The organism is Ruegeria sp. CDSA020, assembly GCF_059612345.1.
The window spans coordinates 169,191-225,623 of record NZ_JBXWQK010000001.1 but is presented as its reverse complement, the minus strand read 5'-3'; the positions used below and the strand labels follow the sequence as shown (position 1 = coordinate 225,623).

Annotated in this window: 57 protein-coding genes and 1 other RNA gene (2 of these 58 running past the window's edge); 40 read left to right on the top strand and 18 right to left on the bottom strand. The window is 55.5% G+C overall.

What is annotated here, in order from left to right; translation table 11 throughout:
- From purL to AC2FJW_RS01150, 3 genes are all read right to left on the bottom strand, one after another.
- On the bottom strand, positions 1-702 hold the 5' end (the start) of the coding sequence (purL, locus tag AC2FJW_RS01160; protein ID WP_496749173.1) for a phosphoribosylformylglycinamidine synthase subunit PurL. It extends 1,458 nt beyond the left edge of the window; the window shows 702 of its 2,160 coding nt (coding positions 1-702); it begins with the start codon at positions 700-702; the stop codon falls past the left edge of the window.
- A 234-nt stretch (positions 703-936) separates the two neighbouring features.
- Positions 937-3,186 (bottom strand): mechanosensitive ion channel family protein, encoded by a 2,250-nt coding sequence (locus tag AC2FJW_RS01155; protein ID WP_496748991.1) that lies wholly within the window; start codon positions 3,184-3,186, stop codon positions 937-939.
- Between the two features lie 277 nt (positions 3,187-3,463).
- A complete protein-coding gene (locus AC2FJW_RS01150) occupies positions 3,464-4,369 on the bottom strand; it encodes a LysR family transcriptional regulator (RefSeq protein ID WP_142633997.1) in 906 nt (301 codons plus the stop codon).
- Between the two features lie 169 nt (positions 4,370-4,538).
- Here AC2FJW_RS01150 and AC2FJW_RS01145 point away from each other — a divergent pair, with 169 nt between their 5' ends.
- The 10 genes from AC2FJW_RS01145 (at position 4,539) to AC2FJW_RS01100 (ending at position 15,955) form a co-directional block, all read left to right on the top strand.
- Positions 4,539-7,958 carry an indolepyruvate ferredoxin oxidoreductase family protein gene (locus AC2FJW_RS01145; protein ID WP_496748990.1) on the top strand — a complete coding sequence of 1,140 codons (3,420 nt, stop codon included), beginning with the start codon at positions 4,539-4,541 and terminating at the stop codon, positions 7,956-7,958.
- Between the two features lie 78 nt (positions 7,959-8,036).
- Positions 8,037-8,915 carry a lysophospholipid acyltransferase family protein gene (locus tag AC2FJW_RS01140; RefSeq protein ID WP_496748989.1) on the top strand — a complete coding sequence of 293 codons (879 nt, stop codon included), beginning with the start codon at positions 8,037-8,039 and terminating at the stop codon, positions 8,913-8,915.
- A gap of 8 nt (positions 8,916-8,923) precedes the next feature.
- Complete coding sequence (murI, locus tag AC2FJW_RS01135; protein ID WP_271946944.1) at positions 8,924-9,733, top strand: glutamate racemase; 810 nt, start codon at positions 8,924-8,926, stop codon at positions 9,731-9,733.
- A 94-nt stretch (positions 9,734-9,827) separates the two neighbouring features.
- A complete protein-coding gene (gene argC, locus AC2FJW_RS01130; protein WP_496695358.1) occupies positions 9,828-10,856 on the top strand; it encodes an N-acetyl-gamma-glutamyl-phosphate reductase in 1,029 nt (342 codons plus the stop codon).
- Positions 10,857-10,863: 7 nt separating this feature from the next.
- Positions 10,864-11,310, top strand: a complete 447-nt coding sequence (ccmE, locus tag AC2FJW_RS01125) for a cytochrome c maturation protein CcmE (RefSeq protein WP_281972148.1) — start codon at positions 10,864-10,866, stop codon at positions 11,308-11,310.
- Positions 11,311-11,431: 121 nt separating this feature from the next.
- Positions 11,432-12,043, top strand: coding sequence for a holin-associated N-acetylmuramidase (locus AC2FJW_RS01120; protein ID WP_496748988.1), 612 nt, complete (start codon positions 11,432-11,434; stop codon positions 12,041-12,043).
- The gene (locus AC2FJW_RS01115; protein ID WP_496748987.1) at positions 12,034-12,612 is read left to right on the top strand and encodes a holin family protein; all 579 of its coding nucleotides are present in this window, start codon (positions 12,034-12,036) and stop codon (positions 12,610-12,612) included. Before AC2FJW_RS01120 ends, AC2FJW_RS01115 begins: the two co-directional genes overlap by 10 nt.
- A 75-nt stretch (positions 12,613-12,687) precedes the next feature.
- Entirely contained in the window at positions 12,688-14,652 is a 1,965-nt protein-coding gene (locus AC2FJW_RS01110) for a heme lyase CcmF/NrfE family subunit (RefSeq protein ID WP_496748986.1), read from the top strand.
- Entirely contained in the window at positions 14,649-15,107 is a 459-nt protein-coding gene (locus AC2FJW_RS01105) for a cytochrome c-type biogenesis protein (RefSeq protein ID WP_496691288.1), read from the top strand. Before AC2FJW_RS01110 ends, AC2FJW_RS01105 begins: the two co-directional genes overlap by 4 nt.
- A 71-nt stretch (positions 15,108-15,178) precedes the next feature.
- Positions 15,179-15,955, top strand: coding sequence for an enoyl-CoA hydratase-related protein (locus AC2FJW_RS01100; RefSeq protein WP_496695361.1), 777 nt, complete (start codon positions 15,179-15,181; stop codon positions 15,953-15,955).
- Between the two features lie 5 nt (positions 15,956-15,960).
- On the opposite strand, the gene bmt is transcribed toward AC2FJW_RS01100, so the two are convergent.
- Both bmt and AC2FJW_RS01090 read right to left on the bottom strand, forming a co-directional pair.
- Positions 15,961-16,974 (bottom strand): betaine--homocysteine S-methyltransferase, encoded by a 1,014-nt coding sequence (gene bmt / locus AC2FJW_RS01095; protein ID WP_496748985.1) that lies wholly within the window; start codon positions 16,972-16,974, stop codon positions 15,961-15,963.
- Positions 16,975-17,092: 118 nt separating this feature from the next.
- Positions 17,093-17,410 carry a DUF1476 domain-containing protein gene (locus tag AC2FJW_RS01090; RefSeq protein WP_142633973.1) on the bottom strand — a complete coding sequence of 106 codons (318 nt, stop codon included), beginning with the start codon at positions 17,408-17,410 and terminating at the stop codon, positions 17,093-17,095.
- Between the two features lie 186 nt (positions 17,411-17,596).
- Between AC2FJW_RS01090 and purC the strand changes: the two genes are divergently transcribed.
- The 7 genes from purC to AC2FJW_RS01055 all read left to right on the top strand — a co-directional run bounded on the left by purC (position 17,597) and on the right by AC2FJW_RS01055 (position 26,563).
- The gene (gene purC, locus AC2FJW_RS01085) at positions 17,597-18,352 is read left to right on the top strand and encodes a phosphoribosylaminoimidazolesuccinocarboxamide synthase (RefSeq protein WP_496708419.1); all 756 of its coding nucleotides are present in this window, start codon (positions 17,597-17,599) and stop codon (positions 18,350-18,352) included.
- A gap of 130 nt (positions 18,353-18,482) precedes the next feature.
- On the top strand, positions 18,483-19,142 hold the full coding sequence (locus AC2FJW_RS01080) for a MarC family protein (protein WP_271946972.1): 660 nt from the start codon (positions 18,483-18,485) through the stop codon (positions 19,140-19,142).
- Positions 19,143-19,237: 95 nt separating this feature from the next.
- Complete coding sequence (gene purS / locus AC2FJW_RS01075; RefSeq protein WP_142633967.1) at positions 19,238-19,468, top strand: phosphoribosylformylglycinamidine synthase subunit PurS; 231 nt, start codon at positions 19,238-19,240, stop codon at positions 19,466-19,468.
- A gap of 22 nt (positions 19,469-19,490) precedes the next feature.
- Positions 19,491-20,159, top strand: a complete 669-nt coding sequence (gene purQ, locus AC2FJW_RS01070; RefSeq protein ID WP_496748984.1) for a phosphoribosylformylglycinamidine synthase subunit PurQ — start codon at positions 19,491-19,493, stop codon at positions 20,157-20,159.
- A gap of 36 nt (positions 20,160-20,195) precedes the next feature.
- A complete protein-coding gene (locus AC2FJW_RS01065) occupies positions 20,196-21,974 on the top strand; it encodes a sensor histidine kinase (RefSeq protein WP_496691283.1) in 1,779 nt (592 codons plus the stop codon).
- A gap of 12 nt (positions 21,975-21,986) precedes the next feature.
- The gene (locus AC2FJW_RS01060; protein ID WP_142633961.1) at positions 21,987-23,321 is read left to right on the top strand and encodes a sigma-54-dependent transcriptional regulator; all 1,335 of its coding nucleotides are present in this window, start codon (positions 21,987-21,989) and stop codon (positions 23,319-23,321) included.
- Positions 23,322-23,827: 506 nt separating this feature from the next.
- Positions 23,828-26,563, top strand: coding sequence for an Rne/Rng family ribonuclease (locus AC2FJW_RS01055; RefSeq protein WP_496748983.1), 2,736 nt, complete (start codon positions 23,828-23,830; stop codon positions 26,561-26,563).
- A gap of 45 nt (positions 26,564-26,608) precedes the next feature.
- On the opposite strand, the gene AC2FJW_RS01050 is transcribed toward AC2FJW_RS01055, so the two are convergent.
- A complete protein-coding gene (locus tag AC2FJW_RS01050) occupies positions 26,609-26,842 on the bottom strand; it encodes a sulfurtransferase TusA family protein (protein WP_496691281.1) in 234 nt (77 codons plus the stop codon).
- A 105-nt stretch (positions 26,843-26,947) separates the two neighbouring features.
- Here AC2FJW_RS01050 and AC2FJW_RS01045 point away from each other — a divergent pair, with 105 nt between their 5' ends.
- The 4 genes from AC2FJW_RS01045 (at position 26,948) to AC2FJW_RS01030 (ending at position 31,278) form a co-directional block, all read left to right on the top strand.
- Positions 26,948-27,700, top strand: coding sequence for a cytochrome c biogenesis CcdA family protein (locus tag AC2FJW_RS01045; protein WP_496691280.1), 753 nt, complete (start codon positions 26,948-26,950; stop codon positions 27,698-27,700).
- Between the two features lie 63 nt (positions 27,701-27,763).
- A complete protein-coding gene (locus AC2FJW_RS01040) occupies positions 27,764-28,978 on the top strand; it encodes a hypothetical protein (protein ID WP_496748982.1) in 1,215 nt (404 codons plus the stop codon).
- The gene (locus AC2FJW_RS01035) at positions 28,975-30,324 is read left to right on the top strand and encodes a cytochrome P450 (RefSeq protein ID WP_496748981.1); all 1,350 of its coding nucleotides are present in this window, start codon (positions 28,975-28,977) and stop codon (positions 30,322-30,324) included. Before AC2FJW_RS01040 ends, AC2FJW_RS01035 begins: the two co-directional genes overlap by 4 nt.
- A 72-nt stretch (positions 30,325-30,396) precedes the next feature.
- Entirely contained in the window at positions 30,397-31,278 is an 882-nt protein-coding gene (locus AC2FJW_RS01030; protein ID WP_271946996.1) for a fructose bisphosphate aldolase, read from the top strand.
- Between the two features lie 6 nt (positions 31,279-31,284).
- Here AC2FJW_RS01030 and AC2FJW_RS01025 read toward each other — a convergent pair whose 3' ends face one another.
- From AC2FJW_RS01025 to fumC, 4 genes are all read right to left on the bottom strand, one after another.
- Entirely contained in the window at positions 31,285-31,887 is a 603-nt protein-coding gene (locus AC2FJW_RS01025) for a DNA-3-methyladenine glycosylase I (RefSeq protein ID WP_496748980.1), read from the bottom strand.
- Positions 31,888-31,955: 68 nt separating this feature from the next.
- Entirely contained in the window at positions 31,956-32,171 is a 216-nt protein-coding gene (locus AC2FJW_RS01020; protein ID WP_271947000.1) for a ribbon-helix-helix domain-containing protein, read from the bottom strand.
- Positions 32,168-32,344 (bottom strand): DUF4169 family protein, encoded by a 177-nt coding sequence (locus AC2FJW_RS01015; protein ID WP_142633944.1) that lies wholly within the window; start codon positions 32,342-32,344, stop codon positions 32,168-32,170. The genes AC2FJW_RS01020 and AC2FJW_RS01015 overlap by 4 nt, the downstream gene beginning before the upstream one ends.
- The gene (gene fumC, locus AC2FJW_RS01010) at positions 32,344-33,738 is read right to left on the bottom strand and encodes a class II fumarate hydratase (RefSeq protein ID WP_496695378.1); all 1,395 of its coding nucleotides are present in this window, start codon (positions 33,736-33,738) and stop codon (positions 32,344-32,346) included. Before fumC ends, AC2FJW_RS01015 begins: the two co-directional genes overlap by 1 nt.
- A gap of 206 nt (positions 33,739-33,944) precedes the next feature.
- Between fumC and AC2FJW_RS01005 the strand changes: the two genes are divergently transcribed.
- Positions 33,945-34,508, top strand: a complete 564-nt coding sequence (locus tag AC2FJW_RS01005; RefSeq protein WP_271947005.1) for a hypothetical protein — start codon at positions 33,945-33,947, stop codon at positions 34,506-34,508.
- Positions 34,509-34,542: 34 nt separating this feature from the next.
- Here AC2FJW_RS01005 and AC2FJW_RS01000 read toward each other — a convergent pair whose 3' ends face one another.
- From AC2FJW_RS01000 to AC2FJW_RS00970, 7 genes are all read right to left on the bottom strand, one after another.
- A complete protein-coding gene (locus tag AC2FJW_RS01000) occupies positions 34,543-35,001 on the bottom strand; it encodes an SspB family protein (RefSeq protein ID WP_281972137.1) in 459 nt (152 codons plus the stop codon).
- 76 nt (positions 35,002-35,077) lie between these two features.
- Positions 35,078-36,334 carry a chromate efflux transporter gene (gene chrA / locus AC2FJW_RS00995; protein WP_496748979.1) on the bottom strand — a complete coding sequence of 419 codons (1,257 nt, stop codon included), beginning with the start codon at positions 36,332-36,334 and terminating at the stop codon, positions 35,078-35,080.
- Entirely contained in the window at positions 36,331-37,134 is an 804-nt protein-coding gene (locus AC2FJW_RS00990) for a chromate resistance protein ChrB domain-containing protein (RefSeq protein WP_496708427.1), read from the bottom strand. The genes chrA and AC2FJW_RS00990 overlap by 4 nt, the downstream gene beginning before the upstream one ends.
- Positions 37,135-37,263: 129 nt before the next feature.
- A complete protein-coding gene (locus AC2FJW_RS00985) occupies positions 37,264-37,695 on the bottom strand; it encodes an ester cyclase (RefSeq protein ID WP_142633933.1) in 432 nt (143 codons plus the stop codon).
- 100 nt (positions 37,696-37,795) lie between these two features.
- Positions 37,796-38,141, bottom strand: a transfer-messenger RNA (tmRNA) gene (ssrA, locus tag AC2FJW_RS00980).
- Between the two features lie 37 nt (positions 38,142-38,178).
- The gene (locus AC2FJW_RS00975; protein WP_496748978.1) at positions 38,179-38,541 is read right to left on the bottom strand and encodes a DUF4345 family protein; all 363 of its coding nucleotides are present in this window, start codon (positions 38,539-38,541) and stop codon (positions 38,179-38,181) included.
- Between the two features lie 7 nt (positions 38,542-38,548).
- A complete protein-coding gene (locus tag AC2FJW_RS00970) occupies positions 38,549-39,283 on the bottom strand; it encodes a FadR/GntR family transcriptional regulator (protein ID WP_142633929.1) in 735 nt (244 codons plus the stop codon).
- A gap of 87 nt (positions 39,284-39,370) precedes the next feature.
- On the opposite strand from AC2FJW_RS00970, the gene AC2FJW_RS00965 reads away from it, so the two are divergent.
- The 17 genes from AC2FJW_RS00965 (at position 39,371) to AC2FJW_RS00885 (ending at position 55,161) form a co-directional block, all read left to right on the top strand.
- Positions 39,371-40,162: a DUF2182 domain-containing protein gene (locus AC2FJW_RS00965; protein ID WP_496748977.1), complete on the top strand. Its 792-nt coding sequence runs from the start codon at positions 39,371-39,373 to the stop codon at positions 40,160-40,162.
- A gap of 4 nt (positions 40,163-40,166) precedes the next feature.
- Positions 40,167-40,871, top strand: a complete 705-nt coding sequence (locus AC2FJW_RS00960) for a DUF1326 domain-containing protein (RefSeq protein ID WP_281994647.1) — start codon at positions 40,167-40,169, stop codon at positions 40,869-40,871.
- 140 nt (positions 40,872-41,011) lie between these two features.
- Entirely contained in the window at positions 41,012-42,115 is a 1,104-nt protein-coding gene (locus AC2FJW_RS00955; protein WP_496748976.1) for a dimethylsulfoniopropionate demethylase, read from the top strand.
- 85 nt (positions 42,116-42,200) lie between these two features.
- On the top strand, positions 42,201-43,196 hold the full coding sequence (gene acuI / locus AC2FJW_RS00950; RefSeq protein WP_496691270.1) for an acryloyl-CoA reductase: 996 nt from the start codon (positions 42,201-42,203) through the stop codon (positions 43,194-43,196).
- 186 nt (positions 43,197-43,382) lie between these two features.
- Positions 43,383-43,946 carry a ribosome recycling factor gene (gene frr / locus AC2FJW_RS00945; RefSeq protein WP_142633921.1) on the top strand — a complete coding sequence of 188 codons (564 nt, stop codon included), beginning with the start codon at positions 43,383-43,385 and terminating at the stop codon, positions 43,944-43,946.
- 9 nt (positions 43,947-43,955) lie between these two features.
- The gene (gene uppS, locus AC2FJW_RS00940; RefSeq protein WP_271947031.1) at positions 43,956-44,687 is read left to right on the top strand and encodes an undecaprenyl pyrophosphate synthase; all 732 of its coding nucleotides are present in this window, start codon (positions 43,956-43,958) and stop codon (positions 44,685-44,687) included.
- Positions 44,684-45,466 (top strand): phosphatidate cytidylyltransferase, encoded by a 783-nt coding sequence (locus AC2FJW_RS00935; protein WP_496748975.1) that lies wholly within the window; start codon positions 44,684-44,686, stop codon positions 45,464-45,466. Before uppS ends, AC2FJW_RS00935 begins: the two co-directional genes overlap by 4 nt.
- Entirely contained in the window at positions 45,466-46,641 is a 1,176-nt protein-coding gene (gene dxr / locus AC2FJW_RS00930) for a 1-deoxy-D-xylulose-5-phosphate reductoisomerase (RefSeq protein WP_496748974.1), read from the top strand. The genes AC2FJW_RS00935 and dxr overlap by 1 nt, the downstream gene beginning before the upstream one ends.
- A gap of 1 nt (position 46,642) precedes the next feature.
- Positions 46,643-47,995 (top strand): RIP metalloprotease RseP, encoded by a 1,353-nt coding sequence (gene rseP / locus AC2FJW_RS00925; protein WP_496748973.1) that lies wholly within the window; start codon positions 46,643-46,645, stop codon positions 47,993-47,995.
- Positions 47,996-48,087: 92 nt separating this feature from the next.
- Complete coding sequence (locus AC2FJW_RS00920; RefSeq protein WP_496695396.1) at positions 48,088-48,216, top strand: hypothetical protein; 129 nt, start codon at positions 48,088-48,090, stop codon at positions 48,214-48,216.
- 128 nt (positions 48,217-48,344) lie between these two features.
- On the top strand, positions 48,345-50,705 hold the full coding sequence (gene bamA / locus AC2FJW_RS00915; RefSeq protein WP_142633911.1) for an outer membrane protein assembly factor BamA: 2,361 nt from the start codon (positions 48,345-48,347) through the stop codon (positions 50,703-50,705).
- A gap of 108 nt (positions 50,706-50,813) precedes the next feature.
- The gene (locus tag AC2FJW_RS00910; protein WP_496695397.1) at positions 50,814-51,296 is read left to right on the top strand and encodes an OmpH family outer membrane protein; all 483 of its coding nucleotides are present in this window, start codon (positions 50,814-50,816) and stop codon (positions 51,294-51,296) included.
- 72 nt (positions 51,297-51,368) lie between these two features.
- Positions 51,369-51,842 (top strand): 3-hydroxyacyl-ACP dehydratase FabZ, encoded by a 474-nt coding sequence (gene fabZ, locus AC2FJW_RS00905; RefSeq protein ID WP_496691266.1) that lies wholly within the window; start codon positions 51,369-51,371, stop codon positions 51,840-51,842.
- The gene (gene lpxA / locus AC2FJW_RS00900; RefSeq protein WP_271947043.1) at positions 51,839-52,624 is read left to right on the top strand and encodes an acyl-ACP--UDP-N-acetylglucosamine O-acyltransferase; all 786 of its coding nucleotides are present in this window, start codon (positions 51,839-51,841) and stop codon (positions 52,622-52,624) included. Before fabZ ends, lpxA begins: the two co-directional genes overlap by 4 nt.
- A gap of 4 nt (positions 52,625-52,628) precedes the next feature.
- Entirely contained in the window at positions 52,629-53,423 is a 795-nt protein-coding gene (locus tag AC2FJW_RS00895) for an LpxI family protein (protein WP_496748972.1), read from the top strand.
- Positions 53,423-54,580, top strand: coding sequence for a lipid-A-disaccharide synthase (lpxB, locus tag AC2FJW_RS00890; protein ID WP_496748971.1), 1,158 nt, complete (start codon positions 53,423-53,425; stop codon positions 54,578-54,580). The genes AC2FJW_RS00895 and lpxB overlap by 1 nt, the downstream gene beginning before the upstream one ends.
- On the top strand, positions 54,580-55,161 hold the full coding sequence (locus AC2FJW_RS00885) for a hypothetical protein (protein WP_271947048.1): 582 nt from the start codon (positions 54,580-54,582) through the stop codon (positions 55,159-55,161). Before lpxB ends, AC2FJW_RS00885 begins: the two co-directional genes overlap by 1 nt.
- Here AC2FJW_RS00885 and mnmA read toward each other — a convergent pair.
- Positions 55,158-56,303, bottom strand: coding sequence for a tRNA 2-thiouridine(34) synthase MnmA (gene mnmA / locus AC2FJW_RS00880; protein ID WP_496748970.1), 1,146 nt, complete (start codon positions 56,301-56,303; stop codon positions 55,158-55,160). The genes AC2FJW_RS00885 and mnmA overlap by 4 nt on opposite strands.
- A gap of 129 nt (positions 56,304-56,432) precedes the next feature.
- Between mnmA and sciP the strand changes: the two genes are divergently transcribed.
- Position 56,433 carries a 1-nt sliver of a CtrA inhibitor SciP gene (gene sciP / locus AC2FJW_RS00875; RefSeq protein WP_281994636.1) on the top strand. The gene runs 293 nt beyond the window's last position, so a 1-nt sliver of its 294-nt coding sequence is all that appears in the window; only part of the start codon is in view: it crosses the right edge, with 1 base visible at position 56,433; the stop codon falls past the right edge of the window.

Genomic DNA, 56,433 nt, shown 5'->3' with positions numbered 1-56,433 from the left:
GCGCTTTTCCTCGATCGTGTCGTCAAATTCGGCGCTGGCCATAGTGGCTCCGCCCACGCCGTCGCGTCCGGTCTTGGCCCCAAGATAGACAACCGGCATGCCGACGCCCGATGCGGCTGAGTAGAAAATCTTGTCACTGTCAGCCAGCCCGGCTGCGAAGGCATTCACAAGGCAGTTGCCATTATAGGCCGGGTGAAAGCGCACTTCGCCGCCAACGCAAGGGACGCCGAAACAGTTGCCATAGCCGCCGATACCTTCGACCACGCCATTGACCAGCTGACGGGTCTTGTGGTGGCCGGGTTCACCAAAAGACAGCGCGTTCATCGAGGCGATTGGGCGCGCACCCATGGTGAAAACGTCGCGCAGGATACCTCCAACCCCGGTGGCCGCACCTTGATAGGGTTCGATGTAAGACGGATGGTTGTGGCTTTCCATCTTGAAGACCACGGCCTGACCATCGCCGATATCGACCACACCTGCATTTTCACCCGGTCCGCAGATCACCTGGGGTCCAGAGGTGGGCAGGGTGCGCAGCCATTTCTTGGAGGATTTGTAGGAACAATGCTCGTTCCACATGGCCGAGAAAATGCCCAACTCGGTAAAGGTTGGCTCGCGCCCGATAATCTCCAGGATCATCTTGTATTCTTCGGGTTTCAACCCGTGCGCGGCAATCAGATCCGGTGTGATGGCGGGCTCTTGCATCGTTTGTCCTGTATCCATGGTGGCCGAGATTGCGGGCCTTGTAGGGCAAGGGCGCGTCTGTGGGAAGGGCCAAGTCAGCGCAGGGTCGAATAACGTCACCGGTATAAGTTAATTTCGAGCTTTTCTGCGCTTTGTGTGCCCAGAAAAAGAAACGGAACCGCGCCAGTGGCCGGTTCCGTCTATAGTACTTCCTGCCAGGCGGCCCAGAAGCCGCGTGGCGTCTGTATCTGGTCTTTAAGCTGGGGTTTCTCCCTTGTTGATCGAGTCCGCCGCAGCGGCCCCAACAGCAGCTTTTTGTTGTTCGGTAAGGTTCTCGGCCTCTTCCAGACCAGGAATTGCTACGCGAACTTCGCGGCGGGCAAAGTCGATGCCATTGGCATTGAACTCGGCCTTCACCCGGTTGAAGATTTCCTTGCGAAGCGTGAACTGCTTGCCCGGCTTGGCCATGAACTTGCCGCGGATGATCATGCCAACATCGTCAAAGTCGAACACACCTTGCGATTTAAAGGGCTGCAAGAAGCCTTCTTTGTGGGTTTCGTCCGCCATCATCTCGGCGCCGATCTTCTTGAAGATCTTCTTGACCTTGTTGGGATCAGTGTCAAACGGCACGGTGAACTTTAGCTTCATGATCACCCAGTCACGGCTGAAATTGGTCAGCTTTTGAATCTCGCCATAGGGGATCGTGTGAACGGGCCCACGGTGATGGCGGAGCTGCATCGAGCGGATCGAGATTTTCTCGACGGTGCCCATGGTGCCACCGACATCGACATATTCACCCACGCGAAACGCATCGTCGATAAGGAAGAAGACACCGCCGACGATATCAGCCACCAGCTTCTGAGCGCCGAAACCGATCGCAAGACCAAGGACACCAGCACCTGCCAGAAGTGGGGTGATGTTGATGCCCAGCGCGCCCAATGCGAGCAGGCCGAAGATGACCGCAATCGTGACTTGCGCCGTGATCCGCAGCAAGGGAAGAACCGTCGCCAGACGTGAACCGCCTGCGCCGCCACCCTCGCCGCCGGCCTCTTCATCCAGCTCTTCTGCCGTTGTCTGTTCCTTGGCAAGACGACGGTTGATCCATAGTGAGACGACCTCGTTCAAGATGTATCCGACAGCGATGATCATCAGGAATTCGATAACCGTACCGCCAACGTCGGTTCCGATCCCGGCAGAGGCGACATGTCGAAGATCAAGCTGCCAGACCCGCGCGATCATAAAGACCACAAACAGGCCCGCCAGCACGCGACCGATCCGGATATAGCTGCGCTTGGCTGATTTATAGGCGCGTTCGGCCAATGGTCCGTCGCCCAACATTGGGGGTTGAAGATGGCGCACTAGGCCACGGATCAGCGTATCAAGCGCTGGTGCGATCAGCAGCCAGAACATCGTCGTGAAATGTGGCCCTTTGCCAAGCAGGGCAAGTGTTCTGGGATCACGCTGTGCAATCAGGAATTCGACCAGGAACCATATCACCACCGAAACGCCGATAGCGAAGTAGGGATAGTAATGAGCGACTTTTTCATCGAATCTAGTATGGTCCGGGTCCGTGCCCAACATCATCTGAGACAACCCTTCGCGCGCGGTCCAGGCGATGATCCCAATGTATATATGGATGCCAGCGTTCAGCCAGAAACCGATACGTGTATCGGCCGGGGTGATACCGTTAAGCAAGTTGAACCGTACGATAAAGAGCGTGAGGCCGATCAGTAGAAGAAGGCCAATCAGGTTGCGATGCAGATATTTGGCCCAATGATCGTCTATGTTGACCAACCGGTAATGTGGCTTTTTGGGCGCCAGTACAAAGCGTGAGGCGGCGGCGCCCAGACGCGGAATCCAAATCAGGTAGAAAACGAATGGGGCGGCATAGGTAAGCTGTTCTGTCGTCAGCAAGCCCCGTCCAATCGCCCGGATAACAACATAGAACACAACAAGTCCTGCGATTTCCCGGCAGAAACGGCGGAACAAGTAACGTACTGCGCTCCAAAGATCGGCATCAGAATTCCCATCGGGCTCTTCGTGCCATTTGCGGGTGAGAAACCCAAACAATTTTTCAGCAGCGTATCCGGCCACCAGAACTGCTAGGATCAGCCCAAACAGGCCAAACACCCCGGTAGATCCGAATTTCGCTGAGAAATTGCTGAACGCCTCAACCTGGGCGCTGACAATATTTGGCAATGTGGTCAAAACTTGCGTCCAAGAGGTAACCATCTCGGCCCAGATTTCGCTGATTTCGGTAAGCGGATCTTCATGGTTTTCGTTTGCTGCCGCCTGCTTTTCTGCAACAGCGTCGAGCCGTTCCAGCAAAATGGCGCGAACTTGATCGTCGGACATACGTGCCACCAAGCCATCAACTTGATCGGGCGTCAGGTCCTCTGGAATTGTGACCGTAGACGACGCGGTCCCACTGTCTTGTGCGTGTACTGGTACCGCAAGAAGAATGGCGGAAATCAACGCCAGTAATAGGCGGAGTGGATGGTGCATGAATTTTCCCTCGAACACGAATTTTTGATCTTTTACGGGATCATAGGCGCGGAGGTGGAAATTTCCCAGCAGTTTTCGGCTGTTCGGCGTCACCGATTAAGTCAGGACCAAAAAAAAGGCCGAGCACTAAGCTCGGCCGTAGTCCAACAGGGAGGTATGAAGATGATGAGCGTTACAGCATCACCGCCTTCGAGTGCTCATTTAGGCATCAGTTTGATAACGATCAAGGCGTTTCAGTGTGATAGTCCGTCATGTCCGCTATGACGTTGACGCATAGCTATAGTTTCCCCATTTTCTTCAGGTGTTTACGCTGCGCGATGATCTCGTCCTGCACAAAATCGCGGAAGGCTGCTACGCGTTTGGAATGGCGTAACTCTTCGGGGTAGGCGAGATAAACAGGAACGTCAGCCGTTTCGATGTCTGAAAGTACCGGCAGCAGATGCGGGAAATCATGCGTGACATAATCGGGCAGCAAGCCAATTCCCAGATTGTGCAGTACGCCCTGCAAGACACCGAAATAGTTGTTCACTGTCAGCAACGACGCCGGGTTATAGGTCATCAGATGCCGTACCATTGCCGCACTGGCCCCTACTTGGGGGGCTGAGGGGGTCTGACAGATAAGTCGATGGCTCGAGATTTCTTCGAGGGAGGCAGGTTGACCGCTTTCCTTAAGATATTCCGGGGTAGCATAAAGCAGCATCTGTACTGTCATCAGGCGCTTGCGCACCAGATCAGCCTGGCTAGGCTCTTTCATACGGATGGCGACATCGGCCTCGCGCATTGGCAGGTCAAGAACGCGTTCCTCAAGCATGAGGTCGATATTTAGGTCCGGGTATTGTTCATACAGCTTTGGCAACCTCGGAGCGAGCCATAGGGTCCCGAACCCAAATGTGGTTGTGACCCGTAGCACACCAAAGACTTCTTCTTCGCTGTCTCGTATGCGCGCCGCTGCCGCGTCCAGTCGCTTGGACATTGCCGAGGTGGCGTCGAACAGCAGCTCACCCTGTTCGGTCAGAATCAGACCGCGGGCGTGACGATGGAACAACGTCGAATCAAGTGACTCTTCCAATGCCCGAATTTGTCTGCTGACTGCCGATTGAGATAGGTTCAGCTTATCGCCTGCATGTGTCAGGCTGCCCGCATCTGCAACCGCGTGAAATATCCTAAGCTTGTCCCAATCCATCGCCGCAACTTTCGTTATCCTGCCGAACGCCTATATGAAATAGGTGACAACTTCCACATTCAAACGGCGAAATCCTTGCGTTTCAGAGGATAAGCTCTAGGCAGGTCAGTTATTATGACCTAATATGGAAGCAGATGAAGCACACTGATCTGACGAGGGGAGGCGTTTGATGAGTAAGCCACAAATTTCTTTGAACGACCGTTTCGACCTAAATAAAAACACGGTTCTATTGAACGGCACTCAGGCGCTTGTGCGCCTTATGCTGATGCAAAAGGCGCGCGACACGAAATCGGGTCTGAACACTGCAGGATTGGTGACGGGATACCGCGGATCGCCTCTTGGAGCGGTCGACCAGCAGATGATGCGCGCGCAGAAACAGCTGACAGAAAGCGATGTCACTTTTCAATACGGTCTGAACGAGGATCTTGCGGCAACCGCGCTTTGGGGCAGCCAGCAGGCCGGGTTAAGGGGTGACGGCAAGTTCGATGGCGTCTTTGGTCTGTGGTACGGAAAAGGACCTGGTGTAGATCGGTCAGGCGACGTGATGCGCCATGCCAATATGGCAGGGACTGCGGCACATGGTGGCGTTCTGATGGCCATGGGTGATGATCACACGGGCGAAAGCTCGACCGTGCTGCATCAGTCCGAGTGGTCGTTGGTTGATATGTACATGCCAGTGGTCAGCCCGGCCGGAGTACAGGAGATACTCGACTACGGCGTTTACGGATTCGCGCTCAGCCGGTTCGCCGGTGTCTGGGTCGGCCTCAAGACCATGAAGGACACGATAGAGGTGACTTCGGTCGTTGATGGCAACCCCGATCGCATGAAAGTCGTGGTGCCTGAGTTTGATATGCCCGAAGGAGGGCTGAACATCCGGCTTGGCGATACGCCTCATCTGCAGGAAGAGCGCATTATTGATTACAAGCGTTTTGCGGCTGAAACGTTTTCACGCGCTAACCGGATGGACAAACGTGTCTGGGGCAAACCCGGTGCAAAGATCGGACTGGTGGCCGCTGGCAAGAACTGGCTGGACCTCGCCCATGCGCTTTCCCTGCTGAATATTGATGAGGCCGAAGCCGAGCGCCTTGGCATCACGACCTATAAGGTCGGACAGACATTCCCTCTGGATATGTCCGGATTTCATGACTGGGCAGAAGGTTTGGACCTGATTGTAATCGTTGAGGAAAAGCGCAAACTGATCGAGGTTCAGGTTAAGGAAGCGATCTTTGACGACCGCCGTGGTCGACGAGTCTATGGCTGGTACAAGGGCGGTGCTGGGACGCTACACCGGGAAGAGCTGTTTCCCACCCGCGGTGCCCTTGATCCGAACATGATCGCTGAAAAACTGGGCGGTATTCTGATTGAAGAAGGCCGTGATACCGACGGGGTCCGCGCAGGTTTGACCAAGCTGACCGAAGCGCGCCGGGCGGACAATGCCGAGGAAATAGCCTCGCGCCTTCCGTATTTCTGTTCTGGATGCCCGCATAACAGTTCGACCAAGGTACCAGACGGAAGCCGGGCCTATGCAGGCATCGGATGCCATTACATGGTTCAGTGGATGGATCGAAGCACATTTGGCTTTACTCAGATGGGTGGCGAAGGGGCAAACTGGATCGGGGAAGAGCCGTTCTCGACCACCAATCATGTGTTCCAGAACCTCGGAGACGGCACCTATAACCATTCCGGTGTTCAGGCGATCCGGGCAGCTTTGTCGGCGGGTACGAACATCACCTTCAAGATTCTGTTCAACGATGCAGTCGCAATGACGGGCGGGCAGGGCAATGAGGGTGATCTGACCGCCGAAAGGATCGCGGCCGAGGTCAAGGCTATGGGCGTCACACATGTCGCGCTGGTCTATGACGAAAAAGAAGATGTAAACTTCAAAGCCTTACCCGCAGGGGTAGAGAGCTTTGAGCGCGCCGAACTGATGACTGTGCAAGAGAAATTCCGCACCTATGAGGGCGTCTCGGTCATCGTCTATGTCCAGACCTGCGCCGCTGAGAAACGCCGTCGTCGTAAACGCGGAACCTTTCCCGACCCGGACAAAAGGGTCTTTATCAATACGGATGTCTGTGAGGGCTGCGGTGACTGCGGCATCCAATCGAACTGTGTTTCGATTGTTCCCAAGGAAACCGAACTTGGCCGGAAACGCGCGATTGACCAATCAAGCTGTAACAAGGATTTTTCGTGTCTGAGTGGGTTCTGCCCCTCCTTTGTGACGCTGGAAGGCGCGAAGATTCGCAAAGAAGCGACGACCGAACTTGATCTGCCCGATCTTCCGATGCCCGAGCTGCCTGAAATAGTGGGCACACATAATGTTGTCATCACCGGCATCGGTGGGACCGGAGTTGTCACGCTGGGCGCGATTCTGGCACAGGCGGCCCAGATTGACGGCAAAGGCGCCGGAATGATGGAGATGGCAGGCTTGGCCCAGAAAGGCGGTGCGGTTCATATTCATTGCCGTATTGCCAACCGGCCAGAAGATATCAGTGCAATACGTGTGGCAACGGGTGAAGCCGACACATTGATCGGTGGTGATTTGGTTGTGTCCGCCGGGGCCAAAACACTTGGCCTGACACGCTTGGGTCAGACCGGAGCGGTGGTCAACAGCCACGAAACCGTTACCGGTGACTTCACGCGCGACACTAAGTTTAGGATTCCTGGTGAGAGGCTGGAATTGGCGCTGCAAGCACGATTGAAAGAAGACGTTTCCCTGTTTGATGCCACTGAGCTTGCGCGCGCAGTGATGGGAGACTCAATCTATTCGAACATGATGGTTTTTGGGGCCGCATGGCAGCGCGGGCTGATACCCGTCAGCCTCGATGCGGTGATTGCAGCCATTGATCTGAACGGAACGGCGGTTGAACGCAATAAAAGAGCCTTTGAGATCGGTCGTTGGGCGGTTTTACACCCGGAAAAAGTCGATGAGATTCTACGGCCAAGTGTTTCCAACCTCCCGAAATCACCAGAGCAGGTCATCGCGTTCCGCGCAGATCATCTGACCCAGTATCAAAGCGCTCGTTTGGCGAAACGCTACCGCAAAATCGTTGACTCGTTTGAGGATGCAGAAATTCGTGATGCTGTCGCAAAAGGATATCATAAACTGTTGTCTTACAAAGACGAATACGAAGTAGCCCGGTTGTTACTGTCCAGTCGGGAGAAAGCCGCCGCTGAATTTGATGGCGAATTCAAAATGACATTCCACCTTGCCCCACCGCTGCTTGGTGGCAAAGGACCAGATGGCCGACCCCGCAAACGGAGTTTCGGCGAATGGATGCTGAAGCCGCTGAAATTCATGTCTCGGCTAAAAGTTCTTCGAGGTACTCCGCTGGATATCTTTGGCTATAGTGTCGAACGTCGAATGGAGCGTGAGCTGATCAAGCAATATGAGCGTGATCTCAAAGAGATCACTCCGCTGATTTCCATCCAAACAAAGGATGCCGTAATTTCGCTCGCTAAGTTGCCCCTGGATATCAAAGGTTTTGGACCCGTCCTTAAGGCGAATGAGGCGAGCGCCGCCAAACGCAGAGAAGAATTGTTGACCACGATACGGAACGGAGGACCTGAATTACAGGCCGCCGCCGAGTAATTCGTCACAACCGTGTCACGACAGCTAGGCAAAATTGTTACTTGCATTTAAAATGCAGGTACAAAACCGGAGACTTCCATGCCCTCGCGACGCCATGTTGCACGTGACATTTCTTATGCCTATTCCGCCGAAACCAAAAGCGGACGGATGGTCATCAAGCTTATGGAGAACACCACAGGCCGCCTGCGCCTTATCAGGCGTGCTGATGGGTACGAAAAAGACGTGGCCAACGGGCGAGATTTCTGGTCGGTCATGGTTGAGAGATACGGTTTGTCTCTGGATGTGGTTGGCGGGTCATTGTCTAATATTCCCCGTGATGGCTCTCTGATTCTGATTGCCAATCACCCATACGGAATTCTGGATGGGTTGATGATGGGGCACATGTTGTCCAGTACGCGTGGGGATTTTCGCATTCTGGCCAACCATGTGTTTCGTAAGGCAGAGGATCTGAATCGGGTCGTTCTGCCGATTTCATTCGACGATACAAAAGCTGCGATGAAGCAGAACCTCGAGACCCGCAAGAAAGCTTTGAACTATCTGGGCGAGGGCGGCGCGATTGGCATATTTCCCGGCGGTACCGTCAGCACAGGGGCAAAGCCTTTCTCGTACCCGATGGACCCGGGCTGGCGTGGCTTCACAGCGCGGATGGTTGCCAAATCAGACGCGACAGTTGTGCCGGTCTTTTTTGACGGTCATACCTCACGCCTGTTTCAGATCGCCAGCCATCTGCACAATACATTGCGCATGGGATTGCTGATCAAGGAATTCAAAAAACGCGTTGATACCCCGGTCCAAGTGGTGATCGGAGAGCCCATCGGCCGCGACGTTCTGGACCCGTTGGCCAAGGATACGCGCAAGATGATGGATTTCTTGCGCAAAGCAACGTATGAGCTGTCTCCAAAGCCACTAAAGTCTTATGACTATGGCTATGAATTTGAGGAACGGCATCGCGCCTAAAGGGGCAAATGGCAGTAGGCATTTTTGATTCTGGTTTGGGCGGTCTGACCGTTCTGAACGCCGCGCAGAAACGTCTTCCCGACGTTGATTTCCTGTATTACGCGGACAGCGCACATGCGCCTTACGGGGTGCGTGATGTAGAGAATATCTATGAGCTGACCCGGGGTGCGGTGAACGACCTCTGGAACCGGGGCTGTGATCTGGTGATTCTGGCCTGCAATACGGCCAGCGCTGCTGCTTTGCGGCGGATGCAGGAAGAGGGCGTGCCTCAAGGCAAGCGCGTCTTGGGCGTTTTTGTTCCTTTGATCGAAGCGCTGACTGAGCGGCAATGGGGCGACAACAGCCCGCCGCGTGAAGTCGCGGTCAAACATGTCGCTTTGTTTGCGACCCCGGCCACCGTATCCAGTCGCGCGTTTCAACGCGAATTGGCCTTTCGTGCGATTGGCGTAGATGTTGAGGCGCAGGCCTGCGGTGGGGTCGTTGATGCAATCGAGGAAGGCGACATGATCCTGGCCGAAGCGCTGGTGCGAAGCCATGTGGACGCCCTGAAACGCAAGATGCCAGAGCCTCAGGCCGCAATTCTGGGCTGTACGCACTATCCCTTGATGGCTGAGGCGTTTCAGAAGGCCTTGGGACCCGACGTTGAGGTGTTCAGCCAGGGTGATCTGGTTGCCGAAAGTCTGGCAGACTATTTGCAGCGGCATCCGAATATGCAGGGTGCGGCGAAGGGCGGCTATCTGACCACTGGTAAGCCAGGCGTTGTCAGTGATCGCGCCACCCAGTTCCTCCGACGACAAATTACTTTCGAGGCTGTCTGACTTTGGTCAAAGACGCGGCCTGAAAGAACCCGTAATCCCATGACTGTCACAGTGGCGGGCATGAACAGTGGCATACAGTTTCAAGAGGTCCAAGATGACCCACAAAATCGCAATTCTGGGCGCTTCGGGTTATACCGGCGCTGAACTGGTTCGGTTGATCGCCGAGCATCCGAATATGGAAATCGCTGCACTTTCTGCCGAGCGGAAAGCCGGACAGTCGATGGCGCAGGTATTTCCACATTTGCGGCACTTGAAATTACCGGTTCTTTGCAAAATTTCAGAAATCGACTTTTCAGGGATCGACCTGTGCTTTTGCGCGCTGCCACATAAAACCAGCCAGGAAGTTATCCGCGATCTGCCGAAGGACCTGAAAATCATCGACCTGTCCGCCGATTTCCGGCTACGCGACCCTGAGGAATATGAAAAATGGTATGGCAACCCTCATGCGGCTTTGGAGCAGCAGGAGGAGGCCGTTTACGGCCTGACCGAGTTTTATCGCGATCAAATTTGCACGGCCCGTTTGGTTGCCGGAACAGGTTGCAACGCCGCTACCGGACAATATGTATTGCGTCCCTTGATTTCGGCCGGTGTCATTGATCTGGATGACATCATTCTGGACCTCAAATGCGCGGTGTCTGGTGCAGGGCGGTCGCTGAAAGAAAACCTGCTGCATGCCGAACTTAGCGAAGGGTATAACGCATATGCTGTTGGCGGTACGCATCGGCATTTGGGGGAATTCGATCAAGAATTTTCTGCCCTTGCAGGGCGCCCGGTCAATGTTCAGTTCACTCCGCATCTGGTTCCAGCAAACCGGGGTATCCTAGCCACTACATATGTCAAAGGTGACCCCACGAGCGTTTATGAAGCGCTCGTGAAAACCTATGAAAGCGAACCATTTATCCAGATTCTGCCATTTGGCGAAACACCCTCGACCCACCATGTGCGCGGCTCAAATTTCTGCCATATCGGCGTGGTCAGCGACCGGATCGAGAGGCGCGCCATTGTGATCGGAGCACTGGATAACCTGACAAAAGGTAGCAGTGGCCAAGCCTTGCAGAACGCTAACCTGATGTTAGGTGAAGCTGAAACTGCGGGTCTGATGATGGCCCCACTTTTCCCATGAGGAACAAATGAAAACGCTCAAGAAACGTCGTCGCGTTCAAATCATCCTTCTGTCAATCGTTGCTTTGGCAGTGTCTACGGCGTTGATCGGATACGCTATGCAGGACGGCATCAATTTCTTCCGCTCACCCAGTGAAGTAATGGCAGAGCCGCCAAAACCGACTGAAATATTCCGGATCGGTGGTCTGGTCGAAGAGGGTTCGATCGTGCGGGGGCAAGGGGAAACCGTGCGTTTTGTGGTGACGGACGGCGGCGAAAGCGTGCCGGTCACGTTTACTGGAGTTTTGCCTGATTTGTTCTCGGAAAACCAGGGTATGATTGGCACCGGAAGCTACGTAAACGGAGTCTTTGAAGCCTCAGAAATTCTTGCGAAACACGATGAGACCTATATGCCAAAAGAGGTTGTGGACGCGTTGAAAGAACAAGGTATTTACAAGGAGGCCGGCGAGAGCTGAGCCATAGGCTTTGAGATCGGAATTCGGGCGTTGCGTGGATCGACATGCAGCGCCCTTTCTATTTTAGCTGTATTAACAGAATTGTCCGAGCGTCTGTCTGTCCCAAGTTGGAGAACAGTACATGCAGACGGTTCGGCAGATCGCGGAACAGATAGTTACGCGTGAAGGTGGTTTTGTCGATGACCCCGACGATCCGGGTGGAGCGACAAAATTCGGCGTAACAATCCATACCATGCGCAGATTGCAACTGGACCTGACGCAGGACGGGAACGTTGATGTATCCGATGTAAGGCGGCTGAGCCGGTCGCAGGCCGTTGAAATCTTTATCCGCCACTATTTCTCAAAACCGCGATTACACCTACTGCCTAACATTCTGCAGCCATCTGTTTTCGACATGTACGTGAATTCAGGCGCTCAAGCTGTTAAAATTATGCAATATTTGCTGCGTGAAATGGGGTATCATGTCGTCGTAGATGGCGTTGTAGGCCCGCAGACGGCGCAGGCTTGTAGTGCTGCGTCTGAACCGGACCCTGTCGCGCTGCGGGATGCCTATGGCGTTGCCAGGAGAAACTATTACTTCCGGATAGCGGAACGGCGTCCAGCCTCTCGCAAATATGCTCGGTCCCGGTCTGGGGCAAAAGGTGGCTGGATACGACGCGCTGAGGAATTCCTGTCACCGACCTATCATCTTAGCGACGCAGAGTTTCAAAGGAGGGTTTCCGAATGGGGCTGATCTCGGGAATATTTGCGTTCTTGTTTGGCGAGGGTCGGAACGTCGTGCGTGAAACAACCGAAGTCTTTCGTGAAAATGCTGAGCAGGGCGCCAAACGCGACCTGACGCGACAACAGGGAGTACTTGAACAGTATAGGGCTGAGTTCGAGCGGGTTCAAAAAAGTGCATTTGACCGTTTTATGGATGGGCTCAACCGGCTGCCGCGCCCCGCCATGGCCTTGGGAACATTGGGGCTGTTTATCGCCGCTATGGTCGATCCGCTTTGGTTTGCCGCTCGGATGCAGGGGATTGCGTTGGTGCCGGAGCCCTTGTGGTGGTTGTTGGGCGTGGTCGTCTCGTTCTATTTCGGCGCAAGACACCAGACCAAAGTGCAGGATCTGCAGCGTGAAATTTCGGCAACGATGACACGTACTCCGAAAGTTATGGAAAACATCGAAACACTGGCAGAGATGCGGGAACGTTTGATTGGGGTCGCTGATACTGGGACAGATGCAGGCTTGGCCGATGAGGTCCTAAAACCCGATTTCAACCCTGCGCTCGAGGATTGGCGGCGGGGTCGGCCCGCCTGACCCGCGACACTATGTGCGTCCTGCAGAGGCGAAAGTGATTGGTGATTGTCCCTCAACAGGAATATATGCGGGACCATGATTACAGAACTTGGTCACTTCGCGCTGATACTCGCCTTTCTCGTCGCCATCGTTCAGACGGTCATTCCGCTGATAGGGGCGGCGAATCGGTGGACTGGCTGGATGTCCTTTGCAGAAACCGCCGCTATTGCACAGTTTCTGTTAGTCGCCTTCTCTTTCGCGGCGTTGGTCTGGGCCTTTACCACCTCTGATTTCTCATTGCGGATAGTGGTTGAAAACAGCCATTCCGCCAAACCGATGCTGTATAAAATCAGCGGCACGTGGGGCAACCACGAAGGGTCAATGTTGCTGTGGGTCCTGATCGTCGCAGTTTTCGGGGCCATGGCCGCTTTTTTTGGCGCAGGGTTACCTCCGACGCTCAAAGCGCGCGTGCTGGCGGTTCAGGCGGCCGTAGGGGTGGCGTTTTACGCTTTTATCCTGCTCACCTCGAACCCATTTGACCGTCTGATTATCGCCCCGTTTGATGGGCGGGATCTCAACCCATTATTGCAAGATCCAGGTTTGGCATTCCACCCGCCGTTTCTGTATCTGGGCTATGTCGGCCTGAGCATGGCATTCAGCTTTGCAGTGGCCGCGCTGATCGAAGGGCGCGTGGATGCATCTTGGGGGAGGTGGGTGCGTCCTTGGACGCTGGCTGCATGGATTTTTCTGACCATTGGGATCGCGCTTGGATCCTGGTGGGCCTATTACGAGCTGGGATGGGGCGGGTTCTGGTTCTGGGATCCGGTCGAAAACGCTTCTTTCATGCCGTGGCTATTGGCGGCAGCACTGTTGCATTCTGCTATCGTGGTCGAAAAGCGTGAAGCGCTGAAGAGCTGGACAATCCTTCTGGCGATCATCGCCTTTGGCTTTTCGCTGATCGGGACGTTCATTGTGCGATCGGGGCTTTTGACTTCGGTACATGCCTTTGCCAATGATCCTGAACGCGGCGTGTTTATCCTGATCATCCTTGTGGTCTTCATTGGCGGTGCGTTGACACTTTATGCGGCACGCGCGCAGGCGATGGAGGCCAAGGGCGTGTTTGGTATGGTCAGCCGCGAAAGCGCCCTGGTGCTGAACAACATTCTATTGGCGGTCAGCTGTTTCGTTGTGTTCTTCGGAACCTTGTGGCCGATGGTGGCCGAGATGGCATTTGATCGCAAACTCTCGGTCGGCGCGCCGTTCTTTAATGCGGCGTTCACACCGTTCATGGTTGCGCTGGGGATAGTATTACCGCTTGGTGCAATGCTCCCGTGGAAACGTGGAAAGCTTGGCAAGGCGGCGCATTCGTTGCGGTTCGCATTCCTTCTGGCGGTAGCGCTTGGCTTGCTCGTTTGGGTCATGCAGACCGGTCGCAGCGCATTGGGACCCGTGGGGCTGTTTCTGGGGGCCTGGATCACATTTGGCGCTATTGTGGACCTTTGGAGCCGTACTGGAAGAAAAAACAACCTGCAGCGTCTGTTCAGACTGCCCGGTGCCGATTGGGGCAAGGCTGCAGCCCATACCGGACTGGGGGTTACGATCTTTGCCATCGCCGGGCTGACCGCATGGGAGGTCGAGGATATCCGCGTTGCGCAGACGGGGCAGCCTTTCGAGGTTGGCCAGTTCACCCTGACACTTGAACAGGTTCGGAATGTCGAGGGGCCCAACTATTTCTCAACTACAGCCGATGTAAAGGTCGAACAGGCCGGTCGAACAATCGCAACACTGCATCCGGAAAAACGCGACTACCCAGTTTCAAGGATGCCAACGACTGAAGCTGCGATTGACTATCGGTTTCTCAGGGATCTTTACGTCGTCATTGGAGATCAGCAGGCAAATGGTGGCTGGGTCGTGCGGACTTATATCAAGCCTTTAGCGAATTGGATTTGGGGCGGGTGCCTACTGATGGCGCTCGGAGGCGTTCTTAGCCTGTGCGACAGGCGTTTTCGCGTTGCGGCAGGCGCGCGCAAGACGCCGACGCAGGGGGTTCCGGCGGAATGAAACGGTTTCTACTGATACTGCTTTTATTGGCAACGCCAAGCATGGCTGTCCAACCTGACGAGGTGCTTGATGATCCGATCCTGGAACAGAGGGCGCGGGATCTGAGTGCCGGCTTGCGCTGTCTGGTTTGCCGCAACGAAAGCATAGACGAAAGCAATGCAGGATTGGCCCGTGACTTGCGCCTGTTATTGCGCGAACGCCTTGTGGCCGGCGATACAGATGGACAGGCGATTGACTTTATCGTTGATCGCTACGGCGAATATGTTTTGCTAAGGCCAACAACGTCAGGATCGAACATCCTATTGTGGCTGGCCGGTCCGATCATGCTTTTGATCGCTGTGGCGACTGGTTTCAGCTTTTTACGCAAAAGATCGGCGGAACAGGACCGAAGGGAAGGTGACGGCCTCCTTAGCGACGCCGAGAAAGAACGATTACGCGAAATCCTCAAAGATTGACCTTCGGTTCACCTTTTCCTTCATTGGAAATTGAGGCAGGGTCGCAGGCGCAGCGAACCTTGGAGGGGTGGATGGAATACGAAGCGATCCTGTTGGACATTGCGGATGATCTGGCAGTGGTAACTCTGAACCGCCCAGAGAAGTTGAACGCAATGACCGCTCAGTTGCGGGCCGAAGTCACGCACGCGATGAAATACGCTGCCACCCATGCCCGCGCGATTGTTTTGACCGGTAAGGGAAACGCTTTTTGCTCGGGTCAGGATTTAGGTGATGCCTCAAGCACCGGGAAGATTGATCTTGAGCGCACGCTGCGCGACGAATACGAGCCCATGCTTGAAGCAATCTATAATTGCCCGGTTCCAACAATCGCCGCAGTAAATGGCGCTGCTGCGGGGGCAGGGGCCAATCTAGCGCTATGCGCGGATATCGTGATCGCGACGGAGAGTGCTTATTTCCTGCAGGCTTTTGCCCGTATCGGCCTGTTGCCCGACGCTGGAGGCACCTGGTTTATGCCGCGCCAGATGGGGTTCGCCAAAGCCATGGGCGCTGCTCTTTTTGCCGATAAGATCAGTGCTCGTCAGGCCGACGACTGGGGCCTGATCTGGGAAGCCGTTCCCGACGCGGAGTTCGAAGCGCATTGGCGCAAGCGGGCCATGTATCTGGCCAAAGGTCCAACCTCAGGGTTTGGCGCCATCAAAAAGGCTATTCGCGGCACCTATGAAAACACTCTGCCGCAACAGCTCGAGGCAGAGGCGCATCTGCAAGGTGAATGTGGCCGCAGCCGAGACTTTTCCGAAGGCGTCGTTGCCTTCATGCAAAAACGCCCCCCGAAATTCGAAGGGCGTTGAGGTTGTCAGGCGCGGCGGCGTTTACGCACGCGGCGTTCCGGAAGGGCGGACTCGCCAGTCCCGTCAGTTGCGGATGAGAACGGGCCCAACGCGTCCGTGATCTGATCAAGGGTTGGGCGTATACCGGAGGGGGAAGCGTCAAGCGCAGCTCTCATGTGCCGCAGATGCTCGGGCATTGTGCCGCAACACCCGCCGATAATGCTTGCGCCAGCCTCTCGTGCCATGGTCGCATAATGGCCCATCAGTTCCGGCGTGCCGTCATAATGAATATGTCCATCCACATATTTCGGAATACCGGCATTGCCTTTTGATATCAGCGGCCGTTCCGTACCTTGTGCGACAAATCCAAGGACAGTGCGCAGAATATCAGACGCGCCAGTCCCGCAATTTGCGCCAAAGGCAACCGGCGGGTTAGGGAGCGTTTCAACCAACTGAGCAAAGTCGGCGGATGTGACACCCATCATTGTGCGGCCAGCCGTGTCAAAGCTCATCGTGCCACACCAAGGCATATCGACCAGCGCAAAGGCTTCTGCCGCGGCCCTGAACTCTTCTGGGGCGCTGATGGTTTCGACCCAAAGAACATCGACACCGCCGTCCTTCAATGCCTGCGCCTGTTCGTGGAACATTTCCACGGCATCGGCATGGGACAGGGCGCCAACAGGCTGCATGATCTCGCCGGTTGGTCCGACCGATCCCGCGACGATAACCGGACGGTTGGCTTTGTCAGCAACCTCACGGCCAAGTTCTGCGCCTGCGCGGTTCAGTTCAGCGACCCGGTTCTGAGCCTCGTGCAGTTTGAGACGCGCAGATGTCCCGCCGAATGTGTTGGTCAGGAAAAGGTCGCTGCCTGCGTCTACTGAGCCCTGATAGAGCGCGCGGATTTTATCCGGTGCATCGACGTTCCAAAGCTCGGGCGCGTCGCCCGACTGCAGGCCCATGTTGAATAGGTTTGTACCTGTTGCTCCATCCGCCAAAAGAGTCGTGTTGGAGTCCAGAAGTTTGCTGAGCGCATTTGTCATAAGAATATTCCGAAACTGGCGAGCCGCGCTAAAAATGCGAGACGCCCCGTGTCTCATGACCGGGGCGTCAAATCAAATTCATAAATCTCATGAAGATCATGAATATTGCGGGGAGACCTTAGTTGGTTTCGTTGAGAACCTGTGCTTTGGCCTCAACCAGAAACTCGGCCATCTTTGCACGGATATCGTCATCCGAAGACAGATCCCCGAGATCGCCGGAAACTTTGCGCACGACATCTTCGTGCCCGGTTTCTTCCAGGTCTGAAATCACAACGGATTTTGCGTATTCATCGGCTTCATTACCGGTTTTGCCCAGTTTTTCGGCCGCCCAAAGGCCAAGCAGTTTGTTGCAACGCGCCTGTGCTTTGAACTGCATTTCTTCATCATGGGCGAATTTTGCTTCGAATGCATTTTCGCGCTCGTCAAACGTAGTCATCAGTTGGACCCCTTGGGTTGGTAGTTCTTTCCTTAATGATATGACGATACGACGATCCGGGTGCAAGGTATTTGCGCTGCGTCAAAGCCTCTCGGTCCTCGGAACTTGCGGGAAGGTGGGGGTTGGACTAAGAGAGCGCCAAGGCGAAGGAACTTTTTCCCTCGCGACAGTCTGGAAAGGTCGCTCATGGCGCGTCGCAAGAAAATTTACGAAGGTAAGGCCAAGATTTTGTATGAAGGCCCTGAACCGGGTACAATCGTGCAGTATTTCAAGGATGACGCCACCGCCTTCAACGCTGAAAAGAAGGACGTGATCGACGGGAAAGGTGTGCTGAACAACCGCCTGAGCGAATACTTCATGAACGGGTTGAATCAAATCGGTGTACCGACCCATTTCATCCGTCGCCTGAACATGCGCGAACAGTTGGTCCGCAACTGCGAAATCGTACCGCTTGAAGTTATTGTACGCAATTTCGCGGCTGGCACGATGTCCAAACGCCTTGGCATTGCCGAGGGGACACAGCTGCCGCGCCCGATAGTAGAATACTGCTACAAGGACGACGCGTTGGGTGATCCTCTTGTCACCGAAGAACATATCGCCGCCTTTGGCTGGGCCAGCCAGCAGGACATGGAAGACATTCTTAGCCTCGCATTGCGGGTGAATGATTTCATGAGCGGTGTGATGCTGGCGGTTGGCATTCGTCTGGTCGATTTCAAAATTGAAATCGGTCGCGTCTATGAAGGTGACTTCCAGCGCCTGATCATAGCGGATGAAATCAGCCCAGACAGCTGCCGTCTTTGGGATATCGAAACCGGCCAAAAGCTGGACAAGGACGTGTTCCGCCGCGACCTGGGCAGCCTGACCGACGCCTACTCGGAAGTTGCGCGTCGCCTAGGTGTTCTGCCGAAAAGCAATGTGACCAAACCGACCCTGATCAACTGATCGAAAGCCGAAGAACAATGCAAAAACGCCGCCAATACCGGGCGGCGTTTTTTAATTGAGATCGGGTATTTGACAGGGCCGCAGCTTGTCCGGCATTGTCTGTTGAACAAGCGTAATCGGGTGAACAAAAATGGCCGAGCTATTTGATCAGGCAGTATTTTTAAAGTTCCTCGCTGCGCTGCTGGCGATTTTCAACCCGCTATACGGCATCCCGATTTTCCTCAGCATGACCGAGGGGTACAGCCCGCCAGAACGTAAACGCGTTGCAATGGTTGTGACAGCCACGGTGGTGATTGTATCACTGATTTCGGTACTGATCGGCGAAGAAATTCTGGCGCTTTTCGGTATCGACATTCCGTCTTTTCGCATCGCTGGTGGGTTGATCATTCTTGGGGTCGGCATGTCGATGCTGAACGCGTCTGACCGGTCAGAAAGCGATCAGAAAGCCGTTAAGGATGGCGCGCAGAAGAAGAACATTGCGGTTGTTCCCCTGGCTATCCCGTTGACGATTGGGCCCGGCACTATCGCGACAACCATTGTGTTCGCGCATAGTTTGCCCGACGGCGCCGAGGTAGTAACTTTGGGGGCGGCCGTTTTGATTGCCTGCGCTATTGTCGGGCTGGGATTGTTATTCGCTGACCCTATTTCTAGGTTCTTTGGGCCGACAATGATCAATGTGATCACCCGTGTTATGGCCATCATTTTGGTTGCCGTAGCGGTTGAAATGGTTTTGACAGGGACCTTCAACGCAATAGATACGCATTATCCCGCTCTAAAGGGTTCCGGGTAGGTGCTGACAAGGGTTGTCGAACGCCGACAGTCGCGCTATCCCCGCGCACAACGGAACGGGCCTCAATTACCGGCCCTCAGCTGGAGTTGCAGTAAATGAAAGCACGTGTGCATGTGATGCTGAAAACCGGGGTACTTGACCCGCAGGGTGAAGCGGTGCGCCACGCATTGGGTGCCATGGGTTTTGATCAGGTCGAAGGCGTCCGTCAGGGCAAGGTGATTGATCTTGAACTCGCCGAGGGTGCGACGGAATCGGACGTCACCGAGATGTGCGAAAAACTGTTGGCTAACACGGTCATCGAACGCTACGAGATCGAACTGGTCTGAACCGCTTGCAGGAGGGCTAGCCATGCGCGCAGCTGTCATCGTTTTCCCCGGTTCCAACTGTGATCGGGATCTTGCCGTTGCCTTTGAACAGGCCGGATTCCAGGTAGACATGGTCTGGCATAAAGATGCCGCTCTGCCCAAGGGCTTGGACATTGTCGGTGTCCCCGGCGGGTTTTCTTATGGAGACTACCTGCGCTGCGGAGCGATTGCCGCACAATCCCCGATCTGCAAGGCCGTGGTCGACCACACCGAGCGTGGCGGATACGCCGTTGGTATCTGTAACGGTTTTCAGATCCTGACAGAAACGGGCATTCTGCCCGGCGCTCTGCTGCGCAATGCGAACCTGAAATATATCTGTCGTACCGTAGGCCTGAAGGTCGCAACCAGCGACAGTGCCTTTACCCAAGGCTATAACGCTGGCGATGTGATCGGCATTCCGATCGCGCATCATGATGGAAACTATTTCGCGGATGAGGCTACATTGTCCGCGCTCAGGGATCACGACCGGATCGCATTCACCTATACCGAGAATCCGAACGGCTCGGTTGGCGACATTGCGGGCATTCTGTCTGAAAACCGCCGTGTTCTTGGTATGATGCCGCATCCCGAACGAGCGGCAGACGAAGGGCATGGTGGCACCGATGGAACGGCATTGTTTCGCGCATTGTCGGGCATTGTCGCACCTGCGTGACTTGAGCTTGCATCTTAGCCCGCGTAACTTTCGGGGATGAGTTCCGACACACGCTCTACCTGGTCTGCACTGTTCAAACCGCTCCGCGCTGCGCCTCTTGGCTGGCCTTTGCGCGCGGCTGTTCTGGTGCTTTTGCTGGCAACGGTTGCGACGATATGGATAACCAACAGTCTGCTGACGGATCGGTTTACTGAATCCACGCGAAACCGGGCCGAGCTGCGCCTTGCTCTGTATTCCGGGAACCTGCTGAGCGAGCTGCGCAGAAATGCGATTGTACCGCAGCTATTGGCACGCGACCCGACGCTGATCTCGGCGCTGCAATCCAGTGATTTTACCCTGTCTACGCAGCGGCTTATTTCCTTCGTCGAGGAAATCGGCGCCGCGTCATTGATGCTGTTGGATCGGGATGGCCGGTCTGTGGCCGCAACCGATCGCAATCGTTTGGGCGAGACGCACCGGAACGCGCCGTATTTTGTAGATTCCATTCGGTCAAACTCGACCATCTTCACCGTGATTGAAAAGGAATCCGGTGGTTACAGCTTTATCTATTCGCGCCGGATGGAGGCCTCGTCGGACATCCTTGGGGTCATAGTCGTCGAGGTTGATCTGCAAAAATTTGAGCGCGCCTGGGCAGGTATCTCCGATGCTGTTCTGGTCGCTGACAGTACGGGCACCATTATTCTGTCAACCGAACCGCAATGGCGCGGAGTAGAGGAGGGGGCTGCCATGCTGCGGCAGCCGCCGCAAAGTGCCATCCAGCGCGCTATCAGGGCCACGACCGATTGGACGGCTCTGCCCCCCGACGCCTATTTACAGGGCGAGGCGGTGATCCGCATGGAGACACGCATTCCATTCCGCGGCTGGACCATGACCTCGTTCACGACCTACGCCTCGATCCGTGAGAAGGTAAACAGCGTTCTTGCATTGGAAATCATGGGTTTTGCGATTCTGTTGGCGCTTGCCTTCTATGCGCTCAGCCGTAGGGCCACGTTCAGAATGGCCTTGTTCCAGCGCGAGTCGGCAGAGCTTCGCGCATTGAACGCAAGGCTACAGCGGGAAATCGCTGAGAGGGAACGGGTTGAAAAGACGCTGGAAGTAGCCGAGCAGACGCTGGCCCAAAGCTCGAAACTCGCGGCCCTGGGCGAGATGTCTGCGGCCGTCAGCCACGAGCTGAATCAACCTTTGGCTGCAATGAAGACCTATCTTGCCGGCGCGCGATTGCTGCTGCGGCGGAACCGCCCCGAAGAGGCGCTGGCCAGCTTTGGCCGCATCGACGGCCTGATTGAACGGATGGGCGCAATAACACGCCAGCTCAAGTCCTACGCCCGCAAGGGTGCGGATGCGTTTTCACCAGTTAACCTTGGCGAAGCGCTGGCTTCGTCGCTGTCAATGATGGAGCCGCAACTGCGTCAGAGGCACGTCAAGATTACGCAGATACTGCCGGAAGAAACCGTACTAGTCATGGGCGACCGCATGCGGATCGAACAGGTTATGGTGAACCTCTTGCGTAATGCCTTGGACGCCACCAAGTCTGTATCGGAACCGGATGTTGAAATCATACTGGCCGCGGGTGACCAGGCGGTGCTGACTGTACGCGATAATGGCTATGGGATTGAAGACATCGAAAACCTGTTTGAACCGTTCTACACGACCAAACAACCCGGCGATGGAGTCGGTCTGGGGCTTGCCATCTCATCCGGTATCGTGAACGACCATGGGGGACGGCTGACCGCGCGCAACAGCCAGCACGGTGGCGCGGTGTTTGAGATGCAACTGCCGATACTTGGAAGCGATGGCCTTGAGGCCGCTGAATAACGAGGAATGAATATGGCACAGGCCATGAAAATCGCCATTGTTGATGACGAACAGGACATGCGCCAGTCGATCAGCCAATGGCTGGCACTGTCGGGATATGACACTGAAACCTTTTCCAGTGCCGAGGATGCACTGAAAGTTCTGGGTCCGGATTATCCGGGTATCGTCATATCGGACATCAAGATGCCTGGTATGGACGGGATCCAGCTGTTGAAAAAGCTGATGGGCGCGGACAGCACCTTGCCGGTCATCATGATTACCGGCCACGGTGACGTGCCAATGGCGGTTGAGGCCATGCGCGTGGGTGCGTTTGATTTCCTCGAAAAGCCGTTTAACCCGGATCGGATGTCCGAACTGGCCAAACGTGCCAGCAATGCCCGCCGGTTGACGCTGGACAATCGGGCCCTGCGCCGCGAGCTGTCCGGTGGCACTCAGATCATGAACAAACTCATCGGTGCCAGCCCCGTGATGGAGCGCTTGCGCGAGGATATTCTGGATCTGGGGCAGGCTGACGGTCATGTTCTGATCGACGGAGAAACCGGCACCGGGAAAACCCTGGTTGCACATGCGTTGCACGCTGTTGGCAGTCGCGCAGGCAAAAAATTTGTTCTAGTTTCCTGTGCTGCCCTCGAAGAAGAGGCCTTGGGAAAGCGTCTGTTCGGCCCGATGATGCCAGAAGACAGCCAGTTGCCCGCGATTGAGGAAGCCCGGGGTGGAACTCTTGTTCTGGAGGATGTCGAGGCGCTCAGCGATACGCTTCAGGCGAAACTGCTGAGTGTCATGAACGATCAGGGCACGCCTGCTGAAACCCGCATCGTCGCCATTTCCAACCTGCAGGAAGCTGGGAAAACCAGCGAGGACGTTCTGCGCCCTGATCTGTTCTATAGGCTTGCAGCGTTGCGGATCACAATGCCGCCGCTGCGTCAGCGCGGCGAAGACATTCTGACCCTGTTCACACGGCTGAGCGAGCAATTCGCCGAAGAATACGGCTGCGATGCACCTCAGGTCAGTGCGCAAGAGGCGGCTCAGCTTTTGCAAGCGCCGTGGCCCGGAAACGTACGGCAGCTGATAAACATCGCGGAACGTGCCGTGCTGCAATCCCGTCGCGGATCGGGGACGATCGCGTCCCTGTTGATGTCTGATCACGAAGAAATGCAGCCCGTGATGACAACCGAAGGCAAGCCGCTCAAGGAATATGTCGAGGCATTCGAGCGGATGCTGATCGACAATACCATGCGGCGGCATAAGGGGTCGATTGCCTCGGTTATGGATGAACTATGCCTGCCGCGTCGGACATTGAATGAGAAGATGGCCAAATATGGCCTGCAACGTTCCGATTACCTGTGACCGGCTTGAGGCGATGCCTTTGTCGCCCTTTGGGTGATACCAAGTAATGTTTTTAGCTGGATAACGAGATCCCGACCGGTGGTCGGGGTCTTCAATGCAGTTTGCCCATTGTCTTTTCCACAGGACTGCTTTTATTGTAACCAGACGGGCCGGGCGGATTTGACGCCGAAAAGTCCCGATCTTTGAGATTCGCTGCTACGCCACTGGTGGAGACCAGGTCCCACACTGGCCAAGCAGACCGATTGTGCCCCTTACCGGGGTGATTGAACGCCTGAGCCCGCAGAAAAGCGGGCGAAAGGAATAAATGGGCAGGCAGCGGTCGTTCGCGCCTGTCGGAGAAGAACCGCGATGACGCGCGCGCAACGACTGAGTGTACGGGCAGGGGGCCACAGTGCCAGACCCTGCAGCGCGCCGTCTGAAATCGCCCTGACAAGACACCACCCCAAAAGCACCTGTCCTCCTGGACGGGTTAGGACAACGCGTTTGGCGCGGTGCACCAAGGAAACATGGCTAAGAAAATGCTTATCGATGCCACCCACGCGGAAGAAACCCGCGTCGTGGTGGTTGACGGAAACAAGGTCGAGGAATTTGATTTTGAATCCGAAAACAAACGTCAGCTTGCTGGCAACATATATCTAGCAAAAGTTACACGGGTCGAACCCTCGCTGCAGGCAGCTTTTGTTGACTATGGCGGAAATCGCCACGGATTCCTGGCTTTCTCCGAAATTCATCCCGACTATTATCAGATTCCCGTCGCTGATCGCGAAGCTCTGATGGAAGAAGAGCGCGCCTATGCCGAGGCAATGCGTGCGCGTGATGAGGCTGAGGAAACCAAGCCCAAAAGACGCCGTTCGCGCTCGCGCGCCAAGGCCGCCGATATCAAATCGGATGATGCAGTGGAATCGGTCGAGGTCTCGTCCGAACCCACAGGCATGGAAACGATTGACCTGGATGAGAGCGATGAGGCCAATGATCCTTCTGTAGAAGAAGGAACATCTCCGGCCGATCATGTGGCAGAAACTCCGGTAGAAGAGCCGACGGAGGAACCGGAGGCGGAAGAAGCAACCGCAGAAACTGAAGACGCGCCTGCGGATGAAATCGTCCAATCGGATGCCAGCGCTGATCAAGTCGGCACGGACGAAGAGGCCGGGGCGCAGGAAAGCTCCGCGACTGAGACGGACGCGGATGACGCGACAAGCGCTGAAGCCAACGCCGAGGACGCCTCTGACGAGGTTGGCGACGACGAAGAAGAAAACACCCGTACGGACGCCACCGCAAAAGACGAGACTATTGAGTCGGTTGCCGACGAAGATGACAGCGAAGACATCCGTCCACCGCGCAAACCGCGCGCGCGCCGGTACAAGATTCAAGAAGTCGTCAAAGTACGCCAGGTTCTGCTTGTGCAGGTCGTCAAGGAAGAGCGTGGCAACAAAGGTGCAGCTCTGACCACTTATTTGTCACTTGCTGGCCGATATTGTGTTTTGATGCCGAACACCGCGCGGGGCGGCGGCATCAGCCGTAAGATTACCAACGCGCCTGATCGCAAAAAGCTTAAGGAAATTGCGGCTGAGATTGACGTTCCGACAGGGGCCGGTCTTATCATTCGGACCGCCGGGGCGAAACGCACCAAATCCGAAATCAAGCGCGATTACGAATATCTGCAACGTATGTGGGAACAGATCCGCGAGCTGACGTTGAAATCCATCGCGCCTGCGAAGATCTATGAAGAAGGCGACCTGATCAAACGGTCGATCCGCGATCTCTATAATCGCGACATCGACGAGGTTCTGGTCGAAGGCGAGGGCGGATATCGCATCGCCAAGGACTTCATGAAAATGATCATGCCGTCGCACGCCAAGAATGTGCAGCGGTACGAAGACGCGCTGCCATTGTTCGCGCGCTATCAGGTGGAAAGCTATCTGGCGGGGATGTTCAACCCGACAGTACAGCTGAGATCGGGTGGCTATATCGTGATCGGCGTAACCGAAGCGCTTGTCGCGGTCGATGTGAACTCGGGTCGGGCAACCAAAGAAGGTTCGATCGAGGAAACGGCACTGAAGACCAACCTTGAGGCCGCCGAAGAGGTGGCTCGCCAGTTGCGCCTGCGTGATCTGGCCGGTCTGATCGTCATCGACTTTATCGATATGGACGAGCGGAAGAACAACGCCGCTGTCGAAAAACGCCTGAAAGAAAAACTGAAAACAGACCGTGCGCGCATCCAGGTTGGTCGCATATCTGGTTTTGGTCTGATGGAAATGAGCCGACAGCGCCTGCGTCCCGGTATGTTGGAGGCAACGACACAGCCTTGTCCGGCCTGCCATGGCACCGGCCTGATCCGTTCGGATGACAACATGGCGCTGAGCATTCTGCGCCAGATCGAGGAAGAAGGCACGCGCCGTCGCTCACGCGAGGTGCTGGTGCGCTGCCCGGTCAGCATCGCCAACTTCCTGATGAACCAAAAGCGCGAGCATATCGCACAGATTGAGGCGCGCTATGGTCTGTCGGTTCGCATCGAAGGGGATGTGCATCTGGTAAGCCCTGATTTCTCGATGGAGAAGTTCAAGACCGCCAGCCGGATTGTTCCAGAAGCCAGTGCGCCGGTTGTATCGGTTGATGCCACGCTGATGGAAATGGTCGACGCCTCTGAAGAAGAGACCGTCGAAGAAGAAACGCCGCAGGCTGAAGATGAAACCAAACCCAAGCGCAAGCGCCGTCGGCGTCGTCGCAAGAAGGGCAATGGTGGTGCCGAGGGGCAGGATTCTAACGGGCAAGAGGCTGATGAAGATACAGCTGAAGCGTCCGAGGAAGCTGTGGAAGAACCTGCAACAGATGCCGTAGTAGCGGTGGAAGAGACGCAGGAAGAAGCGCCTGCCAAGCCTAAACGCCGCCGGGCTCCGCGTCGCAAGAAGAAGGACGCCGAAGATGCCGAGACGATAACCGAACAGGTCGTCAAAGCTGAACCAGAGGCCAAGGTCGAAGCTGAAACGGAAGCTCCGGCAGAAATCGAAACTGTCGAAGCCGAAGCAGCACCGAAACAGGAAACGGTTTCGGAAACTGCCGTGCCGACAGAAGAAACGCCGGAAGCGGCAGAGCCTGTTCAAGAGGTTGTTGCGGTTGAAGCCACTGAGGAACCAACAGTAGAAGTCACAGAGCCTGTGCTGGAAGTGGTTGCGGATGAACCGGAAACGCCATCGGAGCCTGCCAAGCCAAAACGGCGCGGTTGGTGGTCGTTGGGCCAGTAACTTGAAAAGGCGGGCCTCAGAGCCCGCCTTTTTATTTGATAGGTCTCAAACGGACTTCTGGATGGTGTAGACCTGATGCCCGTCAGAATCTTCCTGTGACAGCAAGCGATGTCCACTTTCCGTGCAGAAATGTGGAACATCAATGACTGCAGCGGGATCATCCGCCAGCACTTTCAAGACCGCTCCCGCGGGCATTGACTTGAGCCGTTTACGGGCCTTCAGGACGGGCAGAGGGCACAGCAGCCCCAACGCGTCCAGTGTCTCGGTTTGGTTTGACATGTACCTGAGATATTTCCACTTTCAGACGGTGTCCAGCGTGCAACCACGAGGATGTGACCGAATGGCCCCGTGACGCGGGCGACTTCATGACATATGTGCTGAAACATGTTCGGAATTGATATCATTGACGCAGGGCTGTTGCCCGCCATGTTCATCGCATTGCTCGGTGGGTTGATCAGCTTTTTATCGCCCTGCGTGCTGCCGATTGTGCCGCCCTATCTCGCCTATATGAGTGGCGTCACGATCAACGAGATGCAGGATGAGGCCCGTGCACGCAGAAAGGCGACACTTTCGGCGCTGTTCTTTGTTATGGGGCTGTCCACGGTGTTTCTGTTGCTTGGCTTCACAGCCTCTGCGTTTGGGGCGTTCGTGCTGCAGAACCAGGTGCTGTTCGCCAAGATTTCGGGCGCGGTTGTCATAGTCTTTGGCCTGCATTTCCTGAACGTTTTCCGCATCCCATTCCTTGACCGTGAGGCCCGGATCGAAGCCGGCGACAACGGCGGGTCTGTCTTTGGGGCCTATATTCTGGGTCTGGCGTTCGCCTTTGGCTGGACGCCCTGTATCGGCCCGCAACTGGGTGCGATCCTCTCGCTGGCTGCCTCCGAGGCATCCGTCGCACGTGGGACATTGTTGCTGGGCGTCTATGCAGCGGGTCTTGGCATACCTTTCCTGCTCGCTGCAATGTTCCTGAACCGATCCATGTCGGTGATGAACCGAATAAAGCCCCATATGGCACTGATCGAGAGGATCATGGGTGGCCTGTTGCTGTTTGTTGGTATCATGCTGATCACCGGCCTGTTCACTGAGTTCAGTTGGTGGCTGTTGGAAGCCTTCCCCGCGCTGGCAAACTTTGGGTAACCCTCTTATCTGACTTACTTTGGCTGTAATGCTGCGCTAACCTGCGTCGCAGAAGGTAAGACCATGAGCAGTCAGACAAATCAGCCTCGGGTGAAACGGCGTAGGGTATTCTATATTCCCGGATATGACCCGATCCCCCCACGGCGCTATCGCGAGCTTTACCGCAGTGAAAGCGCAAGACAGGCGGCTATTTCAGGGTATGAAATCTCGGTCTCGCCCAAAACCGGAGAGGGCTTGTATGGATGGCACGTCCATTCGGTTCAGAACGGGGCTGAAGTTCACACAGATGTCGAGGTGCTGGTCTGGTCCGACATCGTACGCTCCAGCATGTCGAACTCGATTGCGGCCACCTATCTGCAGATGCTGCGTACGGCATGGATCTATATCTCGACCGGCGTGTTATGGCGCCTGATGCGATTGCGCAAAGGTCCGGTGATTGCCGCGCTTTATCCGATCGTGATGCTGATCGCACAGCTTTTGGTCGCAATGGCTGTGGTCATCGGGCTGACAGTTCTGCTTGCGCCGGTCCTGTCTTTGGTGGCGTTGGTTCTGTCTATTGGTGTTGCCTATGTGCTGATGCTGTGGTTCCGGAAAATCGACAACAGGCTGTTCGTCTATTACCTGATGCACGATTATGCCTATTCAGCGGCTTCAGGCGGTAAAACACCTCCTGAATTGGCCGGACGCCTAGCGGAGTTCACAAATGCGATTGCCGCAGCTCTTACCGATGAGACGGATGAGGTTCTGATCGTCGGCCACAGTTCCGGCGCACATCTGGGTGTCACGGTTCTGGCCGATCTGATTCGATCCGGACGGGTGGGCACAGACGGGCCTGAGCTGTCCTTTCTGACATTGGGGCAGGTGGTTCCCATGGTCTCGTTCCTGCCCAACGCATATGATCTGCGCGCGGACCTGAGGTTTCTTTCGAAACGCGAAGACTTGGCTTGGGTCGACATTTCTGCACCCGGGGACGGCTGCGCATTCGCTCTGTGTGATCCTGTCGCTGTAAGCGGGGTCGCGGATGCCGATCAGCGCTGGCCTTTGGTGCTATCTGCTGCGTTTACGCAAACGCTGTCAGCAGAACGGTGGCGCGCCCTGAGGTGGCGGTTTTTCAGACTGCATTTCCAATATCTCTGCGCCTTTGATCACCCGGACAGGTACGATTATTTCCGCGTGACTGCCGGGTCTCTGTCGCTTGGGCATCGGTTCGCAGGGCGTAAACCCTCGGGATCACGGATTGTGCGATCTGTATCCAAGTATGTTTCGGTGCAAGCATGACCCCGCCAAAGCCCACATCGCGGCCAGACAGGGTTTCGCTGTGGCGCTATTTCAGGTTGTTTCGCAAGGACATCCTCTCGGCACAGCCGCAGCGATTGTACCGCGCATGGATGGCCGAGTTTAAGACGCCGTTCTTTCGATCATATCTGACGAACCAACCAGAACTTGTTGAAACCGTTCTGAAAAAACGCCCCGATGATTTTCCGAAATCAGACCGTATTGGCGAGGGTCTGCGGCCGTTGCTGGGGAATTCGGTCTTTCTGACCAATGGTGAAAACTGGAAACGCCAGCGTCGGGTTATCGACCCGGCGTTTGAGGGCGGGCGCCTGAAAGATACCTATCCGGCCATGGTCCAGGCGGCAGAGGCCTGCGTCGCGCGTTTGCGCGGGCAGGCCGGTTCTGTCATCGAGTGCGAAGAGGTCACCAGTCACGTCGCCGCGGATGTGATCTTTCGAACGCTTTTTTCTGTACCGATTGAAGACCGCGTTGCGTCTCAGGTTTTTGAGAAATTCCGGACCTATCAAAGAGAGCAACCGCTATTGAATTTGGCGGCGTTTCTGCCTCTGCCCAAATGGATGCCGCGGCTACATTCCAGAAAAACTCGCAAGACCGCGCGTGAAATCAGGACGCTGATCACCGAAATGACCGTTCAACGCGCGAGGATGATTGAGGCCGGGCAGGCGCCGCATGATCTGGCGACAAAGATCATGACAACGGCTGATCCCAAGACCGGCAAGTGTTTTGACACGCAGGAGATGGTTGATCAGGTGGCGATCTTCTTTCTGGCAGGCCACGAGACCAGCGCTTCTGCGTTGGCTTGGGCATTGTACCTTTTGGCGACCCACCCGGATTGGCAGGACAGGCTGGCGGCCGAGGCGCAAGGTTTGGACCTGTCCGATTTTACCTCCGTATCGCTGTTGAAGCTCAGCCGCGATGTGTTTCGGGAAACGCTGCGCCTGTACCCTCCGGTCCCGATGATGGTGCGAGAGGCCACATGCCGCCAAAACTTCAGGGGCCGGGCTATTAAACCGGGCTCGCAGATAGTCATCAGCCCATGGCACCTGCATCGGCACGAACGTCTGTGGGCAGACCCCGACGGGTTCGACCCGTCCCGCTGGGCTAAGGGCAATGAGGAAAGTTGTCCCAGAGAGGCTTTCATCCCATTCTCGGCCGGGTCGCGCATTTGCATCGGTGCCGGATTTGCAATGGTCGAAGGTCCGGTATTGCTGTCGTCACTACTGCGGAAGTTCAGGTTCGAAATCTCGGACACGCCAGAGCCGGTTCCGGTGGCTCATCTGACCGTCAGATCCAAAGATGGAATTTGGTTGCGCCTGGTTGAGCGCTAACAAACTACCATCGGCATGCTCCATGCTGTATGCGGTTGAAAAACGCGGAATCATTTCGAACGGGAAAGTCATATGTCCAAAACACAACAGCGCGAGCAGATGTCCAACGGTGCCGGTTTTATTGCTGCACTGGACCAAAGTGGCGGCTCGACCCCCAAGGCGCTGGCGCTTTATGGGGTAGACGCGTCAGAATACGACTCGGACGCAGAGATGTTCGGCGAAATCCAGAAGATGCGCGCGCGTATCATTCTGGCGGATGGCTTCACAAACGACAAAGTCATCGGCGCGATCCTGTTCGAACGCACGCTCAGTGAAGAGATTGATGGCCGTAAAGTCGCAGATTTTCTTTGGAACGTAAAAGGCATTGTTCCGTTTCTGAAGATCGACAAGGGCCTCGAGGATGAGGCCGATGGCGTTCAGGTCATGAAACCGATCCCCGGTTTGGCCGATACTTTGGCTAAAGCCGAAGGCGTTTTCGGCACTAAGGAACGTTCCGTGATCCATGAGGCCAACGCCAAAGGCATCGCAAACGTTGTCGCGCAGCAGTTCGATGTGGCGCGTGAAGTCGTTGCCGCCGGGTTGGTTCCGATTGTCGAGCCCGAGGTGAACATCAACTCGACCACCAAAGCCGAAGCCGAAGCAATTCTAAAATCGGAAATCTTGCAGAACCTAGATCAGTTGGATGATGGTCAGGATGTCATGCTTAAGCTTACCATCCCCAGCCAGGCTAATCTGTATGACGATCTGGCTGACCACCCCAGAGTTTTGCGGGTCGTAGCCCTGTCCGGCGGATATTCGACCGAACAAGCCTGTGATCTGCTGGCGCAGAATAGCAAGATGATTGCGTCTTTCTCTCGTGCGCTGACCGAAGGACTGTCGAAAAAGCAGTCAGATGCCGAATTCAATACGGCCCTCGGCAGCAATATCGATAAGATTTCTCGCGCCTCTGCCTAAGCTGCGCTATTCCGGTTTAGTGAAATCGCGGCGCATCTGTGCCGCTTTTTCCCGCATAGAGCACTCGGTCGCATGATCGTTTACAAGACCCATGGCCTGCATGAATGCAAAAACCGTGGTCGGGCCCACAAACTTCCATCCCCGCTTTTTAAGGTCTTTGGACATGGCAATAGATTCAGCCGAAGTTGAGGCTGTTTGTGGCGCTGGCGGTGAACTGGCCTCATAGCGCCAGACATAAGCTGCAATCGACCCCTCAGCTGCCACCAGCTCCTGGGCACGCCGGGCGTTGTTGATGACTGCTTCGATCTTTCCGCGGTGCCTGACAATGCCTGCATCCAGCAAAAGACGGGTGACATCTGCCTCATCAAATTTCGCTATTGCGTTGTAATCAAAATGTTTAAATGCTTTTCGAAAGTTCTCGCGTTTGGAAAGAATGGTGCGCCAGCTGAGGCCGGACTGAAAGCTTTCAAGGCACAGCTTCTCAAACAAACGCTGATCGTCGCTGACCGGATAGCCCCATTCAATGTCGTGATAGTCGAAAAACTCTGGCGCAGACTGACACCATGCACAACGCGGTTGACCGTCTGGGCCGGTAATTGTCTTGCTCATCGCGATGTACCCCTTTTGTTCTGGTATGAGCATAGGCGTTTTTCAGAGGTCAAATCAAGAACGGAAAGTCAGCCGCGATACCAGTTCAGAATATAAACGCGTATTGCCGAAGCCAATCCGACCTCAGGGTCGCGGTTAAAATCAATTTCCGCAGCTAAGGCGTTGATTGCCATATCTTTATCAGCCGCAATGGCACGAAAGGCTTTCCAAAACTCGTCCTCAAGAGATACCGAGGTTCGATGACCTTTAAGCGTCAATGAGCGTTTGATGGGACGTCCACTCATTTGTCGATCTCGTGCCCATCCAAGTCGCGCCGCGACTTTTCCAGATGTTTTTTACTTGCGTCTTTCTCGGCTTTGTTGCGCCCAAATGACACAGCGTTCTGGTCGGCGCGGGCCTTTTTCTCGGCCCGCGCCTTGTCTTTTCTGTACCGGTTCAGATTGACCGGCTTTGCCATCAGTCCTTGGGTCCAATCATTTGTTCGGGGCGCACAACCGCGTCAAAGGTTTCGGCGTCGACAAAGCCAAGCGCGATGGCCTCTTCCTTAAGGGTGGTGCCGTTTTTATGCGCGGTCTTGGCAACAGTCGTTGCGTTGTCGTACCCAATGGTTGGCGCCAGCGCGGTGACCAGCATCAGCGATTCCTTCATCAGCTTTTCGATGCGTGGTTCGTTGGCCTGAATGCCTAGCAACATCCGCTGGGTAAAGCTGTCTGTGGCATCACCAAGCAACTGGATCGACTGCAAAAGATTGTAGGACATCATAGGGTTATAGACGTTCAGTTCGAAATGCCCCTGGCTGCCGGCGAATTTTATGGCGGCATCGTTGCCCATGACGTGTGCTGCGACCTGTGTCAGGGCTTCGGCTTGTGTTGGGTTTACCTTGCCTGGCATGATGGACGATCCGGGCTCATTCTCTGGCAGGATCAATTCGCCCAGACCGGAACGCGGTCCAGATCCCAACAGCCTGATATCATTTGCAATTTTATAGCAGCTACCAGCGATGGTGGCCAATGCGCCTGACAGGAAAACCATCGCATCATGGGCGGCCAGCGCCTCGAATTTGTTCGGAGCGGTCACAAAGGGCAGGCCGGTGATATCCGCCATGTTCGCAGCGACCGCCTCGCTCCAACCGGTTTGGGTGTTCAGGCCAGTGCCAACAGCGGTTCCGCCTTGGGCAAGCTCGTAAATTCCCGGCATCGCGGCGTTGACCCGTGCGATACCCTGACGAATTTGATGGGCGTAGCCGCCAAATTCCTGACCCAGTGTCAGCGGCGTGGCATCCTGCGTATGGGTCCGGCCGATCTTGATGATGTCTTTGAATTCTTCGGCCTTCTGCTCCAGCCCCGAGGCCAGCTTTTCCAGACCCGGCAGCAGAACGTCCCGAACGCTCATACCCGTGGCGATATGCATGGCCGTCGGGAACGTGTCGTTGGAGGACTGGCCCATGTTGCAATGATCGTTTGGATGAACCGGGTCTTTTGTGCCGATTGTACCACCCAGGATTTCGATAGCCCGGTTCGCAATAACCTCGTTCGAGTTCATGTTCGACTGGGTGCCGGATCCTGTTTGCCAGACGACCAGCGGAAAGTTGTCATCGAACTTACCTTCAAAAACCTCACCCGCGGCCTGAATCACCGCATCCGCAATCCGCGCGTCCAGTTTCCCGGTCGACTTGTTCTGCATGGCGCAGGCTTTTTTGATCACACCCAATGCCCGCACGATGGCCACAGGCTGTTTTTCCCATCCGATCGGGAAGTTCATAATCGAACGCTGGGTCTGTGCACCCCAATATTTGTCTGCGGGAACCTCCAGCGGGCCAAAGCTGTCGGATTCGGTGCGGGTTTGAGACATCGGTCACTCCGTCATGTATACCATTGCATGCCAATTACAGTCAGCAGCGTCGCGGTGCAATCGGCCAGTTGCGCGCACCATAAACTTATGCCTGACAAAGGTATAGGCGCAGAGCTGCGTCATTTTTCTCGTCGCAATCGCCATCACCGCCATTGTACGCGCCGGTGGGTGAGCTACTATAGAGTCAGAGCACGCCGGAGGCCGCAATGCGTCTGAATCACCCGACCACTTGCCTGAAATTCATTATCTATTCCTTTGCCACCGTTTTGTGGGCCTCCTTGGTGGTAAATCCGCTTCATGCGGCAGATATTGAGCCCTTTGTTGGCAGCTACGTTGGGTCTGCCAATGTTGTCGATGCAAACGGGACCGAAACACCTCGTGATATGAGTGTGTCAATCCAGGAATTGAAGAACGGGTTCAATGTTAGTTGGAAGACGACAACTTACAAACTGAATGGCCGCGTCAAGGAACAGGCATTCTCGATTGATTTTCAGACCTCGGACAGATCGGACATCTTTTCCGCGGCCATGAAGCGCAATGTATTCGGCCATGAAGTTCCGCTTGACCCGATGCAGGGGGAACCGTTCGTCTGGGGCCGGATTGAGGGTCAAACTCTGACCGTGTTTTCGTTGTTCATTGCAGAAAATGGCGGCTATGAGCTGCAGCAATATGACAGAACGCTGGCAGAAGGCGGTCTGAACCTGTCATTTTCCCGTTTCCGCAACGGTACCAAATCACGTTCCGTAGAGACGTTCCTGACGAAAGAGTAAGCCCCGCAAACCGCGAGGCTTTCCAGCGCATATACTATTTTCTGAAGCTGTCCAGCGACACGACATCAGCGTCATGCTGTTGCGGTTCTTCTTCGACCTCGATTATCTCATCGTCCATCGGATCAAAGTCATCCTCTTCATCCGGGCTTTCAAAACGCAGGCCAAATTCCACAGAGGGGTCGACAAATGTTTTGATCGAGGCATAGGGGATGTACAAAGGTTCCGGCGCGTCGCCAAAGTTGAGCGTGATGGCAAATCCGCTTTCGCCGACCTCAAGATTTTCGAACCAATGCTGCATCACGACAGTCATCTCTTCCGGATAACGATCATGCAGCCAGTCGGCAATTTCCACGCCGTCACACCTGGTATCAAACGTAATGAAAAAGTGGTGCGCACCCGGCAGGCCATTTTCTGAAACGCTGGTCAGAACCGTCTTGATCAACCCGCGCATGGCGGTGTGCATCAGGTTCCCATAGTCGATGTCTTGCGACATGTGTCATCCTCAAAAGTGGCTTCCCTCAGCATAAGGGATTCCTTTGGAAACGAAAGGCCGGTTACACGCTGACTGTTCAGAGAAAAAACAGGCCGGTGCCAGCAGCTAGCATAACCATTAGCGTAAGCGCCATGCCGAATTTAAGTTTAAAAATCAACGCTCCGGCGAAGACAGTCAGCACAGCGGCTTTCACATCCAATGAGGTCAATTCAGGCCAGGGCAGGCTGATTGGTCCAAAGGTTTTATTTGGCAGTTCTGAAAACAGCACATTCAGGGCAAACCACACGGATAGGTTGAGAATCACCCCAACTACAGCAGAGGTAATACCTTGCAGGGCCGCCGATAACCGGGGCCGCGCAGCGATGTGGTCAAGATAGGGGGCTGTGAGGAATATCCACAGAAAGCAGGGAACGAATGTTGCCCAAAGTGCAACGATACCTGCGGCGATGGCCAGCATCGATCCGCCCGAGATCTGACCGGTCAGCATAGCGACAAATTGTGTTACCAAAATCAAAGGCCCCGGTGTCGTTTCCGCCAGACCAAGCGCGTCGATCATCTGATCTGTGGATATCCAGTTATACTGATCCACAACGGTCTGCGTCATGTAAGCTAGAACAGCGTAGGCTCCGCCAAATGTCACAACTGCGAGGCGGGCAAAGAACCAGCCAAGATCGCTGAGAAGTTTCTGACCAGAAAGACTTAACAGCCACAACGGGCCAAGCCACAGAACCAACCAGATCGACGCGTTCCGCAGCACTTCGCTTAGGCGCGGGGTGGGGGTGTCGACCGGTCGGGCGGCGACGCCGTTGAAGCTCAGATACCCCCAAAGGGCTGCCGCCACTATGATCGCTGGGAAGGGGAGGTCGAACAGAAAGATTGCCAGAAACGCGAGGCCCGAGATCGCACGATGTGAGACGTCCGACAGCGCTTTGCGGGACAGGTTTCGCAGGGCCTGTAGCACGATGATGATCACCGTAGCTTTGACGCCGAGAAACGCGGCCTGCACCAGAGGAAGCGCGCCATAGGCCGCGTATAGTGCCACCAATGCTGAGATAATGATCGCACCGGGCAGAACAAACAGGCTGCCTGCGATCATACCGCCCGAGACGCCGCGCAGACGCCAGCCGGAATAGGTTGCAAGCTGCATCGCCTCGGGGCCGGGCAGCAACATGCACAGCGACAGCGCCCGAAGATAGGTTTCCTCATCCAGCCAGGGGCGCTTTTCGACGAGTTCCTGATGCATCAATGAAATCTGAGCTGCGGGTCCGCCGAAGGACAGCAATCCAATGCGGCCGAACACTCGGATGAGTTCAGGATATGTTGGTGTGCTCATTTCTCGACTGCCGGCCAATCATGTTTCTCGTCAAACCCGTCGCGGGCCCAGAGATACAAGGCATCGTACAGATGCATCCCGGCCTCGATGGCCTGATGGTCGTCTTTATATAGGCGCGATAGCCCCACCGAAACCGCAAGAAGCCCGGCTGCTTCGGGCGCCAGATCATGCCTGTTCGTATCCGCGGCCCGGACAACTGTCGCAAGCCTGTTCATTGCGGGCGTAGCAAGCTGGAAATCTTTTACCAAAGCATCAAATGTGCAGTTATCGCCACGATGGCTCCAGCGGACGCCCTCAACATCGAACGGGGTGGCGTTAAAGACTTCGGATACCTTTGCCACTTCGGATGGGGCAACAAACAGAAAACGTGCGTTGGGGTCGATGAACCGGCGGATCAACCAGGGGCAAGCGATGCGATCAATCTTAGGCCGATGGCGCGTTACCCAGAGTGAAGGAGACGCTGGTATATCTGCAAATGGGATGCGCGGAGCATCGGGTGTTTCGCGCCATGCGTATATGCCGCCTTCCAGATACTCAGCGGCCACGCCTTCACTCCTCAGCCAGGAAACAACGGCCTGACTCAGCTTTTTGCCCTTTTGGCAAATGATGATGCTGGGGCGGTTAGCGATGAGCCCCTTCAGCCCATCCAGATCCTTCGCCGGATGACGAACCGAGCCCGGTATCAGAAAGGGATCCATTTCAAAATCGGCATCGGTGCAGATATCCACCAGAACAGGCGCCCGAGGCGTTCCGATCAGACGTAACAGTTGTTTCGGTGTGATAGCATTAGGCGCAGGCATAGCATGTCTCCTGTGATCGACGGATACATGCGAAACTTGGGCTGTCGCCTCACGGGGCGTTCGCAATCTTACCCCATAGGCTTTGCTACCGCGACAGGCCGGTCGGGGTCAAGATTGCGAGCCCATTTCCTAGGCCCAGTCCAGCCGTTGACCAGTCATGCATACGGGCAGGGTGTCCTTGGGAAACTGACCAAGCTGTTCAAATAAGGAAATGAAGTCAAACTGATTATACGCCTCGACAATACGACCTTCTTTAATGCGGCCAATCATACTGCCAGAGGCCTGCAGTGGTGCGCCGTTATCGGCGCGTGTTGTGCTGACCTGCAATATCGCCGATACCCAATCGCCATTTTCGATGATTTTGGGCAGCTCAACATGGATATCGCCCAGAATGTGGCGAAACGCCATGACCAGATCCCGAAAATCATCGGCCCCCACCTGCATTTCCGGAATCAGTCCTTCGGCTGTTGTTTCCGGCGCGAAATACCGATCAATCGCATCGGTATTTCCGTTTTCCCAAACCTCTGAATACCATTCTCTGAGTATATCTGCGTGTGACATCCCAGCTCTCCTTTTCCTCACGGGCCGAGCATGACGCGAATGAGTGAACAAACTCTGAACGTGAACACAGACAGGGTTAAACAGCAGACATTTAAGGGAAAATGCAGGTTTCTGTTGCCAGGTACCTGCGAACCCCGCCTTACGCTGCTAGGCGCAAGGGCTTAAGTTTCGGTCTTGCTACTGCTTACGCAGCAACTGCAACCGGAGCACGATTGTCATTTGCAATTGTACTGTTTGGGCCGGTACGGTGGCACCCCGCCGAGACAAAGCTAACCCCTTTAGACGTTCGTCGATCCTATTTCGGCCCCGCGATCCTCAAATGAAGGATGTTGGTGGAGCCGCCGGGTACCGCCCCCGGGTCCGATCCGCTTATTACGAGCGCGTTTATGTCCATAGTCCCGAAGGACATCCCTTATATAGGTGAGCCACAAGGGGAAAGCAAACCCCATACTTCAACGAAAAGACGGATTATATAATAACGCCTTAGCTTGGTCGGTTAATGTTTGCCAAGATCAGCCACAGCGCCAATATCAGCTCGATTCCCCCAAATGCCATCGCTTTGATCAAAGGGGGGTGATCCAGAATGACGGAAACAAACCGGCCCAAGGCTGCGCCGGCATAAACAACGCCCAACATCGCATAGGCCATGGGAGTGTTCAGCCAAATGACCGCAATTCCTGTGACGACAAAAAGCCCACCGACCGAAGCTCGCATTTCGCTTAGACCCATCGTGCTGTTCGTGGGTGCCAGGTCCAGCGAGGCCGCGGTCCAAGCGGGTGCTAGAAACCCAAAGAGGCCGAAACCGATTGTCAGAACCGCCGCTGCAATATTCAATATCGACGTCATTGTACCCTCATTCGGTTGGTTTGCGCCGCTGTTTGGCGACGTCCAGGGCAAGCTTACGGGTATAAGCTTCGAGATCCACAAGTGCTGAATCTACCGCAGCAGCGTCCCGCCGATCCAAAGCATCGGCAATCTGGTTGTGCAACACGATGATCTCTTCTCGGGACCGCGCCGTAAACGTGATCATGTTCATCAAAGGCTGCATCGCCTCGACGGCGCCGGCCAGTTGATATGACAACACCGGATTGCCAGCCCCATCGACCAATGCCCGGTGAAAGGTCACATCCGAGGCGCAAAAGGCTTCGTCTGTCAGCCCGGGTTGAGCCTGCCGAAATATCTCGGCACGCATCGTCGCCAGATGATCCGCCGTCCTGCGTTCGGCTGACAAAGTAGCGCAGGCGCGTTCCAGCGAATACCGGGCCTCGCAAGCCGTTTCAAAGCTGACCGCGTTCATGGACAGCAGCAACGTGGATGTGGTGATCTGTTGGGAATACGCATCCTGATAGCTCAGCCGATTGACAAATGCGCCGCCGGTCGCGCCACGTTGGGTGCGGATCAGGGACTGTGCCGCAAGGCGTTTAAGGGCCTCACGCACGGTTGGTCGGGACACCTGAAACTGGTCGGACAGTTCCGCCTCAGAAGGCAGGCGTTCATCTACAATCAACCGACCCGATATGATCGCATCTCGGATTGATTGGGCGATCTGAACCGAAAGATCAGCAGGTTTCTTGGGGTCGATTTTCATTTTGAGCAGGGCCGCAGGCAAAATTTCATTTGTCTGACATTTAAAAGTCTGACATTTGAATTGCAAGGACTGAGTCGGGAGGAACAAGTGAGTCGCGCAGTTCTACGTAATGGGTTTTGGCTGGGATTCTACGCTCTGATCCTGTGGGCGTGGTGGATGATGTTCGTGATGAACCGCGCCATGGATCTGGATTGGATCGGCCGTCCCGGAGCGATGGGGCAGGCGATGCGCGCCATGGACCCCAGGATGGACATGTATATGCCCATGGCAGAGTTCGGCCCGCTGTTTTGGATGTGGGCCATCATGATGGCCGCAATGATGTTGCCGACCATTATTCCAACTCTGCGCAGCTACGACGATCTAATCCGCAGTGCAAATGGCACACGCTCCGGCTGGATTGGTGTCTTGATTGGCTACTTCGTGGTCTGGGTCGGGTTTGCCGCGCTCATTACCGGGGTGCAACTGGTTCTGCTGTTTGGCGGCGTTGTCGACATGCTGGGCATTGCGAAATCCGGGCTTGTTGCGGGCGGGTTGATGATCGCCGTCGGCGCCTTTCAATTCACCCGCGCCAAAGAGCTGTGCCATGGGGTCTGCCATGCCCCAATGACCTATTTTCTCGGCCATTGGAAAACCGGTTTTTCAGGCGGTTTTAGCATGGGGCTTGGCCTTGGTGCGTTCTGCGTCGGATGCTGCTGGGGCTTTATGGCGCTCGGCTTTGTGGGCGGCGTCATGAGTCTGCTGTGGATGGGTCTGGCGACATTTTTCATGGTTCTCGAAAAACTACCCCAGATCGGTCACGTGATTACACGACCGCTGGGATTTTCTCTTATCGCGGGCGGCTGTACCTTGCTCGTGTACCCCTTTATCTATGGAGGATAAGCTATTGGCTAAGAACAAAAAACCAGAGGCAGATCGCCTGCCGATCAGCCAACGTATCGACAGCCGCATGCCCAACCCCAAGCGGCGTGAGATGAGCCCGACGAATTGGGCGATCAAGGGAGAGCTGATCCTTAACTGCTCGTGCGATCTGTTCTGCCCCTGTGTCGTATCGCTGGGCGCGCATCCTCCGACCGAGGGTCATTGTCATGCCTGGATGGGAATTGTCATCGATGAAGGCCATTACGAGGGCGAGGATCTCTCGGGGCTCAATGTTGGCCTTCTGGTCGATATTCCGGGTCGCATGGGTGAGGGGCAGTGGAAAGTTGCTGCCTATGTCGACGAACGAGCCAGCGGCAAGGCCTATAACGGGTTGCTCCAAATTTTCAGCGGACAGGCCGGGGGCACGACTGGCTTGTTTACCATGCTGGTCAGCGAAATTATCGGGGCCGAACGTGCCCCGGTTCAGATCGAACGCGACGGGACCAAGCGCCGCATCATGATTGGTCGGAAAATCCAGGGCGAAATCGAGATGTTGGCGGGCAAAGACCCCGAGCATCCGGTGATGGTCTCAAACTCGAAATACTGGATGGGACCGGACATTATCGTGGCGCGCGGCACCAAATCCAAGGTCCGCGACTACGGTCGGGTCTGGGATTTCGGTGGAAAATCCGCTGAAATCTGCCCAATTGATTGGCAGGGGCCAAAATAATACGAAATCACAAAGGATTACGCGCAATACGTGATCCTAATTTTTAATCGTCAGACACGCCATCGCGGCCTGTTGCACCAGATGCTGACGGGACCGCAGGCTTCGAATTGTGATCTGGCATTATGCCCGAGGAGGCTTGAGTGGCCAATATTTCCTTCTCTCGCCGGTTGCGGCGCACACCTTTTTCTGAAGGGGTCGAAGCCGCAGGTGTAAAGGCATTCACGGTTTATAACCGGATGCTATTGCCAACTGTATTCGACAGCGTCGAGGCTGATTACCGGCACTTAAAAAAGCATGTGCAGGTCTGGGATGTCTCGTGTGAGCGACAGGTCGAACTCAGAGGTCCCGACGCGGCACGCCTTATGCAAATGCTGACGCCACGCGATTTGAGAGGCATGTTGCCCGGCCAATGCTATTACGTCCCTATCGTTGATGAGACCGGTGGCATGTTGAATGATCCGGTTGCGGTGAAACTGTCCGAGGACCGCTGGTGGATCTCAATCGCGGATAGCGATTTGTTGTTATGGGTCAAAGGAATCGCGAACGGCTATCGGTTGGATGTTCTGGTGGATGAGCCGGACGTCTCACCCCTGGCCATACAAGGTCCCATGGCGGATGAGCTGATGTCTCGCGTATTCGGCGAGCGCGTCAAAGATATCCGGTTCTTCAAATTCGACATGTTCGAATTTGCGGGCCGTGATCTGGCCATCGCAAGGTCAGGCTATTCCAAACAGGGCGGGTTCGAGATCTATGTCGAAGGCAGCGATATCGGAATGCCGCTGTGGAATGCGCTGTTTTCGGCCGGTGAGGATTTGAACGTGCGGGCGGGTTGTCCCAACCTGATCGAACGCATTGAGGCTGGTTTGCTGTCCTACGGAAACGATATGACCGACGACAACACCCCGCATGAATGTGGTTTGGGCAAATTCTGTAACACGCATACCGCAATCGGCTGCATTGGCCGGGACGCATTGTTGCGGGTCGCGAAAGAAGGGCCGATCCAGCAAATCCGTCCGATTGAAATCGCTGGGCCGGCTGTTGGTGCCTGCGTTGCACCATGGTCGGTTTATGCGCAGAGGAAAAGGGTGGGGCAGATTACATCTGCCGCCTGGTCTCCGGATTTCAACACCAATGTTTCCATTGGGATGCTCAAACTCAGCCATTGGGACGCGGGCACAAGGGTTGAGGTCGAAACGCCCGACGGTATGCGTGAGGCGACTGTACGGGAAAAGTTCTGGATCTGATCGCAAACGGCGTATCGGGTTCAGAAACAGGTTATTACACGGGGTCGGGGCTTTACTCTGACGTCCAAAACAGGAGGACATTTTGATGTTCAACGCACTGGTGATGGAAAAAGACGAGGAAAGCGGGCTGGCCAGCCCCTCGGTTCAACAGCTTTCGGAAGGGGATTTGCCGCAGGGTGAAGTTACCGTGGCGGTTCAGTATTCAACGGTAAATTATAAGGATGGTCTTTGCCTGTCGCCCAAAGGCGGGGGGCTGGTACGCAGCTATCCGCATGTTCCTGGCATCGACTATGCGGGGACGGTCGAGTCGTCTTCGGATGAGCGATATAAACCGGGTGACAAAGTGGTCCTGACCGGTTGGCGTGTCGGTGAGGCGCATTGGGGTGGGTACTCACAAAAAGCCAATGCCCGTGCCGATTGGTTGGTTCCGCTGCCCGATGGGTTGGAGCCCCGCCAGGCGATGGCCGTCGGAACCGCTGGGTTCACCGCGATGCTGGCGGTTATGGCACTTGAGGATCATGGGCTGAAACCGGGGCAGGGTCCGGTTTTGGTCACAGGGGCAGCAGGTGGTGTTGGTTCGGTCGCGACGGCGATTCTTGCCAATTTGGGATACGAAGTGGCAGCCGTCACCGGACGACCGGAAACCAGCGATTACCTGAAGTCTTTGGGCGCCACGACCATTGTGCCACGCGAAGAGTTGAACGAGACAACTAAGCGCCCCCTGGAAAGCGAGGCATGGTCTGGCTGTGTGGACGCGGTTGGCGGCGCAATGCTGGCACGCGTTCTGGGGCAGATGAAATACGGTGCCTCGGTCTCGGCCGTGGGGTTGGCTGGCGGCGCGGGCCTTCCGGCAACTGTTATCCCTTTCCTTTTACGCGGTGTGAACCTCTTGGGGATCGACAGCGTGATGCAGCCTTATGAAAATCGGCTGCGGGCCTGGCAGCGGATAGCAACCGACCTTCCGATGGACAAGCTTGAGGCGATGATCCATCCCGCAAAGCTGAGCGATCTGCCCCAATTAGGGGCGGATATCCTGCAAGGTCAGGTTAAAGGTCGTGTTGTCGTAGACGTAAACGCCTGATCCGGAATGAATATGTCTGACCGACCGCATTGATTTGCGGTCGGTTAATTTTGTAGCTGCAGGTTCGCGAAAATCCGGCAAACACCTCTGGTCAATGGCGTAAATACGGATCATCATTGCTATACATCCCAAATTGAATGGCTTATGAGCCATGCAAACAGTACCTGAAGACGGGGAGTGAGCAGAATGTCTGACGATTTCGAACTGGACACAGACGACCTGAAGCGCCGTATGGACGGCGCAATGTCAAACCTCAGAACCGAATTTGCATCGCTGCGCACCGGGCGCGCCTCCGCCTCGATGCTCGAGCCGGTGATGGTCGATGCCTATGGTTCGATGACGCCCATCAACCAGGTGGGAACGGTCAATGTGCCCGAGCCGCGTATGGTTACGGTCAATGTCTGGGATAAAGGGCTGGTCGGCAAAGTGGAAAAAGCGATCCGCGAAAGTGGGCTGGGCATCAACCCTCAGCTCAACGGAACGATCATCATGCTACCGATCCCGGAACTGAACGAAGAACGCCGTCGCGAGTTGGGCAAAGTCGCCGGGCAATATGCCGAACACGCACGCGTCTCGATCCGGAATGTGCGCCGCGACGGGATGGATCAGATCAAGAAGGCCAAGGCTGACGGTATGTCCGAAGATGACCAGAAGTTCTGGGAAAGCGAAGTGCAGGATCTAACCGACCAGATGATCAAGGTAGTAGATGCCGCGCTTGAGACCAAGCAGGCAGAAATCATGCAGGTCTGAGACCGGGTGATGCCCTCTTCCTCGCATACCATGCCCGAAAGAGGGCCCCAGCATGTCGCGATCATCATGGATGGCAATGGTCGCTGGGCGCAGGCCCGCGGGCGACCTCGCCTGTTTGGCCACCACGCCGGGGCAAGACGTGTGCGCGATGTGGTCGAGGCCTGCCCAAGGCTTGGTATTAAGTATCTGACTGTTTTTGCGTTTTCGACCGAGAACTGGAAACGCACTCAGGTCGAAGTTGCCGGTCTGATGAGCTTGTTTCGGCGCTATATTATCAAGGAAACCCGGACGCTCCGAGACTCGGGTGTTCGGGTGCGTTTCATCGGAGACAGGGTCAGGTTGGATGCCAAACTGATCGAATTGATGGATACGCTTGAGGCCGAGACCGAGGGAAATGATCTGGTTCACCTGACCATTGCGTTGAACTATGGCGGTCGGGATGAAGTCGCGCGGGCTACCAAACGTCTGGCACAGGATGTCGCTGACGGGCGATTGCATCCTGATGATGTAGACGAAGAAACGCTGCCGAAATATCTGGACACACATGTTCTTCCTGATCCTGATCTGGTGATCCGAACCAGCGGCGAGGCGCGAATTTCCAATTTTCTGCTATGGCAATCCGCCTATTCGGAATACGAATTCATCGACACGCTCTGGCCAGATTTCACTGCGGCAGAGCTTGAGCGCCTGTGCCGGAGCTATGGCAGCCGAGACCGACGGTTCGGAGCTGTACCGGCATGAGTGACGGGCGCTGGTCCGACCTGACTGCCCGCGTATTGTCGGCGGGAGTCCTTGTTGCCGTTGGCGCTGTCGAGGTCTGGCTGGGCGGTCTGTGGTTCGAAGCCTTCATTTCCATTGCTTGCGGGCTGATGACCTGGGAACTGGTCCGTATGATCGACCCGGGCAGGAAAGCTGTTGCGATCCAGCTTGCCATATTGACCGGTTTTGCGGTGGTGCTGAGTTACCATCTTCCGGCACTCTATAAACTTCCCTTCTTGCTTGCTCCGGCGCTGGTCGGGGCAGGGCAGGTCAGCCGGTACCGGGGTATCTATACCCTATTTGCGCTGTGGATCGCGGCCGCGGGGCTGGGCTTTATCTCAATCCGGACGAATATGGGATTTGTCTGGATGGTCTGGCTGATATCGGTCGTCGTTGCTACGGATGTCGCCGGATATTTTGTCGGCAAGGCATTGGGTGGACCGAAGTTCTGGCCTCGGGTCAGTCCGAAAAAGACGTGGTCTGGCACGGCCGGAGGTTGGGCCGCCGCCGCCATCGTTGGCTTGGTTTTTGCCTCTTACGGCGGATTTGGCATCTGGTTTGTCGCGATCTCGGTTCTGGCGTCTATGGCCAGTCAGGCCGGAGATATTCTGGAAAGCGCAGCCAAACGGAAATTCGGCGTCAAGGACAGTTCGAACCTGATCCCCGGACATGGCGGTTTCCTTGATCGGTTCGATGGGATGATGGGGGCCGCTCTGTTCGTTCTGCTTGTGGGGTTGATCTACTCCCCCGGAGCCATGTGATGCGCAAAATCTCTGTTTTTGGTGCGACGGGTTCTATCGGACAGAACACGATAGACCTGATTGACCGAAACCCATCTGCGTTTGATGTCGTCGCTCTGACCGGTGGCGCCAATATCGAAAAACTTGCGCATGACGCGAGACGGTTGAAGGCGGATATCGCGGTTACAGCCCACCCAGACCGGCTTGAAGATCTGCGAACGGCCTTGGCCGGATCCGATGTAGAGGTCGCCGCGGGGCCAAATGCGTTGGCCGAAGCGGCGGCGCGACCGGCTGACTGGGTCATGTCTGCCATCGTTGGGGCTGCGGGGTTGCAACCAGGGCTGACGGCGCTTGAACAGGGCGCGACGCTGGCTTTGGCGAATAAAGAAACGCTTGTCTGCGCGGGTTCTTTGGTTCTGGATACTGCCCGAAAGCACAATGCCCGATTGCTGCCGGTGGACAGCGAACATTCTGCCGTTTTTCAAGCTCTGGTCGGTGAAGATATGGCATCGGTCGAGCGTATCATCATCACTGCCAGCGGCGGCGCTTTCCGTGATTGGCCACTGAGCAAATTGGCCTCAGCCACGGTTGAGCAGGCCTCGAGCCACCCGAACTGGAATATGGGGCAGCGGATCACGATTGATAGCGCTTCGATGTTTAACAAGGCGCTCGAGGTGATCGAAACACGCGAATTCTTCGGCATATCCCCGGATATGATCGAAGTGATTGTGCATCCGGAATCCATCGTTCATGCGATGGTCGGGTTTAACGATGGCGCGGTTATGGCCCATATGGGCGCGCCAGATATGCGCCACGCGATCGGATATGCCCTGAATTGGCCAAAACGTCAGACCCTTCCGGTCGAAAGGCTGAACCTTGCAAAGCTGGGACAGTTGCGATTTCAGGAACCAGACGAAAACCGATATCCGGCTTTGCGGTTAGCACGCGAAGTCATGGAGCGGGGCGGGCTGTCCGGAGCGGTTTTCAACGGAGCCAAAGAATGTGCACTCGACCATTTCATTGCAGGTCGCATTGGTTTCCTTGATATGGCAGACATCGTGGCCGCCGTCTTGGATCGTTTCGATGCACAAGACAACCATATTGACGCCCCAATGACCCTTGATAACGTGCTGCAAACCGACCATCTGGCACGTATATGGGTCGATAACGCCGTTGCGCAACGAGCAGGAAAATAAATTGGACGTACTCTCACTGATCCCACAATTCGGCAATTTGATTTACACCATATTCGCCTTTGTGATCGCGTTATCCGCCATCGTAGCCGTACATGAATACGGGCATTACATCGTTGGCCGTTGGTCCGGCATCTACGCCGAAGTGTTCTCAATCGGTTTCGGTCCCGTACTCTGGAGCCGTATCGACAAAAGAGGAACGCGCTGGCAGATCGCAGCGCTTCCATTCGGCGGGTATGTCAAGTTTTTGGGTGACGCCAATGCAGCATCCGGCAAAGACGAAGCGGCTATGTCTGAAATTTCCGAGCAAAGCCCGGAGGAGCTGCGCCGCACAATGCATGGCGCGCCACTTTGGGCCAGGACGGCAACTGTTGCGGCAGGGCCAATCTTTAATTTCGCAATGTCGATACTGGTCTTTGGCCTAATTTTCTTTACGCAAGGCGCAACCAGAGACCCTCTGACCGTTGGGTCTCTGCATCCTCTGCCGGGGACAGTTCAAGAGCTGCGTGAAGGTGATGAAATCCTCGCGATTGCAGGTATTGACCTGCCAGATTTCGAACAAGAAGGATCGTGGAGCGAGTTCGTAGACTCTTTGCCCGTTGACCCCGTTCTTGATTACACAGTTCTTCGTGACGGTGACACATTGGACGTTTCCGCACCTTGGCTGTTCCCCCCCCTGATTCAACAGGTTGTTCCGCGCAGCGCAGCAATGGATATCAGCCTGGCACAGGGGGATGTCATAACAGCGGTTAACGGCGAACCGGTTTATGCCTTTGAACAGCTCAAGGACCATGTGGAAGGCTCTGATGGGCGGCCACTGCTGTTGAATGTCTGGCGTGACGGAGCGGAACTGGAGTTTGCCCTGGCTCCACGCCGCACGGATGAGCCGCAGTCTGACGGTGGTTTTGTAACGCATTGGAGGATCGGGATCGTCGGCGGCATGATGCTAGAACCTGCAACCGAAAGGGCGGGCATCCTGACATCTCTTGGCGGCGGTGTGCGACAAACATTGCGTATCATTGACGGGTCTCTTTCAGGTATCTGGCACATGGTGACCGGAGCGATCAGCACCTGCAACATGTCCGGCCCGATCGGAATCGCCGAAACCTCGGGTGCGATGGCCAGCCAGGGGGCGCAAAACTTCATCTTCTTTATCGCCGTTCTGTCAACTGCTGTCGGTTTGCTGAACCTGTTTCCGATTCCGGCTTTGGATGGGGGGCACTTGGTATTTTACGCATATGAGGCCATCTCGGGGAAACCACCGAGCGACAAAGCGCTGCGGATTTTGATGGGCATCGGAGTGTCAATCATTCTGGCTCTGATGCTGTTTTCCGTCTCAAATGACCTGTTCTGTTGATTTGGGCGGAGCTTGCACAATCTAGTCGCAATTCCGCCCCAATTCCCTCATAGGATGTGTTCGTTTCATAATTTTGTCTGTCAGAGGCGATCATGGCGAATGCTATCAAAAAATCATATCGCAGCTTTAGCTTCCTGCTTGTGCTGAACTGGGACTCGATCTTGTTTTTCGGCGCCACTGCGTTGGCTATGGGTGGATGCGCTTATCTGATCACCATGTGATTCTGTTCCTTTCTTTTTATTTGCTGAACAGCGGCCCAATGGGCCGCTTTCTGTTTTTCGGCTTTTGACAAGGCCAGACAATCCCGTTACTCAGCTTTAAAGTCTTAAAATTCTGGGTAGAGAAAAATATGACCGACAGGCGAGGCGCAGGCACATCCTGCGGGGGGCAAAAGCCGGTAAACAAGATTTTGTGGCAGGCCCTAACATTCTTTTTCCTATTTGCCACAGTTAGTTTGCTGTCACTGCCGCAGGCTGCTCAGGCGCAAAGCTACACCATCAACTCGTTCGAGGTTGAGGGGAACAGGCGCATAGAGACATCGACAATCATTGCACGTTCGGGAATCGAACCTGGGCAGACGGTGACAGCTGGACAACTCAACGATGCCTTCCAACGGCTGCTTGACAGTGGTGTTTTTGAAACAGTCGATTTGACCCCTCGTGGCAGCACTTTGGTCATCAAAGTTCAGGAATATCCGACGATCAACCAGATCAGCATCGAGGGCAACAAGAGGCTTAAGGATGAGCTGTTGCTCAATGCCGTTTCGTCTCAACCCCGCCGGGTCTTTACGCCTCAAGTTGCTGAAGCTGACGCAGACATGATTGCCGAAATCTATTTGGCTCAAGGACGTGTTGCAGCAACCGTCATCCCCAGAATCATCCGCCGCAGCGACAATCGGGTAGACCTCGTTTTTGAAATCTCCGAAGGTACGACGATCGAGGTTGAGCGCGTAAGCTTTGTTGGCAACCGGGCCTATTCCGACCGGCGTCTGCGCCGTGTGCTTGAAACCAAGCAAGCCAATTTCCTGCGTACATTCCTGCGGGGCGATACTTTTATCGCTGACCGGATCGAGTTCGACAAACAAGTGATCCGTGATTTCTACTTATCGCGTGGCTATGTCGATTTCCGCGTCAACAGCGCCAATGTTGAATTCACACGTGAGCGCGACGCGTTTTTCCTGGTGATGAATGTAACTGAAGGTCAGAAATTCTCATTCGGCAAGATCACCACCGTAAGCGAAATACCCGGTGTGGATGCGGCCGAATATCAGGCCGCACTCAAGATCAAGCCGGGTGTCACCTATTCTCCTTCACTGGTCGAAAACTCTATCGCCAGGCAAGAGCGTCTGGGCATTCGGCAAGGGGTGGACTTTCTGCGGGTTGAGCCGCGCGTCACGCGCAATGCACGTGATCTGACGCTGGATGTTGAATTCGTTCTGACCAAAGGACCGCGTATCTTTGTCGAGCGTATCGACATCGAGGGCAACACCACCACGCTTGACCGCGTGATCCGTCGTCAATTCGACACCGTCGAGGGTGACCCGTTCAACCCGCGTGAAATCCGGCAGGCGGCTGAACGTATCCGGGCATTGGGCTATTTCGCCGTCGCTGACGTTGAACCGCGCGAGGGTTCGACGCCCAGCCAAGTGATCGTGGATGTCGACGTCGAAGAACAGCCAACGGGCTCGCTCAGCCTCGGTGGTAGCTACTCGATCTCTGACGGTTTCGGCATTGCAATCGGCCTAAGTGAGTCAAACTTCCTAGGCCGTGGACAGACCGTCGGGGTTACGATTTCGACCGCACAGGATTCAGAAGAGTACTCCCTGAATTTCACCGAACCCTATCTTTTGGGCCGCAAGCTTCGCTTTGATCTTGGTCTGGGTTTGGCGTCGACCGACTCCAGTTTTGCCAGCTATAACACCGAGCGTGTGTTCTTTAACCCTCAGTTGAGCTATGCGATCGGAGAGCTGTCTTCGTTGCGCGTTCGCTATGCCTGGGAAAACAGCGAGATGAAGCAGCAGGACAACGAGGCAAACGGCGCGGTCATCGCCTCTGAGATTGATCAGGGTGAACGCACGACTAGTTCTTTGGGTGTGTCCTATGTATATGACAGCCGCCTTGGTGGGCTTAACCCCAATGCCGGTGTTCTGTTTGAGGTTGGCCTGGATGCCGCTGGACTGGGTGGGGACAACAAGTTCTACAAAACCAGCGCACGCGGGATTGCCCAAACACGCGTTCTGAGTGAAGAAGTCGTTCTTCGTGCATCGCTTGAAATGGGTGCAATGCACTGGACTGGCAACGATTTCAGCCGGACGTTGGATCGCTTTGTGTTGGGCCCCAATAAATTCCGCGGGTTCGAGCCAGCCGGTTTGGGGCCACGGGATCTGTCAAATGGTCAGGATGACGCTATCGGCGGGAATTACTATTGGGTCGCGCGTCTGGAATCGGACTTTCCTCTGGGCTTGCCCGAAGAATTGGGCCTGCGTGGAGGCGTGTTCTATGATTTCGGTAACCTGTACAATATCGACGATGTAAACACTTCGGGTGCCAACATTGTCGGTGCGGATGGGTCTATCCGTCATGTTCTGGGTGTTGCAGTCCTATGGGAAACACCTTTTGGCCCGCTGCGCTTTAACTTTTCGCAAGCGCTCAAGAAAGAGGACTTTGACAAGGAACAGAATTTCGACCTGACCATTCAGGCGAGGTTCTGATCTCGGATGCGAGGTAGTCTTCAAACCTATATGCAGGGCCCCATTCGGGCCCTGTGTCTTTTTCTGACCTTAACCCTGGCAGGACCGGTTACCGGACAGCAGCTTGGCGTGACACAAGCCAGCGTCCTGACAATCTCCAGCGAACGGTTGTTTTCTGACTCGGCGTTTGGACGTCGCATTCTCAGTGAGATCGAAGCAGAGGGGACTCTGCTTGCTGCCGAGAACGAGCGGATCGTTGCAGAGCTCAGCGCGGAGGAGAAGGACCTCACCGAAAAGCGCGCCTCTCTGTCTGCTGAAGAATTTCGTCCCCTCGCAGAGGCGTTCGACAGAAAGGTTCAGAACCACCGAGAAGGGCAGCGCGCCAAGCTTGATGCCCTTGCGCGTCGCAGTGAAGATGCACAACAGATGTTTTTTGAACTCGCCCGCCCAGTATTGATCGATCTTTTGCGCGAATCTGGCGCCTCGGTCATTATTCAACGCTCCAGCGTGTTTCTCAGTTCGGATCTGTCCGATGTGACAGATGCCGCCATCACCCGAATTGATACAGCCATTGGTGATGGAACAACACTTGACGAAGGTACAGGCGAATAGGTTTGCTTGCCCTCGGGTCGCGGTGTTGCTAACCACATTGAAAAGAGAAATCCAGAACAGGATATCAGAACTATGAGCACGGACACCAAAAGCGCCGACATTCAGCTGATTCAACGGATATTGCCGCACCGCTATCCGTTTCTGCTGGTCGACAAGGTGGTCGAGATTTCAGGCTATCAGTCAGCGGTCGGCATCAAGAACGTCACCATGAACGAGCCGCATTTCCAGGGCCATTTCCCTGGTACACCGATCATGCCTGGTGTGACCATTGTTGAAGCAATGGCGCAGACCGCAGGTGTTATGCTTGGCGTTGGGATGGATGTCATCGACAGCGACTTGTTGATCTATTTCATGAATATCGACAAGTGCAAGTTCCGCCGCAAAGTCGTGCCCGGTGACGTGCTCGAGATGCATGTTGAAACTGTGCGCGGCAAGAAGGGTGGCAAGATTTTCAAGTTCTCTGGCAGGGCCACGGTTGATGGAGAGGTCGCAGCCGAAGCTGAGTTCTCGGCCTATGTTGATTGGGACATGGAAAAGACAACATGAGCGGCATTCACCCTAGCGCAATCATCGAAGACGGTGCTCAGATCGGAGAGGGCTGTGTCATCGGCCCTTTTTGTTTTGTTGGTTCAAGGGTGCGGTTGAAAGACCGGGTAGAACTGAAGTCGCATGTTGTTGTTACCGGTGACACCGAGGTGGATGAAGACACCATAATCTTCAATTTTTCGGTCATCGGTGAAATCCCGCAAGACCTTAAGTTCGGCGGTGAAGATACGCGGCTGGAAATTGGCAAACGAAACCGTATCCGTGAACATGTAACAGTGAATTCTGGAACAGACGGCGGTGGCGGTGTAACCCGGATTGGCGATGACTGTTTGCTGATGGCTGGTGTTCACGTGGCTCACGACGTTCAGATTGGCAATCGCGTGATCATGGTGAACCATTCTGGTGCCGCGGGACATTGCATTATCGAAGACGATGTTATCGTCGGTGGGATTTCGGGTTTGCATCAATGGGTTCGTGTGGGCCGAGGGGCGATTATCGGCGCGCTGACGATGGTGCCCAACGACGTGATTCCCTATGGGCTTGTTCAAGCGCCTCGCGGCGAGCTGGACGGCCTGAATCTTGTTGGCCTCAAACGGCGTGGTGTCGCACGAGCTGATATTTCAGCTTTACGGGCAGCGTTTCGCGAATTGTCCGATGGTGACGGAACTTTTATGGACCGCGCCAAGCGCTTGGGTGAAGATGCCGAAAGCGAATATGTCCGCGAAATCGTCAATTTCGTAACCGGCGATTCGGATCGGTCCTTTCTGACACCGAGGAAGTAATATCATGTTGGCACTGATCGCGGGAACAGGTGTGTTGCCGGACGAAGTGGTTTCCTGTCTGGCTGAACGGCCCTTGATCTGTGCGATGGAAGGCTTTGCCCCGGATACTCTGTCTGCCGAAATCGTTTTCCCGCTGGAACAGCTTGGATCATTCATCGCAGATCTCAAAACCCGTGGCGTAACTGAAATCTGTATGGCCGGAGCGGTTCAACGTCCCGCCGTTGACCCGTCGCGCATTGATGCCGCGACGATGCCGTTGGTGCCTATTCTGGTGCAGGCAATTCAATCCGGCGATGACGGCGCATTACGGGCTGTCATTGGGATATTCGAAAACTCAGGCCTGAATGTCCGTGCCGCGCATGAGATTGCGCCTGAACTGCTGCCTCCGCTTGGTTGTTTGACAGAGGCACAGCCCTCAGACGCGGATCGCGCAGATGCGGATCGGGCATCCAGTATCCTGCGTGCCATGGGGGCAGCTGATATCGGCCAGGCCTGTGCAGTTTCCAAAGGGCAGGCTTTGGCGATCGAAGGAATTTTTGGCACCGCATGGATGCTCGAGTCTCTGACTCAACGGCCCGATGCGGGGGGTGGGGTGCTTTTCAAGGGTCCAAAGCCCGATCAGGACTTTCGCGCGGATCTGCCAGCTATTGGACCTGAAACCATTTCCAGCGCCGTCGCAGCTGGTTTGTCCGGGATCGTGATCGAAAAGGGCGGGGTGCTTGTATTGCAGCGACAACGTGTAATTGCTGAGTGCAATCGCCTGGGTTTGTTCCTTTATGTGCGTGAGCGAACCAACTGATGCGGGTGTTTCTGGTCGCCGGCGAACCTTCGGGCGATCGATTGGGCGGCGCGTTGATGGAAGGGCTACGTGCCCTTGTCCCAGATGTTACATTCGACGGGGTCGGCGGACCATTGATGCAGGCCCAGGGTCTGAACAGCCGCTTTCCGATGTCCGAATTGTCAGTGATGGGCCTGATCGAGGTATTGCCAAAATTCTTTCACCTCAAGCGCCGGATATCTGAGACAGCGCAGGCCGTGCTGGACACCAAACCTGACGTATTGATCACCATCGACAGTCCGGACTTCTCGTTGCGCGTTGCCAAGCTGGTCAAAGCGGCAAGCGATACTCGAACCGTCCACTATGTGGCCCCCAGCGTTTGGGCGTGGCGACCGGGGCGTGCGGATAAGATGGCCAAGGTCATCGACCATGTGCTGGCGTTGCTTCCGTTTGAGCCGCCCTATATGGAACGCGCCGGGATGGAATGCGATTTTGTTGGCCATCCGGTTGCAAGCGAACCCATCGCCTCAGATCGCGATATCCAGGAGTTTCGCGCCGCCTATGATCTTGGGGATGCTCCGCTGGTTCTTGCCTTGCCGGGGTCGCGCAAGGGTGAGGTTGACCGTCTGGCGCCTGTATTTGGTCAGGCCTTGGGGCAATTCCTAGCCGACCGGCCGGGTACGCGGGTTATTGTTCCGGCGGTTGCACATTTGGTCGAGGCCGTAACCGAACATCTGCAGACATGGCCAGGCAATCCCGTCGTGATCGACCCGCGCAATGTTCCGACCGAAGAGGCGGTTCAGCAGAAACGCGCAGCTTTTGCCGCAGCGGACCTTGCTCTGGCGGCATCGGGTACCGTGTCGCTTGAACTTGCAGCCCAGGCAACACCCATGGTGATTGCCTACCGCCTCAGCTGGCTGACCCAGAAACTGGCAGTACGTATGGTCAATCTGGACACGGTTACATTGGTCAATCTTGTCTCGGAAACGCGTTCCATCCCGGAATGCCTGCTGGATGACTGCCTGCCGGACAAGATTGCCGTAGCACTACGAGAGGTCGCCCTGAAACCTGACGCGCAGCGCAGCGCGATGGATCTGACAATGGAGCGCCTGGGTCGTGGCGGCGACGCCCCTGGTTTCAGAGCTGCAAAGGCCGTGTTGGCCAGAATGCCGTCCTGATGGCCGAGTTCATCCTCTTTGGTTTTTCGGCCTTTCTGGCATTGATACTGACCAATCTGGATAATCTTGCCGCCTTGGTGGCGCTGATCTTGGTGTCAGGGGACAAGCGGGCCGTCTTTGGCTTTCTGTTCGCACAGGGCTTGGTGATTTCGGCGTCCTTGCTGTTCGCCATGGGGATCGAGGGCGTAATACCGGGCTGGGCCGGGTATCTGGGGATGATCCCGCTGACACTGGGCTGTCTGGCCGCCATCCGCCAATGGCGCGGGCAGGGCGTCGACACTCCTGCGCATCTCGAAGCCGGAGCATCAATTTTGGTGACAACCTTACTGTTTACTAGCCTGTCGATGGACACTTTGGCCGTTCTGGCGCCGTTATTGGCGGATTCAACGCCAGGCTTTCGGATCGCCGGAGCCTTCGGCGCAGGGCTTGCCGTGGTAGGATTGGCCACGCTGGCGCTGCTGGGCGCCAAATCTCCGCTCATCAGTGGTCGCATCGCGCGCAAGCTTGAGATGCTTGTTCCTTACGTGATGATCTGCGCTGGTCTTTATATTCTCAGCAACTCGTGGACCGACGCAGTTTAGTATCCGCGCCAAATCCAGCCGCCGCCAAAGATGCGGCTGCCTTCGGACGCATAGAAGACACAGGCCTGACCGGGCGACACACCTTCTTCCGGGGTCAGCAACTCGACCTCGGCCGTGGTGTCCGAAAGCGGGCGGATGATGGCCTCACGCGGGGGGCGGGTCGAGCGAACCTTGACCAGGACGTGCCATTCATCGCGTGACGTAAACGGCTCATCGCCCAGCCAGTTGATTTCACGCACCGGAATGGTGCGGGTGGCCAACATCTCTTTGGGGCCGACTACGACGTGTTTCTTGTCGACATCCAGCTTCACCACGTAAAGCGGATCGCTGAGGCCTCCGATACCAAGCCCGCGGCGCTGACCAATGGTATAGTGGATTACCCCGTTATGCTGGGCCAGCACACGACCATCCGCATGAACGATCTCACCCGGTTCCGCCGCGCCGGGGCGCAGCTTTTCGATTACGCTGGCATAGTTGCCGTTGGGCACGAAACAGATGTCCTGACTGTCGGGCTTGTCGGCAACAGCCAACCCATATTGCGCAGCCATTTCGCGCGTTGCGTCCTTGGAGGGCAGGTGGCCCAGCGGAAAGCGCAGGAAATCCAGCTGTTCCGGGGTGGTCGAGAACAGGAAATAGGATTGATCGCGGTTGGCATCCTCGGCGCTGTGCAATTCAGGCCCGTTGGAGCCTGTCTTGCGCTGAATATAGTGGCCGGTGGCCATGCAATCAGCCTCAAGATCCTTGGCGGTTTCCAGAAGGTCCTTGAATTTCACCCGTTCGTTACAGCGAATGCAGGGAACCGGCGTCGCACCGGCCAGATAGCTGTCGGCGAATTCGTCGATCACGGCGTCCTTGAAGATGTTCTCATAATCCAGAACGTAATGCGGAAACCCGCGTTCCTCGGCCACGCGGCGCGCATCGTGAATGTCGATACCGGCACAGCAGGCCCCCTTTTTGGCCAGCGCAGCACCGTGGTCATACAGCTGCAGGGTGACGCCGATGACGTCATACCCCTGATCCGCCAAATGCGCGGCCACGACCGAGCTGTCCACGCCTCCGGACATGGCAACAACCACCCGCGTTTCAGACGGGGGCTTGGCAAAGCCAAGAGAGTTCAGCGGTGTCTCGGTGTCGAGGGCCATGACGGTTCCAGTACGGGTTAAGAAAGACCGGCAGAATATAGGAAAATTCTAGATACTCTCAAGGGGCGGTTTCACAACACATTAAGTAGCATGGTGTCAGCTTTGTCGCAGCACGAAGAGGACCGAAAGA

What these genes read in the sequence shown, in the direction of transcription:
- AC2FJW_RS01155 (WP_496748991.1), bottom strand. Translation starts at nt 3,186, where the DNA reads ATGCACCATCCACTCCGCCTATTACTGGCGTTGATTTCCGCCATTCTT.
- AC2FJW_RS01150 (WP_142633997.1), bottom strand. Translation starts at nt 4,369, where the DNA reads ATGGATTGGGACAAGCTTAGGATATTTCACGCGGTTGCAGATGCGGGC.
- AC2FJW_RS01145 (WP_496748990.1), top strand. Translation starts at nt 4,539, where the DNA reads ATGAGTAAGCCACAAATTTCTTTGAACGACCGTTTCGACCTAAATAAA.
- AC2FJW_RS01140 (WP_496748989.1), top strand. Translation starts at nt 8,037, where the DNA reads ATGCCCTCGCGACGCCATGTTGCACGTGACATTTCTTATGCCTATTCC.
- murI (WP_271946944.1), top strand. Translation starts at nt 8,924, where the DNA reads ATGGCAGTAGGCATTTTTGATTCTGGTTTGGGCGGTCTGACCGTTCTG.
- argC (WP_496695358.1), top strand. Translation starts at nt 9,828, where the DNA reads ATGACCCACAAAATCGCAATTCTGGGCGCTTCGGGTTATACCGGCGCT.
- ccmE (WP_281972148.1), top strand. Translation starts at nt 10,864, where the DNA reads ATGAAAACGCTCAAGAAACGTCGTCGCGTTCAAATCATCCTTCTGTCA.
- AC2FJW_RS01120 (WP_496748988.1), top strand. Translation starts at nt 11,432, where the DNA reads ATGCAGACGGTTCGGCAGATCGCGGAACAGATAGTTACGCGTGAAGGT.
- AC2FJW_RS01115 (WP_496748987.1), top strand. Translation starts at nt 12,034, where the DNA reads ATGGGGCTGATCTCGGGAATATTTGCGTTCTTGTTTGGCGAGGGTCGG.
- AC2FJW_RS01110 (WP_496748986.1), top strand. Translation starts at nt 12,688, where the DNA reads ATGATTACAGAACTTGGTCACTTCGCGCTGATACTCGCCTTTCTCGTC.
- AC2FJW_RS01105 (WP_496691288.1), top strand. Translation starts at nt 14,649, where the DNA reads ATGAAACGGTTTCTACTGATACTGCTTTTATTGGCAACGCCAAGCATG.
- AC2FJW_RS01100 (WP_496695361.1), top strand. Translation starts at nt 15,179, where the DNA reads ATGGAATACGAAGCGATCCTGTTGGACATTGCGGATGATCTGGCAGTG.
- bmt (WP_496748985.1), bottom strand. Translation starts at nt 16,974, where the DNA reads ATGACAAATGCGCTCAGCAAACTTCTGGACTCCAACACGACTCTTTTG.
- AC2FJW_RS01090 (WP_142633973.1), bottom strand. Translation starts at nt 17,410, where the DNA reads ATGACTACGTTTGACGAGCGCGAAAATGCATTCGAAGCAAAATTCGCC.
- purC (WP_496708419.1), top strand. Translation starts at nt 17,597, where the DNA reads ATGGCGCGTCGCAAGAAAATTTACGAAGGTAAGGCCAAGATTTTGTAT.
- AC2FJW_RS01080 (WP_271946972.1), top strand. Translation starts at nt 18,483, where the DNA reads ATGGCCGAGCTATTTGATCAGGCAGTATTTTTAAAGTTCCTCGCTGCG.
- purS (WP_142633967.1), top strand. Translation starts at nt 19,238, where the DNA reads ATGAAAGCACGTGTGCATGTGATGCTGAAAACCGGGGTACTTGACCCG.
- purQ (WP_496748984.1), top strand. Translation starts at nt 19,491, where the DNA reads ATGCGCGCAGCTGTCATCGTTTTCCCCGGTTCCAACTGTGATCGGGAT.
- AC2FJW_RS01065 (WP_496691283.1), top strand. Translation starts at nt 20,196, where the DNA reads ATGAGTTCCGACACACGCTCTACCTGGTCTGCACTGTTCAAACCGCTC.
- AC2FJW_RS01060 (WP_142633961.1), top strand. Translation starts at nt 21,987, where the DNA reads ATGGCACAGGCCATGAAAATCGCCATTGTTGATGACGAACAGGACATG.
- AC2FJW_RS01055 (WP_496748983.1), top strand. Translation starts at nt 23,828, where the DNA reads ATGGCTAAGAAAATGCTTATCGATGCCACCCACGCGGAAGAAACCCGC.
- AC2FJW_RS01050 (WP_496691281.1), bottom strand. Translation starts at nt 26,842, where the DNA reads ATGTCAAACCAAACCGAGACACTGGACGCGTTGGGGCTGCTGTGCCCT.
- AC2FJW_RS01045 (WP_496691280.1), top strand. Translation starts at nt 26,948, where the DNA reads ATGTTCGGAATTGATATCATTGACGCAGGGCTGTTGCCCGCCATGTTC.
- AC2FJW_RS01040 (WP_496748982.1), top strand. Translation starts at nt 27,764, where the DNA reads ATGAGCAGTCAGACAAATCAGCCTCGGGTGAAACGGCGTAGGGTATTC.
- AC2FJW_RS01035 (WP_496748981.1), top strand. Translation starts at nt 28,975, where the DNA reads ATGACCCCGCCAAAGCCCACATCGCGGCCAGACAGGGTTTCGCTGTGG.
- AC2FJW_RS01030 (WP_271946996.1), top strand. Translation starts at nt 30,397, where the DNA reads ATGTCCAAAACACAACAGCGCGAGCAGATGTCCAACGGTGCCGGTTTT.
- AC2FJW_RS01025 (WP_496748980.1), bottom strand. Translation starts at nt 31,887, where the DNA reads ATGAGCAAGACAATTACCGGCCCAGACGGTCAACCGCGTTGTGCATGG.
- AC2FJW_RS01020 (WP_271947000.1), bottom strand. Translation starts at nt 32,171, where the DNA reads ATGAGTGGACGTCCCATCAAACGCTCATTGACGCTTAAAGGTCATCGA.
- AC2FJW_RS01015 (WP_142633944.1), bottom strand. Translation starts at nt 32,344, where the DNA reads ATGGCAAAGCCGGTCAATCTGAACCGGTACAGAAAAGACAAGGCGCGG.
- fumC (WP_496695378.1), bottom strand. Translation starts at nt 33,738, where the DNA reads ATGTCTCAAACCCGCACCGAATCCGACAGCTTTGGCCCGCTGGAGGTT.
- AC2FJW_RS01005 (WP_271947005.1), top strand. Translation starts at nt 33,945, where the DNA reads ATGCGTCTGAATCACCCGACCACTTGCCTGAAATTCATTATCTATTCC.
- AC2FJW_RS01000 (WP_281972137.1), bottom strand. Translation starts at nt 35,001, where the DNA reads ATGTCGCAAGACATCGACTATGGGAACCTGATGCACACCGCCATGCGC.
- chrA (WP_496748979.1), bottom strand. Translation starts at nt 36,334, where the DNA reads ATGAGCACACCAACATATCCTGAACTCATCCGAGTGTTCGGCCGCATT.
- AC2FJW_RS00990 (WP_496708427.1), bottom strand. Translation starts at nt 37,134, where the DNA reads ATGCCTGCGCCTAATGCTATCACACCGAAACAACTGTTACGTCTGATC.
- AC2FJW_RS00985 (WP_142633933.1), bottom strand. Translation starts at nt 37,695, where the DNA reads ATGTCACACGCAGATATACTCAGAGAATGGTATTCAGAGGTTTGGGAA.
- AC2FJW_RS00975 (WP_496748978.1), bottom strand. Translation starts at nt 38,541, where the DNA reads ATGACGTCGATATTGAATATTGCAGCGGCGGTTCTGACAATCGGTTTC.
- AC2FJW_RS00970 (WP_142633929.1), bottom strand. Translation starts at nt 39,283, where the DNA reads ATGAAAATCGACCCCAAGAAACCTGCTGATCTTTCGGTTCAGATCGCC.
- acuI (WP_496691270.1), top strand. Translation starts at nt 42,201, where the DNA reads ATGTTCAACGCACTGGTGATGGAAAAAGACGAGGAAAGCGGGCTGGCC.
- frr (WP_142633921.1), top strand. Translation starts at nt 43,383, where the DNA reads ATGTCTGACGATTTCGAACTGGACACAGACGACCTGAAGCGCCGTATG.
- uppS (WP_271947031.1), top strand. Translation starts at nt 43,956, where the DNA reads ATGCCCTCTTCCTCGCATACCATGCCCGAAAGAGGGCCCCAGCATGTC.
- AC2FJW_RS00935 (WP_496748975.1), top strand. Translation starts at nt 44,684, where the DNA reads ATGAGTGACGGGCGCTGGTCCGACCTGACTGCCCGCGTATTGTCGGCG.
- dxr (WP_496748974.1), top strand. Translation starts at nt 45,466, where the DNA reads ATGCGCAAAATCTCTGTTTTTGGTGCGACGGGTTCTATCGGACAGAAC.
- AC2FJW_RS00920 (WP_496695396.1), top strand. Translation starts at nt 48,088, where the DNA reads ATGGCGAATGCTATCAAAAAATCATATCGCAGCTTTAGCTTCCTGCTT.
- bamA (WP_142633911.1), top strand. Translation starts at nt 48,345, where the DNA reads ATGACCGACAGGCGAGGCGCAGGCACATCCTGCGGGGGGCAAAAGCCG.
- fabZ (WP_496691266.1), top strand. Translation starts at nt 51,369, where the DNA reads ATGAGCACGGACACCAAAAGCGCCGACATTCAGCTGATTCAACGGATA.
- lpxA (WP_271947043.1), top strand. Translation starts at nt 51,839, where the DNA reads ATGAGCGGCATTCACCCTAGCGCAATCATCGAAGACGGTGCTCAGATC.
- AC2FJW_RS00895 (WP_496748972.1), top strand. Translation starts at nt 52,629, where the DNA reads ATGTTGGCACTGATCGCGGGAACAGGTGTGTTGCCGGACGAAGTGGTT.
- lpxB (WP_496748971.1), top strand. Translation starts at nt 53,423, where the DNA reads ATGCGGGTGTTTCTGGTCGCCGGCGAACCTTCGGGCGATCGATTGGGC.
- AC2FJW_RS00885 (WP_271947048.1), top strand. Translation starts at nt 54,580, where the DNA reads ATGGCCGAGTTCATCCTCTTTGGTTTTTCGGCCTTTCTGGCATTGATA.
- mnmA (WP_496748970.1), bottom strand. Translation starts at nt 56,303, where the DNA reads ATGGCCCTCGACACCGAGACACCGCTGAACTCTCTTGGCTTTGCCAAG.